Raw genomic sequence first — 56,606 nt, 5'->3', positions numbered from 1 at the left:
GGCTGTACTGCAAAACCCTTTGTAATTCCAATTTCCATAAAAAAACCTGCATGGAAGTTTAGAATTGATTCCAGTTCCTGTGTTCCCTCGCCAGATAAACTCGCGACATTTCCTCCTACCTTAATACCAATGGGATGCTCTTGCGAATAACCATTAAGACCAAATAATAGAAAAACTATTGCGAATACTTTTACCATAATTCCAATCGAATGACAAAATTACGACTTAGATTAAAATTACACGAATGTAGACTTACGTTTTTTACTGAAGAAAAGATTATTTCCAAATAAAAAGTGCCAACTAAACACCCCCACTTTTGGTTTAGCCAGCACTTAAAATCGTAACCGTTAAGTTTGTTTAATAGCAACGTAAATTTAATTAAAAAATGACATAATTACAATACTCAATTTGAGTAATTTAGACAAAACCCTAAATTAAATTCTTGTTGATTTTAAGCATACCTATAAGCTCACCTGTTGAGGAAATGTTTAGCTTTTTAAGAATGTTTCTGCGATGAGTATCTACTGTATGAGAACTAATACTTAGTTTTTCGGATATTTCCTTACTTGTATTATTAAGCAATAGCAATCTTATCACATCGCGTTCTCTATTGCTTATACCTTCACTGAGTAGCTTTTGTGAAAAGTTATTAAAATAGATGGTTTCGTATTCATTCTTTGCATTAAGTAACTTTGCAGAAGCCGAAATATCCATCTTTATATCAGGATGAATAACAGTGTAGTGCGCGAGACCAATAATTGGCTTCCCTTGAGTATCAAAGGCTAAGGGAGTGGTATTCTGAACAATATTCACATACACATCATCCGAGTTTTTAAATCTATAATTCCACGTATAGTTGGCTTTCTCTCTATCCGCCTCCTTTATATTACCCAGTGTAAATTCCATTAATTCATTTAATGCTTTGAGCCATTTCTCTAGATCTTCAGAATGAATTCTACTCCAAAAATAGCGCATGCCTTGCTTCTCTAGCAAATGACTTTCAAGCCCTAGACAAGCTTTAAAATTTTTACTTACATATTCAAACTCTAAAGTCTGTGTATTGGTTACACAGAAAAATGTTGAACTATAAGGCAGATAAGTATCTAAGTCTATAATTCGGTTGATATGGGCTTCAAGTGATGGCTTGTCATAAGATTGAAATATGGTTTTATATAAATCCTTGACTTGTGTATAATTCATAGCAAATATTTCTTTTTACTAAATTAAGCATTTTAAACCTTAGCATTTATTGAAAGCTTCAAGTTTTATTCCTTATCAATCGCCCTCAAAACCCATTCTAACTCGCTATCTATATTCTTTAATCGATCTTGATAAGTAGGTAATATATTTATATCTGGCTTAATACCATATCCGTCAATTTCAGCTTTATGTGGTGCGTCAATATGTACCAAACCTATTCGAGCTTTAATTTTTGAATTTGGTAACTCATATACTTTGTAAAAACCAGCGACTGCACCATTATATGCACCACCTGTTTCTTCACCTACAAAAGTAGCACGTTGATCTCCATGCAACTTCGTACATAAAATAGACGATGCCGAAAACGAGTTACCATTGATTAATACGTAGATTTTACCTTTGAAGTTATTTGCTTTAGGTTCTTGCAATCTAGAAGCCTTGAATCTATAATATAACTTTCCTTCCGATTTTTGAGTTTTGAATAAAGCATCGTAGCCATAAATAAAAGGAGACAATAATGCTGCAAAAGCTTTAACTCCAAACGGCCTGCTATTACTCATTACACTGGTTAATAGCGGAGAACGCGAATTGATTTCACTTGGATTAATCATCACAAACTCCTTATCGGTTAAATATGAATACAGATATGTAATTTCCTTAAGTCGGCCTCCTAGATTATTTCTTAAATCTATGATGAGTGTCCCTGAACCTGATGAATCTAATACTTTAAATGTTTCGTCATAAAACTCCTCATACTTACCTCTATTAAAACCTCTAATTTTTAAAAGTGCTACAGTACTATCTTTTCCCACAAAAGATAAATCTCTATCATTGAGCTGTGTTTTGTAATCATAACCATATTTTTTACGGTCTTTTAGCATTTGCTTAAACTTAAGCTTTTTTGCTTTCTTTTCTGCTTTAGTGAGCTTCAATTTAGGTTTTGATTGAACTAAAGAATCCATCTGGCTTGAGACTAACGATTTGTTATCGCTTGGCATACGCCTGTACAATTTTACAAACGTAGAATCTGAGTTTTTAAACCTAATTGAAATACTGTCAGAGCGACCTTTATCGTACGAATAATAGGTCATAAAACGTGTTCCAAGGATACGATTGTAAAATGTGGTGTTATATCCATCTGATGCAAATCGTTTTTTATACTGATTGATTAGGTCGGTTGGTTTTTCATTTTGAATCATAATTACCTCACTCCCAACAAGCAGACTATCGTTTCCTTTTGCCTCTACTACAATAAGCTTACCATCTAAATATTCGAAATTAAGATTAGTAATATCAAACTTCATTTTATTAAGTGCTTTGCGCTCTTTTCGATCAAACTGCTCAGTTGGAGGTGTTATGGACATATGTCCTTGACCAACAAATCTAGTCACTTGAGATAATTGTTTATAAAACATACGGCTATTCATTGGTTGTGTAATAGCGTTCTTTAAACTATCAAATTTATAGTCTAGTATCTCTTTCGAAGTGAATTGATAGAGCCTTGGATGATGTCGCTTGAGTTGCTCGTATATCCTGTCGATATCCTCATTCAAATCCTCAACTGGATGTAGTTTTGTAATCTGTTCATTATGCTTTTCTACGCTCGAACAAGAAACCAAAAGCAATAAAATGATAAAAGCATGTAGTTGTCTATTCATTAGAAGGTATTAATAAATGATATTCTCAGAATTCTTTTCTACTAACAAAGACGCTAAAAAAAGAAAAATGGTTATATACTCTTTTAATTTTAATAAACTTTTAAGATGGAAATCCAAGTATTGCACCCATTCCAACAGTAAATAACCAACAGCCATAAATAGCATGCTCAATGGACACTAAAAGTGTTGACTTTGTTTTCTTAAAAGTCAAAGCAAATAATATGCCGCCTGTAAAAGTTAAGAACATAACCAATGTACTTTTGAAGAAAATATGGGCTAGAGAAAACACAGCAGCATTTACAAGAATAAATACCAAATTACTTCTAAATAAGGATTCATAACGCTGAAAGAAAAAAGTGCGATAGATTAATTCTTGAGGATAAACTGAAAAAAAAGAATATATAAACAAGATCATCAACCAAAGTGAAGGCTTTGTTTTAACTACAATGAATAACATATTTATATCAACAACAAACATGTATAGCGTTGTAATGGCAATTATTACAATTAATTTAATTAAAGTTCTCTGCCAAAACTGTGTCCAGTTTATATGTTCTCTAAGTTTGAATTTATTATTCTCAACACGAAGTAAAACATAAATAACATATAAGAATCCAGTAATACCAATTACCATTTTGATCCATATTGCAAATGAAAAGGCAAAACTTATTGGTACCAGAATAAAAATTAAGAAGAATTCAGTAAGTCTGTATTGAATACTTTTCATGAATTATAAAGCAATTGCTGTTGTGTGTTTAACTTCACTTATCATAAACATACTATGTGTACTGCCAATATGATCTATTTTGGTTAATTTTTTCACCATAAATTCTCTAAAAGCTTCCATATCTGTTACCAAAACTTTTAAAAGATAATCGTAATCACCACTAATGTGATAACACTCTAGTACTTCGTCCAATTTACGAACTTCTCGTTCAAATTTCATAACATAATCTTGAGAATGTTGACTCAACTTCACGTGACAAAAGGCTACAAAAGATTTCTCAACTTTCTTCTTATCTATTAGTGCTACATAACTACTAATAATACCATTATTCTCCAACTTTTTAATGCGTTCATAAACAGCTGTCACGGATAACCCCAAAGCATTAGATAATGCTTTATTGGTTTGTTTACTATCCTTTTGTAATAAATGCAGCAGTTGTTTATCTGTTTGATCCAATACCATGGTTTATAAATTTTCTATCACAAATAAATCCGTAAGACAAAATTAGAAAATATATCTGCATTCTGTTCTAAATATAGTTTTATTTTCTAAATTCTAACAATATTATTGATTATGTTTCTTTAAATATTGAATTTTGCTAGATCATTATACAATATCTTAATTATGAAATTCAAACCTGCAAACAATATTCAAGACTTACAATATTTTGGCGAATTTGGTGGGGTTAATCCATCCATTTCAGATTCATCGACATACACTTTTTTATCAGCAAAAACCATGTTTGACACCTTTGAAGGAAATGCTGATGGCTGCTATTTGTATTCTAGACACACCTCGCCTTCAAATTTATATTTGGGAGAAGCCTTGGCTGCTATGGAAGGCACAGAAACTGCAACCATTACAGCATCAGGTATGGGAGCCATAACAGCAGTCTTATTGCAACTCTGTAATGCTGGTGATCACATTGTAAGTAGTAGAACCATTTACGGTGGCACCTATGCCTTTTTAAAAAACTTTACCCCAAAACTGAATATTAACACCTCATTTGTTGATATCACCAAACTAGATATTGTTGAAGCCGCCATTACCGAACATACTAAGGTCTTATACTGTGAATCTGTGAGTAACCCACTATTAGAAGTTGCAGATATCAAAGGCCTTGCAGCTTTAGCAAAAAAACACAATCTAAAACTTATTGTTGATAACACGTTTTCACCACTGTCCATTTCACCAAAAGCCTTGGGAGCTGATGTTGTTATTCATAGCTTAACAAAATTCATCAACGGTTCTTCGGATACTGTTGGAGGTGTTATCTGTGGTACTCAAGCGTTTATTGATAATCTTAGAAATGTGAATGATGGTGCTGCAATGCTATTAGGATCCACTATGGATAGTTTAAGATCTGCATCTGTTTTAAAAAATTTAAGAACGCTACATCTTAGAATACAACAACACAGTAATAATGCCTTGTATTTGGCCAATAAGTTTAAGAAAGATGGCTTAAAAACTGTTTATCCTGGATTAAACTCTCATCCATCGCACGACTTATTTCAAAACATGATGAATCAAAAGTATGGCTTTGGTGGCATGCTAACCATCGATGTAGGATCGCTCGATAAAGCCAATGCCCTAATGGAATTAATGCAAGAACGGAACTTAGGCTATCTTGCTGTTAGTCTTGGCTTTTATAAAACCTTATTCAGTGCTCCAGGAAGCTCTACCTCCTCTGAAATCCCAGAAGACGAACAAGAAACAATGGGATTAACTGATGGACTTATTCGTTTTTCTATTGGCTTAGATGCAGATATCGAGCGCACCTATACAATGATGAATGCTTGTATGCGAGAACTAAACATCCTGAAACCTGAATTAATATAACAAAGTTTTATCAAGCCTGATGTTTGATCAGGCTTTTTATTTTCCCTTTAATCTAATCCACAAAGCTTTCAGTGTAAATTCAAAGTCATCCATTTTTGGTGTGAAGGGCTTCATATTTAAACGTTCTTGATCTTTAAATATCTTCAAATTAAAAATTGCTCTGTCACCATTTCGTGTTTGAACTAAGGGATAAGGTAAATCTTTATATATAAATTACGAAGCATTTAAAGATTCTACATTATAATAACCATTACTAAACCATGCTACTAAGTATTTAAGATCTTCATGTTTGTTAGCCCTTAAGAACCGCTGTTTAGCACTAACTTTCCAATCGATAAAGCAGTTGGGTTTGTCTAATAAAGAGTAAAACCCAACCTGATAATTAGTCTCTGTCTCTGCGATACTATACCGAAGAATGTTGTTTAATATTGTTGGCTGTGTACTAAATCTAAAATAATTGATTTGTTTTTTTAGCCTAAGTTTCTTTGAACACATTGTCTTTATAAACTTTATTGAATAGCGCACATAACATGTAAATAGAACTCACACCAATTCCAAGTTTTAGCCAGAAACGTCTTTTACTTTTCATTCTTGTGTAAAACATAAGAATGACTAAACAAATGAGGAAAGGAGATGTGTATAAAGGATCAGCCACAGCAATATTATTAAACGCTACGCGATAGTTTGAAAATGGAGCGAATAATTGTGTTCCTTAAGGAGTAAAGGCATCTAGAATAGGATGCGTAAATAAAGCTCAGAAGATCAATAATATCCAATCGTTACGCTTAGTTGGATTGATATGTTTTTCTATCATAAAGCTTATGTACTACTCAACCAAACAGAAACGCACCCAGAACAGCAAATAATATCGAGTGCATAAAACCCCTATCAAAGAGCATCGCGTCAATTTCGTTTTTAAAAAACAAGGGACCAATAAAAACATCTAAATCTGGAATGGTCCCTCCAATAGTACCGAAAAGTAAAGCCTTATTATCTATTTTATTTCCTAAAACCACTTCATCACATGTAGTACCTAGTACGATTTGAGTTAATGAAACCATAATTGAAACGCAAAATTACAGAATAAATCGATTTGCAATTGGCCCCACAAAGTCGTAACATTACATCAATTAAATATAACTGAAAATGCAAGACGACGACCTATCTAAAATCAAAATAGCGGATCAAAAAATCATAAACAATAAGGAGCTCAATATTTATGAGTCTATGGTTCCTGTTGTCATATTAATGATTCTTTTAGCCATAAACATATTTAGATTTGATGGTGCCATGATGGGTGATTATTCCAATCAATATATTTTACTCATTGGTGGATTCGTTGCATTTATTGGCGGTATGCTTAATAAAGTACCACCTTTGGTTATGATTCAAGAGGTTTGGGAAAACCTAAAGAGTGTTTTTGCACCAATTATGATTTTATTTCTTGTTGGAGCCTTGGCTGGCACTTGGTTAATAAGCGGTGTTATTCCTGCGATGGTGTATTACGGATTACAAGTGCTAAGTCCAGAAATATTTCTACCTGCTTCAGTTATAATCGCTGCCGTAATTTCTATAGCTACTGGAAGTTCTTGGACCACGTCAGCTACAGTTGGTATCGCTTTGGTTGGTATCGGAACCGCCTTAGGCATTAATTCTGGTATGATTGCAGGTGCAGTAATTTCTGGCGCTTATTTTGGAGATAAAATGTCACCACTTAGTGATACTACAAATTTAGCACCAGCAATGGCTGGCACAGACTTATTTACACATATTCGGTATATGGCAATTACCACCGTACCTACGATTGTTGTGACCCTAATAGTATTCGGAATTATTAGTGCTACCTTGGAGCCAACTGGCAATGCTGATATTAGTAATTTATTAGCTTCTATAGATAAAACATTTAATATAACTCCTTGGCTGTTTCTAGTTCCGGCAGCAGTTATTGCACTTATTCTTTTAAAAACAAAACCATTAGTTGCTTTAGCTTCAGGTGTTATTTTAGCAGCAATCTTTGCCGTTATTTTTCAACCAAGTATTCTTGAAGGTTTATCGGATTCTAGTCTTTCAGCAATAACCAATTCAATTTTATCAGACACCTCTATTACCACTGATAACGAAAAACTAAATGATCTTTTTAGTTCTGGAGGTATGGAAGGCATGCTATGGACTATATTCTTAATCATTTGTGCTATGGTTTTTGGTGGGATAATGGATGGTATTGGTGCATTAGCAAGAATAACTAAAGCTCTACTATCAGTAGCAACAACAGTTTTTGGTCTATTTGCAAGTACAGTAATAAGTTGCTTAGGCTTAAATGTTATTGCATCAGACCAATATTTAGCAATTGTTATACCTGGCAAGATGTTTAAAAACGCCTATGACGATAAAGGATTAGCTCCAGAGAATTTGAGTAGAACACTTGAAGATTCAGGAACAGTAACCTCAGTTCTTATTCCTTGGAATACTTGTGGCGCTTATCAAAGTGGTGTTTTAGGTGTAGGAGTAGGAGAATATTTCCTATATGCCATTTTTAATTGGCTAAGCCCTTTTACAACGCTTTTATTCGCAGCACTAAGAATTAAAATTAAAATGCTAACAGGTACAGCAACTAAGACAGCATAGTCTCTATATTTTTGAATCCTTTTTCTTTGGCAAAGTCAAGTGCCGTCTTACCATCTGAATCTGCAATGTATTTATCCGCATTATGATTTAATAAATAGCCCACAACAGCTTCTTGATTATATTGTGCTGCAAAGCTCAAAGCTGTTGCACCTTTATTGTTTTGTGCATTAATATCAGCTCCATGTTTGACTAATAACTCCACCAAGCTCAAATTCCCCTTAAAGCTCACCCCAATTAAAGCAGTATTTCCAGAAGCATCCTTACCATTTACATCAGCATTATGATCTAATAAAATCATTGCAATTTCCACTTTATCAAAATATGTTGCAAAGATTAAAGGTGTAAATCCTCTAGCATCTTCACTATTTACTAAATGTGGATTATGTTGCAATTGCGATTTTATATGATCACTATTTCCAATTTGTATTGTCCTAAAAAAAAGTTCTTGTGCATTCACTATGTTGTACTATTAAAAAAAGGAATGCACAATAGACGCACATTCCTTTTTAATGTTGGTTTACTAGTTACCAATGTTTATTTTAAATCAAATCTATCTAAGTTCATAACCTTAGTCCATGCTGCTACAAAATCATTTAAGAATTTGCTTTCAGCATCACTAGCTCCATAAACCTCACACACAGCTCTAAGTTCAGTATTAGAACCAAAAATTAAGTCTGCTCTAGTTCCTTTAAACTTCACTTCTCCTGTACGTCTATCGCGACCTTCAAAGTGTGTTTCATCCTCAGAAGTTTCACTCCATGTATAAGTCATATCTAAGATATTTTTGAAGAAATCATTTGTAAGTGTCCCTACGTTATCAGTAAACAAACCATATTCAGAATTATCAAAATTAGTTCCTAATACACGCATCCCACCAACTAATACAGTCATCTCAGGAATGGTAAGCGTTAAAAGGTTTGCCTTATCAACTAGTAGGTCTTCTGCTTTAACATCTGCATTCGCATTTTGATAATTTCTAAATCCGTCACCCACAGGCTTTAGATAATTAAACTGCTCAATATCGGTCATGTCTTGAGATGCATCTCCTCTACCTTGAGCAAATGGTATTGAAATGTGATGTCCAGCTTTGCTAGCAGCTTCTTCAATACCTGCATTACCACCTAGAACAATTAAATCCGCTAAAGAAATATCTCCGCTAAATTCGTTCTGAATGGCACGATATACATTAAGCACCTTGTCTAATTCCGTAGGATTGTTAACCTTCCAGCTTCGTTGTGGTTCGAGTGCAATTCTCGCACCATTTGCTCCACCACGTTTATCAGAATCTCTATAGGTTGATGCCGAAGCCCATGCAGTTTTTACCATTTCTGAAATAGAAAGACCTGAAACCAAAATCATCTTCTTTAAAGAGGTAATATCTGCATCACTAAGATTATAATTCACCGTTGGAATTGGATCCTGCCATATTAAATCTTCTGAAGGGACTTCTGGTCCAACATAGCGTACTTTAGGCCCCATATCACGGTGCGTCAACTTAAACCATGCTCTAGCAAAAGCATCTTCAAAAGCCTTGTGGTCTGCATAAAAACGCTTAGATATTTCAAGATACGCTGGATCAGTTTTAAGAGCGATATCTGCTGTTGTCATCATAAGCGCCTGCTGACCGTCACCACCTGCAGTTGGTGCCATTTTTGCTTTAGACTCTGCTGTTGGCGTCCATTGATGTGCTCCAGCTGGACTCTTTGTTAACTCCCAGTCATAATTTAACAAGACATTAAAATAATCGGCATCCCATGTTGTTGGATCTGGTGTCCATGCCCCTTCAATGCCGGAAGTAATCGCATCTTCTAACACACCACTTTGATAAGTATTTTTCCAACCCGTACTCATTTCTGCCATAGACGCTCCATGAGGCTCTACACCAACATATTGTCCAGGATCTGCTGCACCATGGGCTTTACCAAACGTATGTCCGCCAGCTACTAAAGCCACAGTTTCTTCATCATTCATAGCCATACGACCAAATGTTACTCTAACGTCATGTGCAGAGGCTAATGGATCTGGATGTCCATCTGGTCCTTCTGGATTAACATAAATCCACCCCATCATAACAGCAGCTAATGGATCTTCTAAATCCCTTTTTGTTGGATCTTTTTCTCCATCATAACGCGAGGCATTTTCACCCCATTGCGTTTCACTTCCCCAATACACATCTTGTTCTGGCTCATAAATATCTTCACGACCACCAGCAAAACCAAACGTTGGGAATCCCATTGACTCTAATGCTACATTACCAGCCAGTATCATAAGGTCTGCCCAAGATAATTTGCTACCGTACTTTTGCTTTATCGGCCAAAGTAATAATCTCGCCTTATCTAGATTACCATTATCTGGCCAGCTATTAATTGGGGCAAATCTCTGGTTGCCAGTTCCTGCACCTCCGCGACCATCACCTACTCTGTAAGTCCCTGCGCTATGCCATGCCATACGAATCATTAATCCACCATAGTGACCGTAATCTGCTGGCCACCAATCCTGTGAGTCAGTCATTAAATTTGTTAAGTCTTTCTTTAACTCGTCGTAGTTAATGCTTTTGAAGGCCTCGGCATAATCAAAACTATTACCATAGGGGTTATTTCGTTCTGCATGTTGTCTTAAAATATTTAGTTTAAGTTCATTAGGCCACCAATCTCTATTTTTGGTTCCTTGTCCTGCAGATGCTTGTTGATTACCAGCTAAAAACGGACAATTATTTGGATCTCCTTCTTTGTGATTCATAATTATCTATAATTTTGTTTAAATTCTTTTTTTGAATGTATAAAAATAACCAATCTCTAAGCCTATTATTCCGAACAAAGATTTTTTCTGTTTATTTTTCAATAGCTTTTGCCTATGGAATAACTATTTAGAATTCTTATAAATAATAGCAATCCAATTACTTTGTTTAACTTTTTAGACGTTCAGTCTTAATTTTGAAATTAAAAATTAAACACGATTGTTAAAATTTTGTACTTAACTCTGAGTAGAGTTAAATTTATAAGAAAAAAGGAAGATGCTATTTGAAAAGGTAAATATAGAAGATAAATTAAAGTCTATTGCACATGATAAGGAGGCAGATTTACTTAACGAAGTAAAATCTATTTTAGCTGCTGATGATTATAAAGATGCACAAATTTTAGACACCTTATCGCAACAAAATGAAATCTCGGAAAATCAACTTATTTTCGATAAGTTAGAAACAAATCGAATCTATCACATTAGTCAGATTAAAAAGACCTGCGTTAATTATAGATTGCGTTTTCTAGATACAAAATTATTTAAAGGTGAAATCCCTTATGAAGCGATTGCAAAAATTAAACAGCTCGAAAACAATCACAATACGCAACTTCATGGATTTAAGATTATTGCTCCTGCCAAGTTATTTAAACTAGAACACTACGATGATCCATTACTTTTTGCGCCAATTGGTAATGGCTATTATTATCTTATTCATAAATGGGGAAATGATTTAAATGCCTTTAGAAGACTTATGATGTGGCCTGTTAGGGATTTTGAAAATTTCGTGTTCTGCATGTTTATTTTGAGTATATTTTTAACTGCAGCAATTCCTGAGGGAGTATTTTCTAGTAAAGCCAATGCAGCTAACGCAGGAATCGTTTTTCTATTTGTTTTTAAATCTGTTGTCGCAGCGGTAATGTATTACGGCTATTTATCTGGCAGAAATTTTAGTGCCGCCATTTGGGATAGTAAATACTACAACACTTAGAAACAGTTGTAACATTTTTAAAAATTTTGTAACTTATAAGGTACTAAATTTTGTATGTTATGAGCACTTCCGAATACACATGCGTTTACAATGGCAACTTTATATTAGTCAATCGTATTAAAAGTGTCTTGGAAAATCTAGGCATCATTCCGATAATTAAGGATGAAGGTGAATCCCAACGTTTGGCTGGTTATGGCAGTATGAACCAAGGGTTCCAAGAAGTCTATGTTCACAATGATGAGCTTGATAAAGCACAAGCTATTGTAGATCGAGTAAAATCTGAGATGGAAGCTTGAGCAGTCCTAGTATACAACTTCTGACAATGCTCCATTAATTTTTTATCAGTTGATATATAAGCGGCAAAAGAAAGTTAATTGAAATTTATAAATATGGCTTTCCCTACTCTTCTATTTTGACCTAGGGTATAAACTTTCTTCAATTGAGGAGCTTGGCCATAATACGAGGGGAAATGTTGGAAAAAATCTAGCGTCCATGTAAGTTGTGTACCTTCGGGGTTTACTTCTATATCGTAATTATTCGAATTTTCAACAATATAATTATTCCCATTAGATGGCACCACAAGACCAGGAACTAAATTTATTCCGTTTACAATTAACACATCATTATAATTGTATGAGGTTTGATTTATAGTCATATTTTCTGGTCCATCAGACATGATATCAATATCAATATTAAATTCACCATTATTATCTCCCAATCTATAAATCAATCTATAATTATTTGATGTTGGTATATTTTCTGGAATTGTAAATGAAATCTGATATACACTAGCGTTATTTGAATCTACATTTTCACTTATTAAGTTCACAGTTTCTATTAAATATTCTGTAGAACCGTCTCTAAGAATAAGTTGTGACTCTGGGATTTCAGGATTAATATAATTACCAAAAACATTAAGCTCTGCACCTGTATAATATATGTAATTTAATGAGAACCTCGGTGAAACTGCATTTATCTTTATTTCATTGGCAATAACAGTATAAGTAGAAAAATCCCCATTTTCGGCAGTCACTGTATAAGTTATATGATTATTAAAGTCTTGCGCAATTGTATCCTCAGGTGAAATAGTTGCATAATCAGAAATAATAATATCAGGAGTTAATGAACTGATGTCTATGTTTGCTAAATTTATGGAAATCGTACTTTCTTGTTCATTAATTATACCTGCATAATTAACACCCAAATGTTCTATGGAAAAAGATAGTATTTTACTCTCAGTACCTATAGGTCTATTGTCAATTTGCACTTGATATGAAGATGAAGTACCATCTTCAGCTGTTACCACATATGTTATGACCTCACCAAAATTTTGAGGAATACTCGGTGAGGGAGAAATAGAAGCATTTTCTGAGATTGTAATACTAGGAGCTATAGACGTTAAATCTAAACCTACCGTTTCGAGAAATATTACATTTGTATTATTGTCAATATTACAATTATATGTTTGACCTGAAATATCAAAAGAAAAGGATAATATTTCGCTTTCAGTATTAAAAGGTCTATTTTCTACATTTACAATGTATGTTTTCACATCTCCATTTTCTGCAGTAACATTGTAAACTACGACATCATTAAAGTTTTGAGGTGTAATTGAAGACGGCGAGATATTAGATTTTTCAGAATGAACAATTATTGGTGTCAAATTGTTTAAATCTGCACCGGTAACATCAAAAGTAATTTCCCCAGTAGACTGATTTATATTACCCTCGACAGATGAATTATTTAAAAATAGTTTAAAAGAAGTAATGAAATTGTCACCACTCAATGGTTCATCTTTATCAGATGAACAGCTAAGGCACAAAATAAATACTAATAAAATTAAGTAAGAATATTTCATAGATAGTAGTTCAATTTTGTATAAATATATAATATTCTATCAAAATGTCTAAACACTCACAGCATACATCTTCTCACGCTGTTCCTTTATCTTTTTATCACTCATATATTCGTCAAACGTCATGTAACGATCGATAACACCATTTGGTGTTAATTCAATGATACGGTTACCAACAGTCTGGGCAAATTCATGATCGTGAGTGGTTAGAAGAACCGTACCTTTGAAGTTTTTTAATGAATTATTAAACGCTGTAATACTCTCTAAGTCTAAGTGATTAGTTGGCTCATCTAACATTAAAACATTGGCTCTAACCATCATCATGCGACTAAGCATACATCTTACCTTTTCTCCACCAGATAAAACATCTGCTGTTTTCAAGGCTTCTTCACCACTAAAGATCATTTTTCCAAGAAATCCTCTGATATAAACTTCTTCACGCTCCTCTTCTGTTGTTGCCCATTGACGTAACCAATCCACTAAAGAAAGCTTATTATCAAAATATTCACTGTTATCTAGTGGTAAATAGGATTGCATAGTTGTAACTCCCCATGCATACTTACCAGAATCTGCAGCATCTTTACCATTAATGATTTGATAGAATGCTGTTGTGGCTCTTGAATCCTTTGAATACACAACAACTTTATCGCCTTTGGCTAGATTAATATCAACTCCTTTAAATAAGGTTTCACCATCTAGACTTGCAGACAAGCCCTCAATATTTAAAATTTGATCTCCAGCCTCTCGTTCACGCTCAAATATAATAGCTGGATAACGACGGCTACTAGGTTTAATATCAGCAATATTTAATTTATCAATCATCTTCTTTCGGCTAGTTGCTTGTTTTGATTTCGCAACGTTGGCCGAAAAACGACGAATAAACTCTTCTAATTCCTTTTTCTTTTCTTCAGCCTTTTTGTTTTGTTGTGCTCGTTGTTTTGCAGCTAACTGAGACGACTCATACCAGAATGTGTAATTCCCAGAATAATGGTTAATCTTACCAAAATCGATATCAGAAATATGAGTACATACTGCATCTAAAAAATGCCTGTCGTGAGATACTACAATTACACAGTTATCGTAATTAGCAAGAAAGGTCTCTAACCATGAAATGGTTTCATAATCAAGGTCATTAGTAGGCTCATCCATGATTAACACATCTGGATTTCCAAATAAAGCTTGTGCTAATAACACACGTACTTTTTGCTTACCATCTAAATCTGCCATTAAAGTGTAGTGCAAATCTTCTTTAATTCCTAAATTAGAGAGTAAAGCGGCAGCATCACTATCGGCATTCCATCCGTTCATTTCTTCAAACTCGACTTGAAGTTCCCCAATTTTCTCAGCATTTTCATCCGTATAGTCTGCGTATAAGGCATCTATCTGAGATTTTAAGTTATAGAGTGGCTGATTACCCTTAAGCACGGTTTCTAGTGCAGTATCTTCATCATGCTTATTATGATTCTGTTCTAAAACGGACATGCGTTTACCTGTCTCTAGATGGACATGACCAGAAGTTGGATCCATTTTCCCCGCTAAAATCTTTAGAAAGGTAGATTTTCCTGCTCCATTAGCACCGATTATTCCATAGCAATTACCATTGTTAAACGTTGTATTTACTTCATCAAAAAGTACACGTTTACCAAACTGAACTGAAAGATTTGAAACTGATAACATATCACACTATTTTTGAGTGTGCAAAAGTAGAAAATTAAAGCGATTGAGCGAAATAAAAGTGCCGCTTATCAAGTTTTAACGAGGCGTTAACAAGACTTAACACTGTCAAAACATATTTTTGTTGGATATGTCGACGAAAATCCCTATGCCGCTGAAACAAATAGCCTTAATAACAATCTTAGTGGTCCTTACTTTTGGATGTAAAACTAATGGCTCTGGCGATGGTGACTTTGCCTATGTTGGGGGTGAGATTATCAATCCAAAGAACAAAAACGTTTTACTTTACAATACCAAGGGGAAGATTGCGGATTCACTTACACTAGATACAAACAATCGATTTATCCATAAAATTGAAAATTTAGAACCGGGTATTTATTTAATTACCCATGGTGGGGAATATCAAACGATTTTACTAGAACCTAATGATAGTATTATGTTCCGCTTAAACACCTACGACTTTGATGAGTCTTTGGTGTTTACTGGATTGGGAGCAAAAAAGAATAATTATCTCATTAAAACATATCTTGAAAACGAAGCCGAAGCAAAAAAACTTGTGAAATATGCTACCAACATGGATCCTGAGGATTTTAATGAGTATATTGAGAAAAGACGCCACAAGCAGTTAGATGAATTTCAAAAATTCTTAGAACATAACGATGAGTCTGAATTTTTCAAATCAATCGTTGAAGCAAATATTAATTATAACAGCTATGCAGACAAGGAGATTTATCCTTTTGCTTACTTCGGTAACAATAAACTCATTCATATTAAAGATTTGCCTGAAGAATTTTATGCGCACAGAGCTGTAATCGATTATAATGCGAGTCATCTAAGTCACTTCTTCTCTTACAATCGTTTCTTATTTAGCCATATTGATAATTTAGCAACGCTATCTTACTATAGAAACAATCCTTACCATAGCCAATTTGATAGACACGCTATTGATTATAACAAGTCAAAGCTTGACTTGGTAGATAGTATAATTACAGACGAAACGCTGAGAAACCATTTGTTTAAATACAAAACCAGAGATTTTGTTAGTAATAATCACACGGAAGCAGAAGCCAATGAAATGTTGAATTATTATTTAGCAAGAAGCACAAATGAAGAAGATAAAAAAGGTATGAAGGACCTTGTTGCTTCTCTTAAGTTACTAAGACAAGGTAATCCAATTCCTGATTTGGCTATTATTAACTACGATGATATGGAACACGGCCTTAATGCCATTATTAAAAGGCCTACAATAATTTATTTCTGGTCGTCAAATTCTAAAATGCAATATAGAAATAGTCATTATAAAGTAAAGGAGTTAAAGAAAGACTTCAGTCACGTAGATTTTCTTTCGATTAACCTAAATCGTAATGACGATAAAACTTGGAAGGCGATAATTGATAATTATGACTTTCCAACCAAAAATGAATACAAGTTTAAGTATCCTCAAGAGGCAAGAAAAACTCTTGCTGTAAACTATTTAAACAAGGCCATTATTGTCAATGAATATGGCACTATATTACATCCAAACATCAACATCTTTAAATCTGATTTTAAAGAATTGTTGAGTGAACTTCTGCAAAAAAAGCATCTCATCGCTAAACAATAAGATGCCTTTTATAATTTTATTAATTAGATTTAGTTTCCTTTCTTATAATCTGCTAGAAACTTCTCCAATCCAATATCTGTAAGTGGGTGATTTAACAATCCAGCAATAGATTTAAGTGGACCAGTCATAACATCAGCACCTAATTTTGCACAATCAATAACGTGCATCGTATGACGTACAGAAGCTGCTAATATTTGTGTATCAAAAGCATAATTATCATAAATATGACGAATTTCTGCAATAAGATTTAATCCATCTGTTGAAATATCGTCTAAACGCCCAATAAATGGAGATACATATGTAGCACCTGCTTTTGCAGCTAATAAGGCTTGACCTGGAGAAAATACTAGAGTAACATTTGTTTTAATGCCACGATCAGAAAAGTACTTACAAGCTTTTACACCATCTTTAATCATTGGTAATTTAATAACAATTTGGTCGTGTAATTCTGCTAAGGCCTCCCCTTCTTTAACCATACCTTCAAAATCCGTAGATATCACTTCGGCCGAAACATCTCCATCTACAATATTGCAGATATCAACGTAATGCTTCATGATATTATCTACACCTGTGATACCTTCTTTAGCCATTAATGACGGATTCGTTGTAACACCGTCTAAAATACCCATATCTTGAGCTTCCTTAATCTGATCTAGATTAGCCGTATCAATAAAAAATTTCATAGAAAATTGCTGTGTTTTTAGTTGCTGCGAATTTACAACATTATGAATCCTTAGTACCTAATTTTTTTTAATATATATTAACAAGCATTACGATAATCTATTCCTCTTCAATAATTAAGGTATAGGTCTTAGAGGTTGAGTAATTGCAGAGGCGATCTGGCTCATCAAAATCATTTCTAAATGGTCCATCGACATCCAAGAAAATTGTAATATCAAAAGTTCCAGACACTAGTGGTGTTCCTTCAATACTTATAGTTCTGTAGTTTACAAAATAATCCATACCCAATGGAAGACCAATCACGTCGAAGTAGTAATCATAATCGTCATCTCGTGGCTCATTATTAATTTCTCCGTTAAGAGCAACAAAATAATAACTATCTACAGTTCCGATTGGAAACTGTCTATTATCCAATTCTGGCTCTTTTGGGAAAACGCAAATTGGATCTGTACAACTAAAAACAAAAAGGAATAAAAGAGGCAATAGTAGATATTTATTCATAACAACTAAATTTGAAATATACACCTCAAATAGCGTACCAAAAGCTGCTATAATTTGTAATGGTTCATCAATAATTTTTCATAAACCTTATCAGGTAAGATACGCTTCAACACTATTGAAAATTTCTGCATAAACGCGCCAACCTTATAATGGATTTTAGGGCGCTTTGTTTGTATAATAGCATGAATAGCTCTCGCCATGTCTATCGGGTCATTGCCTTCATCTACGTGCTCATCCATCATCTTTAATGAGTAGCCATATTTTTCTTTATATGGTGAATCCTCAAGTACAGGAGCGTGGTAACGACCAGCTGCAATATTCGTAGCAAAATCGCCTGGTGCAACATTAGTCACTTCAATATTAAAATCCTTTAATTCCATTCTAAACGCTTCTGTCACTAATTCCAAAGCACCTTTACTTGCACTGTAAACACCTCTGTAAGGCAAGCCCATATAACCAGCAATAGATGTAATATTAATAATTAGGCCAGAGTTTTGTAAGCGCATAGATGGTAAAACAGCCTTTATTACATTAATAGGTCCAAAGAAATTTGTCTCAAAGTTTCGCTTTATTTCAGCATCAGGTATTTCCTCGATTGGACCTGTGATTCCAGCTCCAGCATTGTTAATTAAGACATCAATTTTTGATGTACTTGAAAGTACCGTTTCTATACAAGAGGTTATTGTCTCAGGCTTTGTAACGTCTAAAGCAACTATCGGAAATTTACTATTTGGATAATTATCAGGATTTCTGCTAGTTCCATAAACACTAAATCCTTGCTCAGTTAAATATTCACCAATTGATTTTCCAATCCCAGAAGATCCTCCGGTAATTAAAACAACTTTAGACATAAAGACTATAATTTAGATATGCAAAGTACAAATTTAGACCTGAATATAGGGTACAAAAAAAGGCAAGCTACCTACATCACACCGCTACGACCGCGTACCTTTGCTACGTTCCCGTCCTGGAGGATTAAGCAGGAGCTGGTTGTGTAGGACTTGCCGGCTGCAAAGATACAACCTTTTAAAACTTTTACAACCATTTATAAATGAATTTTAAACTGATTTTTTTTAATAACTTGCTTAAAAATTCCGAATTTCTTATGCGTTTATATAACTATATCATTTTGTTTTGTTTAAGTCTCTTTCTTATAAATTGTGGCGAGAATAATACTGAACAGCAAACAGGATTAGCCATCAATATTAATACGAAATCACTCCTATTGGGCGACACTTTAAATCTTACTATAACTAATCCTAAAGATTTAAGTATATCAGAAGTTAGCTTTGCTCTTGACGGAAACCCAATTATTCAGAATGAGGTTTTAAATGAAGTAACGCTTGGCGAAAAAACCCTTACGGCAACCGTGAAATATGATGACCAAACAGAAACCTTGTCAAAAAAAATAAAAATTTACAATAACATTATTCCTGCAATATACACTTATGAGATTGTGAATACCTATCCACACGATATGTCTTCATATACCCAAGGCTTAGAGTTTTTTAATGGAGAATTATATGAAAGTACTGGTCAGTATAAAAAATCTAAACTTAGAAAGGTCAACTTTGAAACAGGTGAAATACTTAAAAATATAGATCTGGATGATAACTTTTTTGGAGAAGGCTTAACCATTCTTAATAACAAGTTATATCAATTAACGTGGAGAGCCAAACGCGGCTTTGTTTACGACGTTAATACATTCGAAAGGCTGAACACCTTTAATTATGGAAATAGCAAAGAAGGTTGGGGCATTTGTAATGACGGTAAAACCTTGTATAAATCTGATGGTACTGAAAAAATCTGGTTATTGAATACTAAAAATCTATCAGAACAACGTCATATTGAAGTTTATACTGAAAAGGGTAAAATCCCAAGCCTAAATGAACTTGAATGGATTAATGGAAAAATCTTTGCCAACATTTACCAAAGAAATGGTGTTGTAATTATTGATCCATCTACAGGAGGTGTTGAGGGAGTTGTTAATTTTGAACCTCTTAAAAAATTAGTAACACAACATGACGAATTAGATGTACTTAATGGTATTGCCTACCATCCAGAACGCGAAACCATTTTTGTAACTGGTAAAAATTGGGATAAGCTGTTTGAAGTTAAAATAAAGAAACAGTAAATTCCAGTTCCCTTACTCAAACCAAGTGTTTACTCATTCTCTATTCTACAACTAATGATAATGATGGTTCTTTGAATTATAAAACAAAGAATCATGAGAAAATCCATTAAAGTTAATATTCCTGAACCTTGTCATGAGGATTGGCACAGAATGTCTCCAAGAGAAAAAGGACGCCATTGCTCAGCTTGTAACAAAACAGTTATGGACTTCACGTCTCAAACCGACGAACAGATTGTAAAAACACTAACCAATACAGAACAAATCTGTGGAAGGTTTAAAACATCACAACTAAATAGGGAAATGGTATTGGCCCGAAAAGATAAAAACAACTACCTGTCTTTAGTTGCAAGTGGTGTTTTGGCCTTTATGACATTGGGTTCCCAAGATATTCTAGCACAAGGAAGCCCTAAAACAGTAAAAATCGATTCTTTAAAAACACCTAAGGTTAAAGGGAAAATCGCACAATCCATTTTAAAAGAAAAAGTAGTTACAGGATTAGTTACCACAGCAGAGGATGGCTTACCACTTCATGGAGCTGCAGTAATCGTTAAAGGTACATCAAGAGGTGCACAAACAGATTTTGATGGAAAATATTCTATAAAAGTATCTGTAGGTGAGATTCTTGAGTTCTTGTATGTTGGACACATAGATTCACAGGTAATAATTGGAAGTTCAAATGAGTACGACGTGATACTGGAACAAGATTCTGCTTTAGACTATGTTCATGTTGTAGGCGGTTACGTTAATTATACTCCAGTTTACACCAATCATTGCAATATGATATATGATGAACCAGAACTCGTTGCTTCTAGAACAGAACGAGAAAAATCAAGACAAATACGAGAGCAAAATAGAAAATGGAAAGAGAGAAACAAAGCTCGTCGTACTCAATGGAAAGCACAGCGTATTGCAAATCGAAATGCAATTAGAAATGGAGAAAAAGAACGTACAGTCTTAGGTAAATTCTTTTATGGAATTAAATCCCTTTTTTCAAAGAAGTAATATCTTTAGGTTTCAATTCACATTAAATGCAAACCTTCGAGAAAATTATAACGGTTTCAGAAGAGGATTTAGATCAACTTAACCATGTTAACAATGTGCGTTATGTACAATGGGTACAAGACATTGCAGAAGCCCATTGGCTTCAAAATGTTACCAAGGACATATTAGACAACTATTTCTGGGTACTGATTAGCCACCACATAGAATACAAAAGCGAAGCAACTTTAGGCGACCAGCTCAAGATTAAAACCTTTGTGTCAAAATCTGAAGGAGTTTCATCGATAAGACATGTAGAAATTTCAAACCTCAACACCAATAAAATAGCTACTATCTCTGAGACAAAATGGTGTTTTATGGATATTAGAACAAAACGACCGACGCGCATTACACCAGAAGTTGTGTCTTTATTTGATTAACAAATTTTTAGGTTAAAGTTTTATAAATCCGTTGAAACAATTCAAGGGAATACTGTTTCTTTAGTACACCAATTTTTCTCGATGCGCTATTTAGTCTTTTTAATTTCACTATTACTTCTGTCTGTCAATATCCATGGGCAAACTATTGAAGGTAAAGTCTTCGATTCTTTTGCGGTGGTGAAAGACATGAAAGTACTCAACAAAACGCAGAATAGATTAACGGTTACGGATCAAGATGGAAATTTTAGTATTGTAGCACGAGTCAACGATACCTTAACTTTCAATTCTATATTCTATCACCCACTAAAAGTGGTATTAAAGCCCTATCATTTTGAGGATATCAGCATTTTCGAAGTCAAAAAAGTAACGAGTCAGTTAGATGAAGTAAATATTAAAGCAGCGCCTGAACAGCCCGTTTTTAAAGAAGAGACATACAATGAGGAACTTCACAATTTAATTAAAGAAGATATTAAACGAAACCCTCACCTCTACAGTGCGCCAAACGCACAATATGGTTTGGACTTTATTTATCTTTTTAAGCAAATCACAAAACTTTTTAAACGTAAAAAACCAAAAAAAGAAGAAGAGACGTTTATCACTTACAAACAACTCAGTGCACTAATTGAGAATCATAGTTTTTTCAATTCCCAACTCATTACCAAAGACTTAAAAATTCCAGAAGAACATAAATTTCTTTTTCTAGAATTTTGTGCTGCCAAGGGTATTAGTTCAGACTTACTAAAAGAAAAACATCGTATGATGTTACTGGAAAAATTTGTTGTTAACAGTCAACTATTTCTTATTATCCTTGAGGAATATGGCGAAGAAAACGTAAAGAAAGATTAAGTAATTATTATAATTAGTACTGATCATAATAACTGATAACTTCAAAAGTTATATTTTTAAGCCAATTAAAAATTACACTGTGAAACGTATTCTGTCTTTTCTTATCTGTTTAATCGTTTTAGTATTCTGGAGTTCTTGTCGTAACGACTTTGATTTTTCGCCAAGTACTGGTGATTTAAGGTTTGAAAGGGATACGGTTTATCTAGATACCGTTTTCTCAAATATTGGCTCTAGTACTTATAATCTGAAGGTTTACAACCGAAGCGACAATGATATTGTTATTCCGACCATTCAGTTAGAAAATGGCACAAGTTCTTTCTATAGAATGAATGTAGATGGAACTACTGGCTTAGAAGGTGCACAAGAAGGAAAGTTTTTTGAAAATGTTGAATTATTAGCCAATGACAGTCTCTTTATTTTTATTGAAACAACCATAGATATTGAAGCATTGTCTAATTCGGACACGCAATTCCTTTATACAGACAGAATTTTATTCGATTCAGGTAACAACCAACAAGATGTAGACCTGGTAACTTTAGTCAAAGATGCAGTTTTTATTTATCCAAATAGAGATGCTACTACAGGCATTATAGAGACTTTAACGTTCGATGTTGATGGTGATGGTACTCCAGATGAAACCACCCTACAAGGGCGTTTTCTCGACACTGATGAACTCACTTTCACCAATGAAAAACCCTATGTCATTTACGGATATGCAGGTGTAGGTGATGGACAGACTTTAACAATGGAAGCTGGAGCTCGTGTGCATTTTCACGCAGATTCTGGACTCATAGTTACTCAGGGAGGAACTCTAAATATTAATGGTGAATTTAGTACTGACCAAGATGCTTTGGAAAATGAAGTCATTTTAGAGGGAGATCGATTAGAACCTTTATTCACAGACGTACCTGGACAATGGGGAACGATTTGGTTGTTTAATGGAAGTGCAAATAATACCATTAATTATGCAACAATAAAAAACGCAACCATTGGTATTCTATCTGAAGGAAACCAAGACGCAGCTGTCGATAAACTAACCATAAGTAACAGTCAGATCTATAATTCAAGTGGCTTTGGTATTTTAGGTAGAGCAACGTCCATAGCAGCTGAAAATGTGGTTATCAATAATACTGGACAGTCGTCATTTGCTGGTACCTTAGGAGGTAAATATAACTTTGTACATTGTACCATTGCTAATTATTGGAATAGCAGTTTTAGACAATTTCCTTCAGTTTTACTTAACGATTTTGTGGTTGACGAAAATAACACAGTATTCACTAATAGTTTAACGGAGGCTAACTTTACGAATTGCATTATTTATGGTAATGACGATCCTGAAATTTTATTAGATGATCAAGGTCCAGTGTTCAATTATAAGTTTACCAATTGTCTTATAAGGTTAGATTCTGATTTATTCGGTACTGGCAACTATCAGACCGATGACACTACCTTTTACGAAGGAAACCTGTTTAATACAGATCCAGAGTTTCAAGATCCATTTGAAAACCTCATGCGTATACCAGAAGAATCTGGCGCTAATTGTGTAGCATTACCATTAATGCCAGCAGGATTTGATTTATTACAAAATCCAAGAGATAATAGCAGCCCTGATGCTGGTGCCTATGAGAGTTCCGTTTTTGACAATGAGGACTAAAAAAGCCTCCTATACTAAGAGGCTTAATTTCTATATTGTCTTTTAATTATTATCCATTAAAAAGCGGACGACCTTCCATGAGTTCATTCACTTTTGCAGCAACTCCTTCTAAGACAGCTTCATTTTCGTAATTCATGATAACTTCATCAATCAAATCAACAACGTAGCTCATATCGTTTTCTTTTAAACCTCTTGTTGTGATTGCAGGCGTCCCTACTCTAATTCCTGAGGTTACAAATGGTGACTCTGTATCAAATGGCACCATATTTTTATTTACCGTAATATCCGCTTTTACTAAGGCGTTCTCAGCATCTTTTCCAGTAATATTTTTATTTCTAAGATCAATTAACATCATATGGTTATCTGTACCACCAGAGATTAAATGGTAATTCTTAGCAACAAAAGCTTTTGCCATAGCATCAGCATTTTTCTTTACCTGAAGCATATAATGTAAGAAATCATCAGTTAAGGCTTCTCCAAAAGCGATTGCCTTGGCAGCAATAACGTGTTCTAGCGGACCACCTTGATTTCCCGGAAAAACGCCAGAATCTAACAGACCTGACATTTTACGAAGTTTACCACTTTTTAGCGTGATTCCGAATGGGTTGTCCATATTCTCTCCCATCATAATCATACCACCTCTAGGTCCTCTTAAAGTCTTGTGCGTCGTGGTGGTCACCACATGACAATGCGGCATCGGATCACTAAGAATGCCTTTGGCTATCAAACCAGAAGGGTGCGAAATATCAGCTAATAGTACAGCACCAACATTATCTGCAACTTCTCTAAATTTAGCAAAATCAATATCTCGTGAATATGCTGAAGCACCAGCTATAATTAGCTTTGGCTGTTCCTTTTCAGCAACATCAGACAACATATCGTAATCTATATATCCTGTGTCTTTCTTTACACCATAAAATGTTGGTCGATATAATCTACCCGAAAAATTAACTGGAGAACCATGAGTTAAATGCCCACCATGAGATAAATCAAAACCTAAAATAGTGTCACCAGGTTTTAAACAAGCATGAAAAACAGCTGTATTAGCTTGACTTCCAGAATGTGGTTGTACATTAGCATAAGCGGCACCGAACAAGGTTTTAGCGCGTTCAATGGCAATATTCTCAACTTCATCTACTACTTCACATCCACCATAATAACGTTTCCCTGGATAGCCTTCAGCATACTTATTTGTGAGCACAGATCCGGTAGCCTCCATTACCTGATCACTCGTAAAATTTTCAGAAGCAATAAGTTCTATTCCTTCGGTTTGGCGCACTCTTTCAGCATTAATAAGTTCAAAAATTTGTTCGTCGCGTTGCATAAATAAAGTCTTTGTTAAATCCAAAACAAAAATAAGCAATACATTAGTTTTAATATTAAAAAATCACTAGGTTTGAATAGAAATTAATGAACATTTAATCAACAACAGCACTATGCCATTATCAGCAAATAATCCAAACAGAACATCTTGGTTATACGTCAATAAATATTCTGATTTTCCGATTCAAAATATTCCATTTGGTGTGTTTTTAACGAAAGAAGATATTATAACGATTGGAACTAGAATTGGTGATACTGCAATTGACTTAGGTGCCTTACATCAATTGGGTTATTTTGATGGTATTCCATTAACCGATGATATTTTCCTTCAGGATTCGTTAAACGACTTTATTGCGGATGGAAGAAAGACGTGGCGTGCGGTTAGAAATCGTGTTGCTGAAATTTTTGATGCTAATAACGACGAACTCAAGAATAACAATAAGCATAAAGAAATCATTTGCTTCAGATTAGATGAAATTGAAATGCAAATGCCAGTACAAGTTGGAGACTACACTGATTTTTATGCAAGTAAAGAGCATGCTACTAACGTTGGTACCATGTTTCGTGGTAAGGAAAATGCGTTAATGCCAAATTGGCTCCACTTACCAGTAGGTTATCATGGTCGTAGTTCTTCGATTGTGACAACTCACATTCCTATTCATAGACCACAAGGTCAAACCATGCCAGAAGGTGCCGACAAACCTGTTTTTGGTCCTAGTAATTTGGTAGATTTTGAATTAGAAATGGCCTTTATTACAACAGACGCTAATGATTTAGGCGAACCGATACCGATTGAAGAAGCTGAAGAATATATCTTTGGTTTAGTCGTGTTTAACGATTGGTCAGCAAGAGATATCCAGAAATGGGAATACGTACCATTAGGTCCTTTTTTAGGTAAAAACTTTGCATCAACCATTTCTCCTTGGATAGTCACTTTAGATGCACTTGAACCATTTAGAGTTGAAGGTCCAAAGCAAGATCCTAAACCACTACCTTATCTTCAAACCAAAGGCAAGCAAAGCTTTGATATTAATCTCGAGGTTGGTATCATTCCACAGGGTGGGAAAGAAACTACAGTTTGTAAATCCAATTTTAAGCATATGTATTGGAGTATGCCGCAACAGTTGGCTCATCATACCGTAAATGGGTGCCCTGTAAATTCTGGAGATATGATGGGAAGTGGCACCATCTCCGGACCTACAGAAGATTCTTTTGGATCAATGCTCGAATTGACTTGGAAAGGTACCAAACCATTAAAACTGAAGGATGGATCAGAACGTAAATTTATAAACGATTATGACACCGTAGTCATGCGAGGCTATTGTGAGAATGATGACGTAAGAATTGGGTTTGGACAGGTAAAAACTCAATTGTTACCAGTATTTAATCCAAAAAAGAAGAAATAGATAACAACACTTTTTAATTAACATAAAGCACTCATTTATAGTGCTTTATTTTTTTGGCATAATCTTTGGTTTATACTACGTATAACCCAAAAAATACAAGATTATGAAACGATTTTTACTATTTGCAGTCCTTGTTTCGGTACTGGTATCTTGTAGTGCCAAAAAACAAATTGAACAAGCCATCAGTCATGGCAATTATGACCAAGCTATTTCTGAGGCTTTAAGAAAATTAGAGAATAACAAAGACAAAAAACGTAAGCACGCCTACGTCATCATGTTAAAGAATGCTTATGATAAAGTCTTGCAAGAAGATTTGGCATATATCAATTATTTAAAGAAAGATGGTAATGAATCTTATTACAAAACCATCTATGAAACCTATGTAGATCTAGAAGCTCGACAAAATGCTATTAAACGCATATTACCACTTCAAGTCAATGGTAAAGAGATCTCGTTTGTATTTAATGATTATTCAAGTGCATTAGTTGATTACAGATATAAAACCTCTGACTATTTAACGGATAAAGGTTTAGACCTATTAGATACTGAAGACAAAATCAGTGCGAGAGAAGCCTATACTCTTTTTGATTATGTGGATTCGATTAATCCAGATTTTGAAAACGTCAAAGCATTGATGCAGGAAGCGCATCAAGCTGGAATAGATTATGTACATGTGTCTATTAAAAATCATACACAACAAATCATACCAGAACGTTTAGAAGCTGAACTATTAGATTTTAATACCTATGGTTTAAACCAATTTTGGACAAGATATCATGCTACTGTAGATGAGAAGATCAATTATAATTTTGCAATGGAATTACAATTAAAGCAAATAAATATATCACCAGAACGTATTAATGAGCGACAAATTCTAAGAGAACGTCAAATTATTGATGGCTGGGACTATCTGCTAGACGATAATGGCAATGTGGCTAAAGACAGTCTTGGTAATGATATTAAGATTGACCGTATAGTTAATGTTAGAGCACGCTTTTATGAAGTTTTACAAACCAAATCATCTCAAGTTATAGCAGAAATGGTCTATAAAGATCTTAAAGAAAATCAAATCAGAGATCACTTCACAATTGATAGTGGATTTACATTTGAAAATGTGTTTGGACATTTTCGAGGTGATAGACGCGCGTTAAACAATCAAGATAGAGCGCTCTTAAGAGAACAGCAGGTAAGATTTCCCTCAGACGAACAAATGGTATTTGATTCTGGTGAGGATCTTAAACTACAGCTCAAACAAATTATAAATAACTATCGATTAGATGGTTAAAATAAAAACCCTCTCAAAATTTGAGAGGGTTTTTATATTAAGGTATTCAAATTCATATCAATTATACCACCATGAGAAGCATGTGCTACCGCTACTTCATTCTTTATAACTAATAACTGAGGTGATTGATGCAGTACTTGAAATTGATAACCAACCTCGTTAGATACCTCACGATAGTTCAATAGATCGAGATAATATAAATCGGCATTTGCATCAGTATTATATAACTCTGAAAATTGACTCATAACCATTCTACTGATGCCACATCGGGTAGAATGCTTAAAAATTAGCTGCGTTTTTAATTTTGATTTTTCAGAGATTGAGTTTAACTGCCCAAGTGTTGTTAAAGGAATCCAAGGCAATACTTTTTCTTCTTTAGGTTCTTTTGAACCAAACAATTTTTTAAACATTTATTTTCGATAATTAATAATCAACAATATTATAATACGCAGATACAAATTCAACAGAATTTGCAAAACCCAAATCATGGCTAGATTCAGCCTCAAAAGTATAAATACATTCACTATTTGCATCTATCATATAGCAAGGACTAGAATTTGTACCTATTGTCGTAGTCTCTAGACCATCCGTATTTATTGTAATTTGTGCACCACCAATAACTTGAAAATTATTAGGATTGGTAAATTTAAACTGATACTCTAACCTAGAGCTATTATTACCTGTATCTGATGTATATTCAAAATAAATCAAATCGGTAATCACTTCTAAAGGCTCGACTTCGTCAGCTGAACCATCAGAGCTACAGCTCATGCATAGGGTAAAACCAGCAAGTAACCAAAATATTTTTCTCATACAAAACAATACTTTAAAGACAAAAAGTCATGAAATTGTGCGCTAAACAAGACATTTTGTCGTTTTATTTAAGACAATTACACTTGGTAAGATTCTTGAGTAAAGATAAACAAACAGAATAAAAAAATTGAAAATATATAAAAGATGAATTTTAATAATTATACCATAAAATCACAAGAAGCCATTCAGCGAGCACAACAACTTGCTCAAGGCTTTGGGCATCAGCAGATAGAAAATGAACACATTTTCAAAGCAATTTTTGATGTCGATGAAAACGTGTTACCGTTTCTACTTAAAAAGTTGAATGTTAACGTTTCGTTGTTACAACAAATATTAGATAAAGAAATCGAAAGTTTCTCTAAAGTTTCTGGAGCTGACTTAATGTTATCAAGAGAGGCTGGTAAAGCTTTAACCGAGGCCTCTAATATCGCTCAGAAGACAAACGATGATTTTGTTACCATAGAACATCTCATTGTAGCCATATTTAAATCTAAAAGTAAAATTGCACAAATCTTAAAAGATCAGGGCGTTACTGAAAAAGGGCTAAATACAGCCATTGACGAATTGCGTAAGGGAGATCGCGTGACTTCTCAAAGTCAGGAGGACACCTACAATTCATTAAATAAATATGCTAAAAACTTAAATCAATTAGCAAAGGACGGCAAGCTTGATCCAGTCATTGGGCGCGATGAAGAGATTCGTAGAATATTACAAATCTTATCGAGACGTACTAAGAATAACCCAATCTTAGTTGGAGAACCTGGAACCGGAAAAACTGCTATTGCCGAAGGTCTAGCGCATCGAATTATTGATGGCGATATACCAGAAAATCTTAAAGACAAACAGATTTATGCCCTTGATATGGGTGCCCTAATTGCGGGCGCTAAATTTAAAGGTGAATTTGAAGAGCGTTTAAAAGCGGTGATTAAGGAAGTGACTGCTAGCGATGGAGATATTGTACTCTTTATTGATGAAATACACACCCTTGTGGGTGCTGGAGGTGGTCAAGGTGCTATGGATGCTGCAAATATCTTAAAACCGGCATTGGCCAGAGGTGAACTTAGAGCTATAGGTGCAACAACCTTAGATGAATATCAAAAGTATTTTGAACAAGACAAAGCGCTCGAACGTCGGTTCCAAAAAGTAACGGTTAATGAACCGGATACTGAAAGTGCCATCTCTATTCTGCGTGGTATTAAAGAAAAGTATGAAACCCATCATAAGGTACGCATAAAAGACGAGGCTATTATTGGAGCTGTTGAATTATCTAACAGATACATCACCAATAGATTCTTACCAGATAAGGCTATTGACCTTATGGATGAAGCGGCTTCTAAATTGCGTATGGAGATCAATTCTAAGCCTGAAGAATTAGATGTTCTGGATAGAAAAATAATGCAATTAGAAATTGAGCATGAAGCCATAAAACGTGAAAAAGATGAAGCCAAATTAAAATCTTTAAAAGCAGATTTAGCCAATCTTAAAGAGGAACGAAATGAGCTAAATGCTAAATGGAAAAGTGAAAAGGAAACAGTTGAAAATGTTCAGAATGTAAAACAGGATATTGAAAATTTCAAGCTAGAAGCCGAACGCGCAGAGCGTGAAGGAGACTATGGTAAGGTAGCTGAAATACGTTATGGAAAAATTAAAGAAGCGACCGAACAACTAGAAACTTTACAAAAACAATTGGCAGCACAACAAGAAACTGCATTAATTAAAGAGGAAGTCACTTATGAAGATATTGCCGATGTAGTAGCCAAGTGGACAGGGATTCCTGTAACTAAAATGATTCAGAGTGAGCGAGAAAAATTGCTGAATCTTGAAGATGAACTACACAAACGTGTGGTTGGACAAGAAGAAGCCATTGAAGCAGTTAGTGATGCCGTAAGACGATCACGAGCTGGACTCCAAAACCCTCAAAAGCCAATTGGAACATTCTTATTCCTCGGAACAACTGGCGTCGGTAAAACTGAGCTCGCTAAGGCCTTGGCTGAATATTTATTCGATGATGAAAATGCCATGACCAGAATTGATATGAGTGAATATCAAGAGCGTCATGCAGTGAGTAGATTGGTTGGTGCGCCCCCAGGGTACGTTGGCTATGACGAAGGCGGTCAATTAACAGAAGCTGTGAGAAGAAAGCCATATTCTGTTGTATTACTAGATGAAATAGAAAAAGCCCATCCAGACACCTTTAATATTCTATTACAAGTCTTAGATGAAGGACGTTTAACCGATAATAAAGGGCGTGTTGCGGATTTTAAAAACACGATTATCATTATGACCTCGAATATGGGTAGTCAAATCATACAAGAACGATTTGAAGCCACTAAAGACATTCAAACAGCCATTGAAGGTGCCAAAATTGATGTTCTAGGGTTATTGAAGCAAAGTGTTAGACCTGAGTTTTTGAATCGTATAGATGATACCATTATGTTTACTCCACTTTCTAAAGAAAACATTGTAGACATTGTAGGATTACAACTTAAAAGTGTAACTAAAATGATTGCTAAGCAAGGTATAACCTTTGACGCTACACCTGAGGCTAAGGCCTATTTAGCGGAAAAAGGATATAATCCAGAATATGGTGCAAGACCAGTAAAACGCGTAATTCAGAAAGATGTCCTTAATCAATTGAGTAAAGAAATACTAGCAGGACAAGTAACAACAGACAGTATTATATTACTGGATGAATTTGACGATAAATTGGTGTTTAGAAATCAAGGCGACTTGGTTGTAGAGGAATTATAAACACGGTGTAACATAATCGCTTAAAATCAGTCTATATAATGATTGGTTGGTTAAAGCAACACGGATTTCAAGCCGAATCGCTATCGGTAGTTTGATGTGTTGCTTTCCTTTTGTAACAAATTTAAATTTTAAGCTACCAATAGGTCAAAATTTAAAAAGACAATTACTTATGAAACGAATTTTATCGCTACTTGTTATTACGCTATTATCATTTAATTTTAATCAAGCCCAAGAACTAGAAAGTTCAACCCTATGGAAAATAGAAGGTAATGGTATAGAAAAACCTTCTTACCTATTTGGAACTATACATATTACATGCGACGCTTCTTTAGAGGCAGATGTAACTAAAGCCCTAGATGTAACGTCTCAAATTGTATTAGAAATGGATATGGATGATCCTTCTTTGCAAGCTAAGATGATGAAGGATATGTATCTCAATGATGGTAAAACCATAAATGACTTTGTTTCAAAAGAAGAGTATGCTTCTATTGACTCATTATTTCAGAATACTATGGGAATGTCTCTAAAGATGTTAGAAAATGTACGTCCTTTTTTCTTATCCTCTATGTTCTACCCTAAAATGATCGACTGTCCAATGCAGTCTTTTGAATTAGAACTTATTAAAGTTGCTAAGGCACAAAATGAAGAAATCTTAGGATTAGAAACTATAGAAGACCAAATGAAAGTCTTTGAAGATATTCCACTAGAGGATCAGTATGCCGATTTAATCAGAATGGCAGAAGATAATTTAGAGTATGATAAAAATAGCTTTGCAAAACTCCTAGAAGTTTATGAAAGTGAAGATATTACGGCCTTGTTGAATATGATGAACGACGAAAATAATAAAACAGTTTCGGAGCATCAAGATGTGCTGCTAGAAAATAGAAATAAAAATTGGATTTCGAAAATTGAAGCTTTTGCTCAAGAACAACCGACGTTCTTTGGAGTTGGAGCTGGTCATTTAGCAGGAGAAAATGGTGTTATTCAATTACTACGCAAAGCAGGTTATAGTGTAACGGCAGTAACCGAATAACGTAGCAATAAAATTAATTTGAATAATTAGTAAAAAATATACCGATTGGTATATTTTTTACTAATTTTGTATGCAATGCTTACAAAGTCAGAACATACCATCCACTTTATTTTAGAAACGGTTGCTCCCATTTTCAACAAGCATGGTTATGCAGCAACAAGTATGAGTGATCTGACTTCAGCTACAGGCCTAACCAAAGGAGCTATTTATGGTAATTTTAAAAATAAAGAGGACCTAGCAATTGCTGCATTCAAACACACCATTAAAAAACTAATGGGACTCATTTCAGATCATATAAACAAAAGTGACTCACCAATAGAAAAACTACATCGAATTGCAGATTTTTACCGTGGGTATTATCCATTAAGCAAAACTTATGGAGGCTGTCCAGTTTTAAATATTGGTGTGGATGCGAATAACCAAAACTCAGAACTATTAGAAAAAGTAAGAGTGGTTATAGAACGTATTCAAGATCAGGTAGCAACAATTATTGAAGATGGCATTGAAGTTGGTGAAATCTCAACCGAAATTAATGCCATGCACTATGCGAAACGTCTTGACTCAATGATACAAGGAGCAATTTTTATGACCTATACAATGGATGATGAATTTTACATGCATGATACCATGAATCAAATTGAAGATATGATTACTAACGAACTAAAAGCTTAAAAAATTTCACTCTACATATACCGATTGGTATATTTTAATTTCAATCAAATATGACAACATTACCTAAAACATTAGAAAGCAAAGCGAAAATTAGATTTCAAGACTGTGATCCATTTAACCACCTTAATAACGGAAAGTATATCGATTACTTTATAAATCATCGTGAAGATGAACTTATTAAAAGTTATGATTTAGACATCTATAAAATGGCACAATCTGAAGGTAAAAGTTGGGTAACAGGAAGTAATCAAATTGCCTATCTAAGACCAGCATTATTAATGGAAACAGTGGTTATAGAGTCTCAATTGATTTATTATGATAATTCTAACCTAAAGGCAGAAATGCGTATGTATAATCAAGATAAAAGTCAGCTAAAAGCCATCCTATGGGGTACTTTTGTATATTATAATTTTAAGACCAAAAAACGTGAATTGCATTCAGAAGACATAATGTCCTTATTTGGTAATATTGTAAATCCAGTGAATGCACAAATGTTTGAAGAACGTGTTGTACAAGTTAAGCCTAAAAAGACAAAATAATCTTCAAGTGTTTAGAGCTAGTACTCAATAATTTAAGTCTACATCAGAAAACTTTTCGATGAAATGCATTAAATAGTTGAAGTTTATTATACGCTTTAACGGATAAATCCGTAATTTTATCGAGCTATTTAATTCCAACACGACTTAAGACAATTTAAATCTTGTCTAGACTTCCCTCAAAAAATGTAAGGGGATTCTATAGTTATTTTTTTGTCAAAACCCTACTTATAAATACATGAAGTTAAATAGATATATAGACCATACACTCCTTAGTCCAACCGCGACTGAAGCTGATATTCTTAATCTTTGTGAAGAGGCATTAAAACACAATTTTTATTCTGTTTGTGTTAATAGCAGTTATGTACCTTTTGCGAAACAAGCTCTTGGTAACTCTGATGTTAAGGTATGTACTGTTGTAGGTTTTCCATTAGGTGCAATGTCTACACAAGCAAAAATATTTGAAGCCACCCAGGCTATAGAGCAAGGTGCCGCCGAAATTGATATGGTAATGAATATTGGTCGCTTAAAAAGCAAAAACTACGTAGCGGTTTTAAAAGATATTAGTGATGTAAAACGCGCTATAGGACTTACACCTCTTAAAGTAATTTTTGAAATAAGCGAGCTCTCCAAAAACGAGATCGTCAAAGCATGTGAAATCTGTATCGATGCCAAAGCCGATTTTGTAAAAACCTCAACAGGCTTCTCTAAAAGTGGCGCAACGTTAACTGCAGTAAAAATCATGAAGAAAAGCGTTAAAGACCAGCTTAAAATTAAAGCCTCAGGTGGGATCAAAGATGCAGAAACAGCCTTAAAATACATTGAAGTTGGAGTGCATAGAATTGGTACGTCTTCAGGTGTTACCATGATGCAAAATATCACGTCCGCTTCAAGTTATTAGTATTCAGGTTTATGTAATTTTATAATATCAGTTTATACATCAGTGCCAGAAAAGACGACATTGGAGAAACTATTTTATTACCAGTAGATCCTCTGCACTCTCAATGGATAGCGGAAACTTTTTTGAAAACCCATTTTGCTCCAATGAAATCCAAGGTATGTCAGGCTATATAGAGACTTATAATGGCCAACTTATTTTAACTATGGTCAGGCCTAAGTCTACCTAACATATCCATTTATACGAACGAATTAATCGTAAATTTTGGTTTTAAAAATTGTATGCGAGCTGAAAGTGTTGGTTCCTGTCCAAAAGATATAAAACATAGAAATGCTATTTTAGCAATGGCCGTATGCTCTACTTCAGGAGTTAATGTACTGCCATTTGGAAGTTTAGATTATGCACCAACAGAAGATTTTAGCTTAATGATTAAGGCTGTTAAAATTGTAAAAAAACAAATACTTTTAAAAACTGATAACCTCTTATCCTCTGACGCGTTTTATGAAGATGGTAGAGAGCCTTATAAAGAGTGGTCCAAAGTTGGTGTGCCTTGTGTAAAAATGGAAGCCGCTGGTTTATACCTTGTGGCTACTAGACACAATATCAATGCACTGGCCATTCTCACCATCTCAGACTGCTTAGTTACTGGAAACCCCAACACAAGCAAAGAACGCGAAACCACGTTCAAGTAAATGATTGCAATTGCCTTAAAATTCGCTTAACTTATTTAACATACTTTTTAAAAGAAAACAGCTTATCTATCCTATTTTTGAGTGTAATAACCAATCACACTCATCATGAAATCCCTATTACTTTCGCTCTTCGTATTAATTTCATTTTATTCCTTTTCTCAAGACAAGTCAGATCAGGCTCAAATTGAGACTACGCTTAACACTTATATAGATGCCTTCTATAAGGGTGATACTACCAAATTAAAAGAAGCCATTAAACCTAGGCTTAACAAATTTGGATATTGGAAAAACAAAGAGACGGGAGCTTATGAATACTATGCGCATATGAGCTATGATAAAGCAATGGATTTTGTGCAACGCATGAAAGATGAAGGTCGCTCCCGTGACGAGAATAAAATTAGAACTGTTGACGTACTTGATATTGGAAATCATGTTGCTTCCGCGAAGGTAATTGCGAGTTGGGGCATTGATTATGTATTACTCTCTAAAGACAATGACAAATGGATGATAGAACAGGTGATATGGGAAGGGCCTTTTCTTAAAGAATACAAAACAGAGTCTAAAACCACAACCTATTATTTAATACGGCATGCTGAAAAAGACCAATCTGACAAAACTAATAGAGATCCACATTTGACTGAAAAAGGTCAAAAACGCGCCAAAAATTGGGCAAATATTCTGAAAGATGTAAATTTTGATATGGTCTATTCTACTAATTATTTTAGAACAAAGGAAACTGCAACTCCGACAGCTAAAGCAAAAGACCTTAAGATTACATATTATAATCCCAGAAATCTGAATTCTAAAGAATTTTTAAAGCAGACAAAAGGTAAAACTGTTTTAATTGTTGGTCATAGCAATAGCACCCCAATGCTTACTAATGCCTTATTGGGAGAAAAAAAGTACGATCAAATCTCTGAGGATAACAACTCCAACTTGTACATTGTAACAGTAACTGAAAAGGAAAAAACCTCTACGCTTTTAAAAATTGATTAGATCGACAGTAATTGCTTCAAGTTCTATTTTAGATAATTGCTGAAGTTGGTCATTATTAAAGGATTTCCCTAATTCAGAAAGTGTAACCAGTGAATCCTGAGAATTATAGTTGTTATAATCTACAAAACGAATACCTTCAATATATCTTTCGTTAAAAGCTTCTCTAAAACGCATACCCTTACCATCCTCTTCATTATAGGAATAAGCAAGATAATCCACTTTAAAAGTAATGTTATCAATCCAATAGATAAATACATCTTCAAAATCCTCCCCACCACCTTCCTTATCAAATGTTACTTTAACTTTATAATATGTCTTGCCTTTAATCTGTTCTTCACCAAGCAACGATTTATTAACAGCTTCATCGTTGAGACCATAAGGTAATACAGAGAAATAATGCACAGAATTTACAGAGGCAGAATACTTTGGAATCATAGAATCTGCAACATGAACAGTTTCGAATTTACCGTTTTTATGAGCACCTATGCGTCTTGTAAATCCAACGTTATTCAATTCGTCAATAATAATTCCAGTACTATCATCACCGCTAAGTCTCATCAAACTAAATTTGCCTTGCTCTCTAGTTGCGATGTAAGCTTTATCTCTAAACGTAAAGTCAATTGCAGAATTACTAATCTGTTTACCGCCAGAAATAGCAATAGACTTATTTACGATATCCATTGCAGTTAAGGTTATAACTTGTTGTTCCTGTTTACAACTTAAAATCAATAATCCGCATAAAAGAAGTCTAAAATATTTCATTTCATATTATCTAAATCCAAAGTCGTAAAACTAAAGAATTGATTACACACTGCAACTTTTTAAGCATAACTTCTAACTTTCTTTCTATCTTTGCCCTTAATGCAAAAAACGGTCAACATACTTAATAAGAAAGCGAAATTTCAGTATGAGATATTAGATAAAAATACTGCTGGAATTGTGCTTACTGGCACTGAAATAAAATCTATTAGAGGGAGTAAAGCCTCCATTGCCGAGAGTTTTTGCGAATTCAATGATCGTGGTGAACTCTTTGTAATTAATATGACCATAGAAGAGTATGCCTTTGGTAATTATTACAATCATAAGCCTAAAGCAGAACGCAAACTATTACTCAATAAACGTGAACTTAAAAAACTAGAAAGGGAAGTTAATGTTAAGGGTAATGCTATAATTCCACTGCGACTATTTATTAATGAAAAAGGACTCGCAAAGCTCGAGATAGCCTTAGGAAAGGGTAAAAAACTGTACGACAAACGCGAAACCATAAAGGACCGAGATAATAAGCGAAACTTAGACCGAATTAAGAAAAGTTTCCGATAAGTTTAAGATTCCTCTAACGTCACTCTTTTATTTTTTCATATATGTTTGAAACATTACAGGCAACTATTCGTCATATAATTGCGTCTATATAAGAAAGTAGTATGTTGCTTTACGCAATGCTATAGAATAAATAACCATCAATCAAACAGAATGAACAGAACATTACTCAGTGTCTTATTTGCAACTTTTAGCCTAATTGCCTCATCTCAAATTATTGGAACCATCACAGATTCAAAGGGAAAGCCACTTCCATTTGTAAATATCCTAATCGAAAACACCTATAAAGGAACCACTAGTAACGACGATGGTTACTATGAGCTTAATATTACAGATCCTAAAACCTATACTATTGTTTATACTTATTTGGGGTATAAGACGGTAAAGAAAAAAGTAGCTATAGACAAATTTCCATACGAAATTAATATAAGTTTAGAAGAAGAATCGGTTTCTCTTGGAGAAGTTGTGGTCGACGCTGAAAATAATCCAGCGAATGTCATAATGCGTAATGCTATTGCTAAGCGCAAAGAAAATTTAGAAAAAATTAATTCTTACAAAGCCGATTTTTACTCACGTGGACTCATAAGAATTAAGGATGCGCCAGAAAAAATATTGGGACGCGAGCTTGGGGACCTTGGAGGTGGCTTAGATTCTACAAGAAGCGGGATTATTTATTTATCTGAGACCATTTCTAAAATTAAGTTTTTAAGACCAGATAAACTCAAGGAAAAAATTACAGCATCAAAGGTCAGTGGCGACAACAAGGGGTTTAGCTTTAACAATGCTATTGATGTGGATTACAATTTTTACAATAATACAGTAGAATTTGGTAATGAAATCATTTCGCCAATTGCCAATAACGCCTTTGGGTATTATCGTTACCAATTAGAAGGAGTCTTTTATGATGAGCTTGGAAATTTAATTAATAAGGTAAAGGTTACGCCAAAAAGAGATAACGACCCCGTCTTTTCAGGATTTATATATATCGTTGAAGAAAAATGGTCTATTTATGCACTAGAACTGGATATCACTGGTGTTCAGGCTAGAATTCCAGCAGTAGATGCTATTACGTTAAAGCAAAGTTTTTCTTATTCTGATGCCATTGATATTTGGGCGGTAATTTCTCAAAGTATTGATTTTAAATATAAATTTTTAGGGATTAAAGGAGATGGACGCTTTACCGCTGTTTATAGTAATTACGCCTTCAATTCTGGACTTAGTAAAAAAGATTTTAATAAAGAACTTGTGGCTTTTGAAGATGAAGCCAATAATAAAGACTCTGTATTTTGGAAATCTATTAGACCTGTTCCGTTAACGGTTGAAGAGCGCACAGATTACATTAAAAAAGACAGTATTCAGCTTATAAGAGAATCAAAGCCTTACCTAGATTCTATAGACCAAGCAAATAACAAATTTAAACCTGGTGATATCCTAGGCTATACATACCAAAATTCGCATAAGAATTATAGTTTTGGATATAATTTACCGTTAAATGGGATACAGTTCAATACGGTTCAAGGCTATACTGCTAAAGCCAATCTTTTTTATACAAAGCGCTATGACGAATTTAGACGATATTTCAGTGCGAGTGCAAGTTTTCAATATGGATTTTCCGACGATCGCCTCAGGGCAACAGGTGCATTAAGCTATAAATTCAACAACACCAACCGACGTATTTTAAGTCTATCTGGTGGAGTAAGAACGGAACAGTTTAATCCGTCAAATCCTATTACACCCCTTATAAATTCAATTAGTACCTTGTTTTTTGAAGATAATTACATGAAGCTTTACGATAAGAGTTATCTGCAACTTAATTATTCTGAAGAGATTTTTAATGGAGTTAGACTATACGGGCAATTAGCTTACGAACGCCGTAAAGCGCTTTTTAATACTACGGATCAAGTTTTTATTAACGATGATTCAGATGCATACACCAGTAATAATCCGCTTAATGAAGCCGCTTTTGGCATTGTACCATTCGAAACTCATAATATCATTAAATCTAATATAACAGCAAGAATCAATTTTGGTCAGGAATATTTAAACTATCCAGATAGTAAGTTTAATATTAGAAATGATAAGTATCCAACCTTAGTACTGAGTTATGAAAAAGGATTTGGTGCAACAAATAGCGACTATAATTTTGATCAGGTTAAAGCACGCTTGTATCAGTCTTTTAATATTGCCGACAAAGGCCGCTTTAGTTATAATCTAAGAGCCGGAAAGTTCTTTAATGCAGAAAACATCGCCTTTATGGATTTTCAACATTTTAATGGTAACCAGACTCATGTAAGTACTGCAGGTAACTACACCAATGTCTTTAACAACTTACCATATTATACAGGCAGTACTAATGATTCTTATTTTGAAGCTCACGCGGAACATGACTTTAATGGATTCTTGTTAGGAAAAGTACCGTTATTAAATAAACTTAATTTTAATTTGGTTGTAGGAGCGCATTTACTTTCAACTCCAGATTTTAAGCCTTATCAGGAGTTGAGCATAGGAATAGATAATATTGGCTGGAGAAAATGGCGATTCTTAAGAGTTGATTATGTTAGATCTTACCAAGGAGGATTTCAAAGCGATGCCATTTTGTTTGGGTTAAAATTCTTTTAACTTTATATAAAAATTTAAAATGCGATCAACGATTACTTTATTGTTTGGTTTCATTCTTTCATATCATGTTAATGCATGTGATTGTAAAGAATTTCTTGATAATGAAAAAATAGAACAAGCTGATTTTATTGCAGATATATTGATTTTAAAAAATTATGACTCTGAAAATGATCATCAGCAATATAAAGCTGATATTAAAATCAATAAACTATATAAGGGAAACTCTATTGAATCCATCTTTATTCATGGCGTGAATGGTAATACTAAAAATCTATCAACTTGCTCTATTTTTATTCCTGAAGGAACGAGATTAATAGCGTATTCAAAAAAAACAAATGATAAATATTCTATAGGACTTTGTTCAGGCCTTATATATCTTGACTATTCTAATTCTTCCCTGAACGAAAGACTTAATTCTAAAAGTCATAAAAATCGTGTTAAAACCGAATTTAAAAGATTAGAGGATTTTAATAAAACTCAAACTCAGGAAAAAGATTATTCTCAGAATGTCGCCACACTAGATAGCACTATCGCCACTCTATATACAGTTATTTCAGGTGATGTAGGAGTTGAGCGCAATTGGGACTTATTTAAGCATCTCTTTCATAAAGATGCCAAACTCATACCAACAGGCAAAACTAAAGAAGGAAAGCACATAGCACGATATATGACACCACAAGACTATATCAACTCTTCAGGAAAATGGTTGTTAAAAAACGGATTTCATGAGGTTGAACTCAACCGAAAAGTAGAAACCTTTGGGAATATTACCCACGTCTTTAGTACGTATGAGTCTTACAGAAGTAAAACTGACGAAGAACCATTTATGCGCGGTATTAATAGCATTCAACTGATGAATGATGGCGCGCGTTGGTGGATCATTAACATCTATTGGATGCAAGAATCAGCAGAACATCCAATTCCAGAAACCTACTTACCTAGAGGTTAGCATTCAGTCATATTTATAGAGCAGACTATCAAACTTTTCTTAAAGTATTTGAGGACTTAACTATAGGCCTTATTTTTAGCAAAAGAAAACAAAAACCATCATGTCACTAAAATTAAAATTAAATTTAGTCTTAGCTTTAGTCGTTTCATTATTTAGTAAGGCTCAAGACACTATAGAAAAAGCAGCTCCAGTTTTTGAAAATGGAGAAGCACAGATTGTTGAAGCCTTTAATAATCCTGAGGATTGGGTACATCATGATCTTTGGGTAGAAACTGAATTTGACTCTGATGGCGATGGTGATTTAGACCGCATGCATGTGTCTGTAAGCAGACCCAAGCAAACTGAAACCGAAGATTTAAAATTACCTATAATTTATATTACGAGTCCTTATTTTGCCGGTGTAGCACAAGATTTACCTGGCTCTATGTGGGATGTAAAACGAGAACTTGGCGGCAAATCTGAAGAACGCGTACATCCAGAAGTAGAACGAAAAGCTGCACCAAGACCAATGATTTCCTATTCGCATATCAAAAAATGGCTACCAAGAGGTTATGTAATAGTGCATTCATCTTCTCCAGGTACGGGATATTCTGACGGTGCACCGACTATTGGCGGTAAAAATGAATCATTAGCACCTAAAGCTGTGATAGACTGGTTGTGTGGACGCGCAAAGGGCTATACTGAGCGCGATGGTAATGACGAAGTTGAAGCAACATGGTCTACCGGTAAAGTTGGTATGACAGGAACTTCCTATAACGGCACCTTACCTTTAGCGGCGGCTACTACAGGTGTTGAAGGTCTGGTAGTGATTATTCCAATTGCACCAAACACCTCTTATTATCATTATTACCGATCTAATGGCTTGGTGCGTTCACCAGGAGGTTACTTAGGCGAGGATATTGATGTGCTATACGACTTTGTTCATAGTGGTGATGAAGATAAGCGTGTTCGAAATAATAGAGTTGTTAGAGACACCGAGATGATGGATAACATGGATCGTCAAACCGGCGATCTCAACGATTGGTGGGCAGCTAGAGACTATTTAAATCAGATGGCTAACATGAAAGCTGCGCTTTTAATGTCTCATGGCTTTAATGATTGGAACGTAATGCCAGAGCACAGCTACAGAATTTACAAAGCTGCTAAAGAGAAAGGTTTACCACATCAAATTTATTATCATCAAAATGGACACGGAGGTCCACCACCTACTTCAATGATGAATAAATGGTTTACCAAATATTTACATGGTGTAGATAATGGTGTAGATAAAGAACAATATAAAGCCTACATTGTTAGAGAAAATGATGATAGACAATCACCAACAGCCTATTTAGATTATCCTAATCCAGATGCACAGGAGGTTACTTTAAATTTTGGTTCTGGTGGCAATACTGCTGGTGACTTAATCTTAAACGAAGGCGAAGAAATTGGTGAAACTTTAATTGATGATGTGTCCTTTACTGGTAGCGATTTAGCTAAGTCAAAATCGTCTAAAAACAGATTACTATACGTAACACGAAAACTTAAGGGAGACTTACATATTTCAGGTGTTCCAAAAATAACGGTTACATTATCTAGTAATAAACCAGCTGCTAATCTTTCGGTTTGGTTAGTGTCTTTACCTTGGAACGAAGGCAGTAATGTTAAGATTACAGATAATGTCATAACTAGAGGTTGGGCAGACCCTAAAAATTATAAATCACTAACTGACGAAGAAGACTTAATTCCTGGCAAATCGTACACCTTAACTTTTGAGCTTCAACCAGATGACCAAGTAATAAAAGCGGGACAACAGATTGGCCTAATGATTTTTTCGAGTGATCAGGAATACACTATACACCCAAAGCCAGGCACTGAGTTAACCATAGAATTAGATAAAACATATCTTAGCCTTCCAATAGTCGGTGGTGAAGAAGCCTTTAAGAAATTAACAGACTAATTTTTATCTTGAAGCAAAGGCACAAATCGGAATTCACCTAGTTCGTGTTTTTCAAAGGCTTTAGCTCCTTTTCTGATGAATAGCGTCATAGTTTGAACATCGTCTCCAACAGGAATCACAAGACGTCCACCAACTTTAATTTGACTCAATAATGGCTTAGGCACAAATGGTGCACCTGCTGTTACAATTATACTATCGAAAGGTGCTTCTTCCTCGAGTCCTTTATAGCCATCGCCAAAGATGAGCTTTTTAGCTCTATAGCCTATTTTAGGTAAAAACTTAGACGTTTTTTTAAACAACTCTTGTTGGCGTTCGATACTGTAAACTTTAGCACCTAATTCTATAAGTACAGCACATTGATATCCACTTCCAGTGCCTATCTCCAAAACCTTATGTCCAGGTTGAATTTGTAATAACTCAGACTGAAAAGCGACGGTGTATGGCTGTGAAATTGTTTGATCTGCAGCAATCGGAAATGCCTTATCTACATAGGCATGATCTATGAATCCAGAATCCATAAAAAGATGACGCGGAATCTTACCTATGGCATTCAAGACAGCTTTGTCTTTTATACCCTTAGTCGCCAGCACATCAACGAGTTGCTGACGCATGCCTTTATGCTTAAATGTATCTTTCAAATCTTAGTTTAGTTTAATGCTAAATTAACCCAAAGAACAGCAAATTCCAATCCCTAATTTCAATTATTGAATTCTCAGTTTTTTATATTTTCTTTTTTAAATTTTTAAAGCAAAACGCCTATTTTTGTTTAAAACTGAAAAACATGCTAAAAGCTGGTGTTCTTGGTGCTGGTCACCTTGGTAAAATCCATCTCAGATTACTTAATCAATCGTCAAAATATGATCTTGTCGGTTTTTATGATGCCGACCCAGAAAACGCAAAACGTGTTGTAGAGGAATTTGGTTACACTTACTTTGATTCTATTGATACTTTAATTGATGCTGTTGATGTTGTTGATATTGTAACTCCAACCCTTTCGCATTACGATTGCGCTAAAAAGGCCATAAATAAAGGCAAACATATTTTTATTGAAAAGCCTATTACTAATACTGTTGAAGAAGCAGAAACCATCAGAACTCTAGTTGCTGAACATAGTGTTAAAGGTCAGGTTGGTCATGTAGAGCGTTTCAATCCTGCATTTATTGCGGTAAGAGATAAAATTGAAAACCCAATGTTTATCGAAACGCATCGCTTAGCAGAATTCAATCCTCGTGGCACTGATGTTCCTGTTGTTTTGGATCTAATGATTCATGACATCGATATCATTCTCAGTGTTGTTAATTCTCCTGTCAAACACATTTCTGCTAGTGGAGTCGCTGTAGTAAGCGACACCCCAGACATTGCTAATGCACGCATCGAGTTCAAAAATGGATGTGTTGCTAATTTAACAGCGAGTAGGATCTCACTCAAAAATATGCGAAAAACAAGGTTCTTTCAAAAAGATGCCTATATCTCAGTTGATTTTCTGGAGAAGAAGTGTGAAGTTGTTAAAATGAAGGATGCACCCGAGCAACCAGGAGATTTCGATATGATTCTTCAAAATGCTGAAGGTGTAAAAAAACAGATCTACTTTGATAATCCAGAAATTGAAAACAACAATGCTATTCTTGATGAATTGGAAACCTTCGCAGATGCTATCAACACAGACACTAAACCGATTGTAACCTTACATGATGGAACAGAAGCATTACGTGTAGCAACCATGATTATTAATCAGTTTTAATTCTCGCAAAGTGGGAATATTACAATACCAAATAAAATTAAATTAACTGATTTCCACTTTCGTGGGAATGAAATAAAAATTCAATGAAAAACGTCGCTGTTATTGGAGCCGGAACTATGGGAAATGGAATTGCCCACACCTTTGCGCAATCAGGATTTAAAGTACAACTTATAGATATTAGCCAAGCATCTTTAGATAAAGGTTTAGCAACCATTTCTAAAAATTTAGATCGCATGGTGGCTAAAGAAAAAATTACTGAAGAAGACAAGCAAGCTACTTTGGGCAATATTTCAACTTTTACTGATATGGCTCAAGGCATCTCTGGTGTAGAACTCGTAGTTGAGGCTGCCACTGAGAATGTAGATTTAAAACTAAAAATCTTCAAAGAATTAGATGAACTTTGCGATGAAGCAACAATTTTAGCAACGAATACCTCTTCAATATCAATTACTCAAATTGCTGCTGTAACCAATAGACCAGAAAAGGTTATTGGAATGCACTTTATGAACCCAGTACCAATAATGAAGTTGGTAGAAATTATTCGTGGATATAGCACCAGTGATGACGTTACAACGACTATAATGGAATTATCGTCCACTTTAGGCAAAATACCAACTGAGGTGAATGACTATCCTGGATTTGTTGCTAATAGAATATTGATGCCAATGATTAACGAATCTATAGAAACGCTTTACAACGGTGTAGCAGGAGTTCAAGTAATCGATACGGTAATGAAATTAGGTATGGCGCATCCTATGGGACCTTTACAATTAGCAGATTTTATTGGCTTAGATGTTTGTTTATCAATTTTAAATGTTATGTATGACGGATTTAAAAATCCTAAATATGCTCCATGTCCGCTTTTAGTTAATATGGTAAGAGCTGGTAAGTTAGGAGTTAAATCCAGCGAAGGATTCTATGATTACTCAGAGAGTCGCAAAGCAGAGAAAGTCTCTAAACAATTTAAAAGTTAAGCAATATTTATTCCGTTCAAGATTAAGTTCTTCATCCTTAAGTAACCTAATATTCAATACGTGGCAATAGTTAAACCTTTTAAAGCAGTGCGCCCTACAAGAGCCATAGTTGGCTTAGTGGCTGCACGACCTTATCAGAGTTATACAGTGGATGAACGAGAATCGCGTATGGATTATAATCCGTATAGTTTTCTTCATATTGTCAACCCAGGATACAAGTATGCTCAAGAAGTTACTGGAAATGAGCGTTACAAACTCGTAAAGAACAGATATCTGGAATTTAAGGAGGATGGAGTTTTTGTTCAAGATGAAAAGCCTAGTTTTTATGTTTACAAGATTGTAAATAGGCATGGGCAAGAATTCAATGGGATTATTGCAACTACGAGTGCCAAAGATTATGAGCGCGATGTGATAAAAAAACATGAAGATACTATTGCAAAACGAGAGCAAACTTTTAAAACCTATATACAGACCGTAGGCTTTAATGCAGAACCTGTGTTGCTAACCTATCCAGATAATGCCTTACTTGCTCAAATCATAAAAGAGGCTCAAAAAGGTCATGCTGAGTTTGAATTTACAATGACCTACAGAGACACACATTATCTATGGAAGATTGATGATGAAAAAATTCTCAAAAGTATTGAGGATGAATTCAGAAATATGGAAACCATCTACATTGCCGATGGCCACCACAGATCTTCCTCTTCCTATCTTTTATACAAAGATGAAAAAGAAAAAAACACCAATCATAACGGCACTGAGTCTTATAATTTTTTCATGTCCTATCTCATTCCTGAATCGGATTTAGTCATTCATGAATTTAACAGACTAATTAAAGATTTAAATGGACTTACTAAGGAAGAATTTTTGATTAAACTTGACGAAAATTACCGCATAACCAATAGAGGTAAAATACCATATACACCATCTAAACCCCATCATTTCAGTATGTATCTTGATGGTGAATTTTACTCCCTCTACTTAAGAAAAGCGAATTACCAATTTAATAATGCTTTAGATCAGTTAGATGCACAATTACTCTATAAGACCATTTTACAGCCGTTGCTAGGTATAGAAGATTTACGAAATGACAACCGCATTGAATATGTAAATGGGCAGCACGAAATGATTACCATAAAATCAAGTGTAGATAGCGGAGATTTTAAGGTTGGTTTTGGTATGTGTCCTGCAACGGTTGGTGCTATAAAACAAATCGCAGAAGAAGGTTTAAAAATGCCCCCAAAGAGTACTTATATATTACCTAAATTAAGAAGTGCAATTACCATTTATGAGTATTAAAGACAATTTAAATAAAATACAATCCTCGATTCCAGAACACGTAACACTAGTTGCTGTTTCTAAAACAAAGCCTATTAGTGATTTAATGGAAGCCTATGATGCTGGACAACGCATATTTGGTGAAAATAAAATCCAGGAAATGGCAGAAAAGTATCAAGACATGCCAAAGGATATTAAATGGCACATGATTGGTCATGTACAACGTAACAAGGTTAAATACATGGCAGAATTCGTCGATTTAATTCATGGTGTAGATGGCATTAAGCTTTTAAAGGAAATTGATAAACATGCTAAGAAATACAATCGTATTATTAATTGTTTACTTCAAATAAAAATTGCAGAAGAAGATAGTAAATTCGGCATGTCGGCTAATGAGGCTTCTGTGCTACTCCAATCAGATCAATTTTCAGAACTAAAACACATTAATGTCACAGGTTTAATGGGTATGGCTACATTCACTGATAATATGCAGCAAATAAAAGGTGAGTTTAATTTTCTAAACTCAACTTTTAACAGACTCAAGTCTTATCATTCATATAATTGCAATCTCGAAACAATTTCAATGGGCATGAGTGGAGACTATCAATTAGCCATTAATTGTGGAAGTACCATGGTAAGGGTTGGAAGTAGTATCTTTGGAGCAAGAAATTACGCTAATTAAAAGAAAATTAAGTATCTACGCAATATTAGACATAGAGACTACTGGCGGAAAGTATAATGAAGAAGGGATAACTGAAATTGCAATTTACCGCTTTGATGGTCATGAAGTCACAGATCAATTTATTTCTCTCGTAAATCCTGAACGTGAGATACAACCTTTTGTTGTTAATCTCACTGGTATTAATTCTAATATGCTGAAAAATGCGCCTAAATTTTATGAGGTTGCTAAGCGTATTATTGAAATCACCGAAGACTGCATCGTTGTTGCTCATAATGCCGATTTTGACTATCGAATTTTAAAGACAGAATTTAATCGTTTAGGTTTCCCATATAAGCGTAAAACCTTGTGCACTGTAGAGCTTTCTCAAGAGCTTATTCCAGATATGGAGTCCTACAGCTTAGGTAAATTAACTCGTGCTTTGGGCATTCCTGTAAGTGACAGACATCGTGCTAATGGTGACGCGTTAGCAACAGTTAAACTATTTAAGCTGTTGATGAATAAAGACAGTGACAAAAAGATCATTAAGAACGCGGTAAAAATAGAAAAGAAGTCTAAAATGTCTTCTAATCTAAAAACGATTATTGAAGATTTACCAAGTGATACTGGTGTCTATTATATTCATGATGAGCGCGGTAATATTATATACATTGGAAAGAGTAACAATATTAGAAAACGTATTACTCAACATTTTACTAATAAGAATTCTAAATCTAAAAAAATCCAGACTCTTGTGGCTTCAGTCACCTATGAAAAGACAGGAAGTGAACTTATAGCCTTACTTAAAGAAAGTGAAGAGATAAAGTTGAATAAACCTATTCTTAATCGCGCTTTAAAACGAAATAAGTTTACTCAAGGTCTTTACAGTTTTAGAGATGACCAAGGGTATATTAATCTGCGTATAGGCCCCATTAGAAAGAATGAAAACCCAATCACAACGTTCGCCAATCGAAAAGGAGGTGTATCTTTTATGAATAGAATGATTGAGATGTACGAACTATGTCATAAACTTTGTGGTTATGAAAAAACAGAAAATAGCTGTTTTAATTACGACATAAAAGAGTGCGCTGGCGCTTGTATCGGTAACGAAAATCCAGAAGACTACAACAAGCGAGTTGAGGCTTTAATAGCTAAAAACAGCTACGAAAATAAAAACATGATTCTGATAGATCGTGGTAGAGATATTGAGGAAAAGAGCGTCGTTTTAATTAAAGATGGTGTTTTTCAGGGCATCGGTTTTTTTGATTTAAACCATCAGATCAACAATCAAGAAATATTAGAATCTTTAATTACCTACATGGATAATAATCGCGATACGCAACATATCATACAAAGCTACATGCGTAGTAACAAGCGTTTAAAAGTGGTTGATTTGAACAAGTAAACATTAGTTTTGTATTTTTAAATTATGGAACAAACGACTAAACACAATTGGCGTTCAAAACTTCATGAAATTATTTACGAAGCAGACACACCTGCTGGCAAGCTCTTTGATGTTATCTTATTAATTACAATACTTGCGAGTATAGTTATTGTTATGCTAGAAAGCATCAATAGTTTTGATGCCAAACACCATGATTTTTTAAATGTTTCAGAATGGGTAATTACGATCCTATTTTCTATCGAATATATTGCTAGGATTGTTTCTGTTAAGCAACCGTTTAAATATATATTTAGTTTTTATGGTATTGTAGATTTCTTGTCGACTGTACCTAAATACATATCCTTAATGTTAGGAGGTGCCCAGGCTCTTGCTGCATTAAGAGCATTACGATTATTACGTGTTTTCAGAATTTTAAAATTAGCACGTTACTTAGGAGCTTCCAATCAACTGGCTAATGCTATAAAGGCAAGTCGCGCAAAAATTGCTGTATTTCTCTTTGCTGTTCTCATTGCGTCTGTAATTTTTGGAACTATCATGTATTTAGTTGAAGGTGAAGAAAATGGCTTTACCAATATCCCAAAAAGTGTATATTGGTGTATTGTCACACTAACCACCGTAGGATTTGGAGATATCGCACCAGTGACACCTTTAGGACAATTTATTGCCACCTTTATTATGATTTTAGGTTATGGGATTATTGCTGTACCTACAGGAATTGTATCTGCAGAGTATACAAAAGCTGTTGGTGGAGAGAAGCAACAAACCAAAGAAGAAAAGGAGCAATTAAAATCAGTTGTTCTTAATACCCAATGCTGCGTAAATTGCCTCACCGAAAAACACCAAGATGGTGCTGAATATTGTCATAAATGTGGCTGTAAATTACATTATGACTAAAACATTAATTTCCATTGTTGGACCTACGGCCATAGGCAAAACAGCATTAAGTATAAAGCTCGCACAATGTTTTGATACTGATATAGTATCTGCAGATTCACGTCAGTTTTTTAAAGAAATGAATATTGGAACTGCTGTACCTTCTTTAGAAGAATTAAATTCAGCAACGCATTATTTTATTCAGCATAAATCAATAACAGAGCCATATTCTGTTGGTGATTTTGAACGAGATTCTATTAGGCAAATTAAGACAATTCACCAAGAGAATCCATATGCTATTATGGTTGGCGGTTCGGGTCTGTACGTTAAAGCTGTAACCAATGGACTAGATGATTTCCCAGATGTAGATTCATCAATAAGAGAAAAATTAAACTCTGAACTGGCACAAAATGGGTTAAAGCCACTTCAAGATCAATTAGAAGCATTAGACCCAAAATCTTATAACACTATTGCTATTTATAATCCGCAGCGCCTCTTGCGTGCTTTAGAAATATGTCTTGGAACTGGAAAGCCTTATTCTTCATTCTTAACCAATACAAATAAAAATAGAGATTTTAAAACCTTATCCATTGGACTAGACGCAGAGAGAAGCCTAATCTATGAAAGAATTAACCAACGTGTTGATATTATGGTAGAAAATGGACTCGTTGAAGAGGTTGAACGACTGCTACCCTATAAACATCTTAACGCTTTAAACACCGTTGGATATAAGGAACTATTTCAATATTTTGACGGTAAAGACACACTAGAATTTGCCATCTCTGAAATAAAGAAAAATACCAGACGATTTGCTAAGCGTCAATTAACTTGGTTCAGAAAAAATAAGGACACCAAATGGTTCGATTACCAAGTAGATATTAAGGATATTATATATTATATCGAAAAAAACGCATGAAAAATCCGACTTTACGTCGGATTTATATTTTATTTAGCTCTCTCCCCCATTAATTACTAATCTAAAGCCTTCCCCATGAATATTTAAGATTTCCACCTTAGCATCTGGTTTTAAATATTTACGAAGTTTTGCGATATATACATCCATGCTACGGGAGGTAAAATAGTTATCGTCTCGCCAAATTTTAGTTAAAGCCAATTCACGTGGCATTAGATCATTTTCATGCAACGCCAAAAGACGAAGCAATTCATTCTCTTTAGGTGATAACTTTATTGGTTTACCGCCATCAAATTTCAAAAATCTTAATTTAGAATTTAAGTCAAAACGTCCAATTTTAAATTCGAATTGTTTGCTATCAACAACAGAATCTGTGGCTTTACGTTGCATAATAGCCTTAATTTTCATCAACAGGACTTCACTATCAAATGGTTTATTGAGATAATCGTCAGCACCAACTTTATACCCTTTAAGAACATCCTCCTTCATAGCTTTAGCTGTTAAAAAGATAATTGGTACATCCGTATTTTTTTCACGTATTTCTTTGGCAAGAGTAAATCCATCCTTATAAGGCATCATTACGTCTAAAATGCAAAGATCATAATCGTCTTTTTTGAACTTTTCAAATCCCTCCATACCATTCTTGGCATGCACAACATCGTAATCGTTCATCATTAGATAATCTTTTAAAACAGTTCCAAAATTTGGATCGTCTTCAACTAAAAGAATTTTTTTGTTTTGTTCTTCCATGGTTCGTTTTTATGATATTAGAGGTAGCTTTATTATAAAAGTACTACCTTTTCCTTTTTCGCTCTCAACTGATATGTGACCTTGATGGTCATCAACTATTCTTTTAACATAGGCTAAACCTAGTCCGTGTCCTTTTACATTATGAACGTTACCTGTATGTTCTCTATAAAATTTTTCAAACACACGCTTGGCAACTTGCTTTGACATACCATTACCCTGATCTGCAATTTTTAAAATAACATTGTTACCAATATTTTCTGTATAAACATCAATTTTTGGTTCATCTTCCGAATACTTTATAGCATTATCCAAAATGTTGACGATCACATTTGTAAAATGTGTTTCGTTAGCCAATACCGATGATTTGGCAGCGTTTAAATGCGTTTTCACATAACCGTTTCTATCCTCAACAATTAAATTTACATGGGTTATAGCATCTTCAACTAAGTCGTGTAATTTAAGCCGTTCCTTACTGATATTTAGTTCATTTTTTTCTAACTTGGAGATTCGTAAAACATTTTCTACTTGGGCATGCATACGTTTATTTTCGTCCTTTATCATACCTAAATAGCGCTTAACTTTGTCTTGATCACTTATAATTTTAGGGTTTTTAATAGCGTCTAAGGCCAAATTAATTGTAGCAATTGGTGTTTTAAACTCATGCGTCATATTATTGATAAAATCTGTTTTAATCTGCGATATTTTGCGCTGTTTGATCAATTGGTGGATTGCACTAGAAAAAGCTAATACTATAATTCCCGTAAAAATTATTGACAATACAATCATCCATAATATAGAGGATAATAAGTACTTTTTCCTTTGCGGAAAATCTACCCATAAAGTATAGCTGCTTTCATTATTATTATCCATAAAAATTGGAACCCCATAATAAGCATTTGACTTTTCGAAATTTTCAGTAAACACATTAGTCGCTAAATCATCGTCATATATGGCAAATTCAAAACCTAGATTAACCCCTTCTTTTTTCAGTTCGCGTTCTAAATGAACTTGAACCTCTAAAGAAGTTATTCGCTTATAGATAGGCACATCTTTTAAAAAATCCTTAAATGTATCTTCAAACATCTGTCTATCTAAGGCAGGCATTGAGGAATACTCAATTACACGTTCTACAGGTGCTATGCGACTATTTCTATCTAACTGCGAATTATCATAAGTCTCTTTAACACGCTCGTTGGTTAATTTACTTATATTAAAGCTGTCAGCATCGATTTCAAAGAACAATGAAGGGACTTTAAAGCGTTCTTCTAAAACGGTGTTACGATGAACTATTGTTTTATCGTTTATATCATCTTCCGTAGTAATTAAAAGCTGACGAATACTTGTGGAATCCGCGACTGAATTTTTGTTGAGATAAGGTTGGATTTTGAGAATATAATTTCTCAATTCCATTTCTTCAATATCCCTAGACACAAAGCTTAATGCACGTTTAACGCTTAAAGTAAAATTCTTCTCTTCATTTTTTAATGTATTATTAATAAAAAACGATTGTACAAAAATTATACCAATGAGCGACAGACTCATTAATACTACTAATAAGATGAATAGCTTTTTACCCATCATCCAAATTTAACATTTTAACATTTAGCATAAATTATGTTTAACCTTACATTAACAAAAGGATAGACGAAGATTACTTTGCCATTTTAAGAATTTCCTTATGAATTTCTTCGACCTGAAAATAGGCCAACTCTAAATCATTATTATAGATCACATAATCCGACTTTTCAATTTTATAAGAATCAGGAAGTTGGTTTCTCATAATGGACTCTACCCTTTCTTTACTCGAATTATCCCGCCTTATAACACGTTCAATTCGTAATTCTTTATCTGCCACAACTGAAATGATATAGTCATATTGGTGTTCTAAGTTATTTTCAAAAATTATTGCAACCTCTTTAATGATGTAAGGTGCATCTTGCTTTTTTAACCATCGTCTAAAATGGGCACCTACTTTAGGATGGACAATAGCATTCATTTTTGATAAGAGTGATGTATCATTAAATATTTGAGATGCTAAATATGGTCTGTTAAGTTTGTCATCAACGTAAGCCAACGGCCCAAACAACGCAATCAATTTTCGTTTTATAACTTTCGATCGATTCATTAATGTTTTGGCTTCATCATCTGCTATGTAAACAGGCACACCAAATGATGCAAAACGTTGACCAATTGTTGTTTTTCCACTTCCTATACCGCCAGTTAACCCTATAATTATCATTACTTATAGTTTAATAAAATCTATTCGCTTTTGTTTTAAAACCACGCGTTTTACAAAGTCTGGCTTTTTAACAACTTTGGGAATAAAAAACGATTGACCTTCTTCAAGCAAAGCAAAATCGCATTCAACCTTAAAATCAGATGCTTGTACAGATTTAAAGTTATCTAAATCTACGTAATAAGAAATAGTGACATTTTTTGGAAAGTAATTAATCTCTAACTCAGATGGCTTGTTTACAATGGCTATAGACGATTCTATTGTTCCTTCAGTAAATTTCATAACCTCAGCAGACACATTCACTTGTTTTGGAAAAATATCAATGTCAGGGATTTTTTCTATGCGCAAGGTCTGATTTATAGTATTTTTTACATCGCTCAGCCTCAGCTCCTCAGTAACTACTCTTGACACCTCCCTAATTTTATTCTCAGAACCAACAATTTTAACAGAATCAACATTTAATTGATGTGTACCAAATATATCGTACCCAGGTGAGAATTCAATATCCTTGTTTAAAACCACAGGCACAAATTTGGAAGCACGTTTTGTGTAAGTCACAAATAATGAATCTGGTTTTAATGATAATATTTTATAGGATTTACTTAGTTGACGCTCTATTAAGAATTTATGTCGTCTAACATCAAATAAATAAAGATTCTGAAAAGTAGAAACATCCTTATCCGCATCTATTAAAATTAATTTGTAATCTTTAAATAAAAAGGGCACCAAAGAAAACCCCTTTGCTTGGACAACGGCATCTAGATAATTTAAAGAATCATTCACAATAATGATTTCATCGTCTACATTGGTTAGCTGTATTTTCAGCTTAATACTTTGGTTATAGTCATTAGAGAGTTTAGAAATGACAAGAAATAAAAAGGCCATACTCAAAAATATACTGAAGCGTTTTACATTGCGCCGCTGTATATATTCTGATATTTTAAAGTTACTATTACCTTTCAAAAGTTAAATTTAAAAGAACAAATCTGGAAATGCCTTCTTTGGTTCTTGTTTAAGTACTACTAATTTAAGGGTAGATTTCAAGAAACCATAACCATAACCAAAAAACTGAACAATAATGGCTATTATAGCTTGAATGCTAACTATTACATTACCTGTGGCTAAAAGAGACAAGACAAAAGCTGTAGCAAAGTAAAAACCAAATATGTAAAGAGGCAACCATATCTTTAAGCCTGCAAATACAATCGCAGCCAGTAGCCCAAAAACAAACAGTGTAGGAAACCAATAGACCAGACTTTTAGATTCTGGATGCCATTGATTTAAAATAGGTCTCACTTTACCAAATTTATTCACTTGCTTATAAAATTTAGACCAAGAGATTCGTCGTTTATGAAAAACAAAGGCGCTTCTAATCAATGTGGTTTTATATCCTTTCTTTAATAATCTTAAAGATAAATCTGGATCTTCTCCAGGATGAATGGTTCCGAACCCTCCTGTATCTAAGAATGCTTTTTTGGATAAACCCATATTAAAGCTTCTTGGCTGAAAATCTTCGACTTGCTGTTTTCCTCCTCGTATACCACCTGTTGTTATAAATGAGGTCATCGCAAAATTTATAGCCTTCTGAAGGTTTGTAAATGAATCATGGGCCGCATCTGGCCCTCCAAAACAATCATAATATGTTTTGGATAAGAAAGCATTAACTTCAATTAAATAGTTTGAAGGCAGAATAACATCAGAATCAAGAATTATGAAATAATCACCTTCGGCTTTTTTCATTCCAAAATTTCTAGAATCACCAGGTCCTGTATTGGATTTAAAATAATAGGAAATATGCAACTGTTCTCTAAACGAATTAACAACAGCCTCTGAAGTCTCTGAGGATCCGTCTTCAACGATAACAATCTCATAGTTAAAATCACCCTCTAAATTTGAGAAGCTTTCAAGAAGTTCTCTTATTTCTTCTGGTCGATTATAAACAGGAACTATAAATGAAAAATGCATAATACAATTAAAACGCAAAGGTAACTAAAGGGACCTCAAATTCTTTATATTAATTTGAGCAAAACAACAAGACGATTATTTTTTTATGAATCGAAAACTACTAGTTGTTTCAGCAAAATCAACCTTTGCAAAGTATGTTCCGGATCTAATGGATGCCAAGTTTACTTCTACAAAGGAATTGAACGCATGATGAGACAATACTATTCTTCCAAATAAATCATAAATAGTCACAGAATTAATATTATCATGAGCACGAATGGTCAGATAACCACTAACAGGATTTGGAAAAGATCTTAATTGATTATTAGGACTTACATCATCAGTTGATAAAACACTTCCTTCAACAACAGTAAGCATCTGGTTTGGCAAAACGTTATAAATAATATCCTCAATTCCACTAAGCCATTTCACTTTTATGTAGTCAATTACATTAGCATTACCT

The 56,606-nt window shown here is 34.3% G+C and carries 52 protein-coding genes, 1 other RNA gene and 2 pseudogenes; 30 read left to right on the top strand and 25 right to left on the bottom strand.

All coding sequences use genetic code 11. The features are described from left to right. The 5 genes and pseudogenes from HRU49_RS01690 to HRU49_RS01670 all read right to left on the bottom strand — a co-directional run. Window positions 1–197: pseudogene (locus HRU49_RS01690) on the bottom strand (hypothetical protein); the annotation flags it as partial. A 232-nt stretch (window positions 198–429) separates the two neighbouring features. Further along, complete coding sequence (locus HRU49_RS01685; protein WP_296353494.1) at window positions 430–1,200, bottom strand: LuxR C-terminal-related transcriptional regulator; 771 nt, start codon at window positions 1,198–1,200, stop codon at window positions 430–432. A gap of 65 nt (window positions 1,201–1,265) precedes the next feature. Beyond that, on the bottom strand, window positions 1,266–2,858 hold the full coding sequence (locus tag HRU49_RS01680) for a S41 family peptidase (protein WP_296353492.1): 1,593 nt from the start codon (window positions 2,856–2,858) through the stop codon (window positions 1,266–1,268). Between the two features lie 100 nt (window positions 2,859–2,958). Further along, entirely contained in the window at window positions 2,959–3,585 is a 627-nt protein-coding gene (locus HRU49_RS01675; RefSeq protein WP_296353491.1) for a CPBP family intramembrane glutamic endopeptidase, read from the bottom strand. Window positions 3,586–3,588: 3 nt separating this feature from the next. After that, window positions 3,589–4,047: an Lrp/AsnC family transcriptional regulator gene (locus tag HRU49_RS01670; protein ID WP_296353490.1), complete on the bottom strand. Its 459-nt coding sequence runs from the start codon at window positions 4,045–4,047 to the stop codon at window positions 3,589–3,591. 162 nt (window positions 4,048–4,209) lie between these two features. Here HRU49_RS01670 and HRU49_RS01665 point away from each other — a divergent pair, with 162 nt between their 5' ends. After that, complete coding sequence (locus HRU49_RS01665; protein WP_296353489.1) at window positions 4,210–5,424, top strand: aminotransferase class I/II-fold pyridoxal phosphate-dependent enzyme; 1,215 nt, start codon at window positions 4,210–4,212, stop codon at window positions 5,422–5,424. 830 nt (window positions 5,425–6,254) lie between these two features. Here the strand turns inward: HRU49_RS01665 and HRU49_RS01660 are convergent. Further along, window positions 6,255–6,485, bottom strand: a complete 231-nt coding sequence (locus HRU49_RS01660) for a metal-dependent hydrolase (RefSeq protein ID WP_296353488.1) — start codon at window positions 6,483–6,485, stop codon at window positions 6,255–6,257. Between the two features lie 85 nt (window positions 6,486–6,570). Between HRU49_RS01660 and nhaC the strand changes: the two genes are divergently transcribed. Continuing rightward, window positions 6,571–8,049, top strand: a complete 1,479-nt coding sequence (nhaC, locus tag HRU49_RS01655) for a Na+/H+ antiporter NhaC (protein ID WP_296353487.1) — start codon at window positions 6,571–6,573, stop codon at window positions 8,047–8,049. Here nhaC and HRU49_RS01650 read toward each other — a convergent pair. Beyond that, a complete protein-coding gene (locus HRU49_RS01650; protein ID WP_296353485.1) occupies window positions 8,036–8,506 on the bottom strand; it encodes an ankyrin repeat domain-containing protein in 471 nt (156 codons plus the stop codon). The genes nhaC and HRU49_RS01650 overlap by 14 nt on opposite strands. Before the next feature lie 77 nt (window positions 8,507–8,583). After that, on the bottom strand, window positions 8,584–10,788 hold the full coding sequence (gene katG / locus HRU49_RS01645) for a catalase/peroxidase HPI (RefSeq protein WP_296353483.1): 2,205 nt from the start codon (window positions 10,786–10,788) through the stop codon (window positions 8,584–8,586). 274 nt (window positions 10,789–11,062) lie between these two features. Here katG and HRU49_RS01640 point away from each other — a divergent pair, with 274 nt between their 5' ends. After that, window positions 11,063–11,776, top strand: a complete 714-nt coding sequence (locus HRU49_RS01640) for a hypothetical protein (protein WP_296353481.1) — start codon at window positions 11,063–11,065, stop codon at window positions 11,774–11,776. A gap of 59 nt (window positions 11,777–11,835) precedes the next feature. Next, entirely contained in the window at window positions 11,836–12,072 is a 237-nt protein-coding gene (locus tag HRU49_RS01635; protein ID WP_296353479.1) for a DUF2007 domain-containing protein, read from the top strand. Between the two features lie 74 nt (window positions 12,073–12,146). Here HRU49_RS01635 and HRU49_RS01630 read toward each other — a convergent pair whose 3' ends face one another. Together HRU49_RS01630 and HRU49_RS01625 are read right to left on the bottom strand one after the other, a co-directional pair. After that, window positions 12,147–13,634 (bottom strand): DUF5018 domain-containing protein, encoded by a 1,488-nt coding sequence (locus HRU49_RS01630; protein WP_296353477.1) that lies wholly within the window; start codon window positions 13,632–13,634, stop codon window positions 12,147–12,149. Window positions 13,635–13,682: 48 nt separating this feature from the next. Next, window positions 13,683–15,308 (bottom strand): ABC-F family ATP-binding cassette domain-containing protein, encoded by a 1,626-nt coding sequence (locus HRU49_RS01625; RefSeq protein WP_296353475.1) that lies wholly within the window; start codon window positions 15,306–15,308, stop codon window positions 13,683–13,685. Between the two features lie 127 nt (window positions 15,309–15,435). On the opposite strand from HRU49_RS01625, the gene HRU49_RS01620 reads away from it, so the two are divergent. Beyond that, complete coding sequence (locus HRU49_RS01620) at window positions 15,436–16,908, top strand: hypothetical protein (RefSeq protein WP_296353473.1); 1,473 nt, start codon at window positions 15,436–15,438, stop codon at window positions 16,906–16,908. A gap of 29 nt (window positions 16,909–16,937) precedes the next feature. Here HRU49_RS01620 and fsa read toward each other — a convergent pair whose 3' ends face one another. From fsa to ffs, 4 genes are all read right to left on the bottom strand, one after another. Continuing rightward, entirely contained in the window at window positions 16,938–17,591 is a 654-nt protein-coding gene (gene fsa / locus HRU49_RS01615) for a fructose-6-phosphate aldolase (protein ID WP_296353471.1), read from the bottom strand. A 97-nt stretch (window positions 17,592–17,688) separates the two neighbouring features. After that, on the bottom strand, window positions 17,689–18,090 hold the full coding sequence (locus HRU49_RS01610) for a hypothetical protein (protein WP_296353469.1): 402 nt from the start codon (window positions 18,088–18,090) through the stop codon (window positions 17,689–17,691). A gap of 47 nt (window positions 18,091–18,137) precedes the next feature. Next, window positions 18,138–18,941, bottom strand: coding sequence for an SDR family oxidoreductase (locus tag HRU49_RS01605; protein ID WP_296353468.1), 804 nt, complete (start codon window positions 18,939–18,941; stop codon window positions 18,138–18,140). 57 nt (window positions 18,942–18,998) lie between these two features. Continuing rightward, window positions 18,999–19,097: signal recognition particle sRNA small type (ffs, locus tag HRU49_RS01600), an RNA gene on the bottom strand. Window positions 19,098–19,195: 98 nt separating this feature from the next. On the opposite strand from ffs, the gene HRU49_RS01595 reads away from it, so the two are divergent. The 5 genes from HRU49_RS01595 to HRU49_RS01575 all read left to right on the top strand — a co-directional run bounded on the left by HRU49_RS01595 (window position 19,196) and on the right by HRU49_RS01575 (window position 24,142). Beyond that, window positions 19,196–20,224 carry a glutaminyl-peptide cyclotransferase gene (locus HRU49_RS01595; RefSeq protein WP_296353466.1) on the top strand — a complete coding sequence of 343 codons (1,029 nt, stop codon included), beginning with the start codon at window positions 19,196–19,198 and terminating at the stop codon, window positions 20,222–20,224. 93 nt (window positions 20,225–20,317) lie between these two features. Then, complete coding sequence (locus HRU49_RS01590; protein WP_296353465.1) at window positions 20,318–21,226, top strand: carboxypeptidase-like regulatory domain-containing protein; 909 nt, start codon at window positions 20,318–20,320, stop codon at window positions 21,224–21,226. 26 nt (window positions 21,227–21,252) lie between these two features. Beyond that, entirely contained in the window at window positions 21,253–21,642 is a 390-nt protein-coding gene (locus tag HRU49_RS01585) for a thioesterase family protein (protein ID WP_296353463.1), read from the top strand. 81 nt (window positions 21,643–21,723) lie between these two features. Beyond that, window positions 21,724–22,488, top strand: coding sequence for a hypothetical protein (locus tag HRU49_RS01580; RefSeq protein ID WP_296353461.1), 765 nt, complete (start codon window positions 21,724–21,726; stop codon window positions 22,486–22,488). A gap of 79 nt (window positions 22,489–22,567) precedes the next feature. Then, the gene (locus HRU49_RS01575; RefSeq protein ID WP_296353459.1) at window positions 22,568–24,142 is read left to right on the top strand and encodes a hypothetical protein; all 1,575 of its coding nucleotides are present in this window, start codon (window positions 22,568–22,570) and stop codon (window positions 24,140–24,142) included. 49 nt (window positions 24,143–24,191) lie between these two features. On the opposite strand, the gene glyA is transcribed toward HRU49_RS01575, so the two are convergent. Continuing rightward, window positions 24,192–25,466, bottom strand: a complete 1,275-nt coding sequence (glyA, locus tag HRU49_RS01570; protein ID WP_296353457.1) for a serine hydroxymethyltransferase — start codon at window positions 25,464–25,466, stop codon at window positions 24,192–24,194. A gap of 112 nt (window positions 25,467–25,578) precedes the next feature. Here glyA and fahA point away from each other — a divergent pair, with 112 nt between their 5' ends. Together fahA and HRU49_RS01560 are read left to right on the top strand one after the other, a co-directional pair. Then, window positions 25,579–26,871, top strand: a complete 1,293-nt coding sequence (gene fahA, locus HRU49_RS01565; protein ID WP_296353455.1) for a fumarylacetoacetase — start codon at window positions 25,579–25,581, stop codon at window positions 26,869–26,871. Window positions 26,872–26,974: 103 nt separating this feature from the next. Continuing rightward, window positions 26,975–28,156: a hypothetical protein gene (locus HRU49_RS01560; RefSeq protein WP_296353454.1), complete on the top strand. Its 1,182-nt coding sequence runs from the start codon at window positions 26,975–26,977 to the stop codon at window positions 28,154–28,156. Between the two features lie 32 nt (window positions 28,157–28,188). On the opposite strand, the gene ytxJ is transcribed toward HRU49_RS01560, so the two are convergent. Then, window positions 28,189–28,566 carry a bacillithiol system redox-active protein YtxJ gene (ytxJ, locus tag HRU49_RS01555; protein WP_296353451.1) on the bottom strand — a complete coding sequence of 126 codons (378 nt, stop codon included), beginning with the start codon at window positions 28,564–28,566 and terminating at the stop codon, window positions 28,189–28,191. Window positions 28,567–28,579: 13 nt separating this feature from the next. After that, on the bottom strand, window positions 28,580–28,969 hold the full coding sequence (locus HRU49_RS01550) for a hypothetical protein (protein ID WP_296353450.1): 390 nt from the start codon (window positions 28,967–28,969) through the stop codon (window positions 28,580–28,582). 144 nt (window positions 28,970–29,113) lie between these two features. On the opposite strand from HRU49_RS01550, the gene clpB reads away from it, so the two are divergent. The 7 genes and pseudogenes from clpB (at window position 29,114) to HRU49_RS01515 (ending at window position 36,547) form a co-directional block, all read left to right on the top strand. Beyond that, complete coding sequence (gene clpB / locus HRU49_RS01545; RefSeq protein WP_296353449.1) at window positions 29,114–31,720, top strand: ATP-dependent chaperone ClpB; 2,607 nt, start codon at window positions 29,114–29,116, stop codon at window positions 31,718–31,720. A gap of 169 nt (window positions 31,721–31,889) precedes the next feature. Continuing rightward, the gene (locus tag HRU49_RS01540) at window positions 31,890–32,753 is read left to right on the top strand and encodes a TraB/GumN family protein (protein WP_296353448.1); all 864 of its coding nucleotides are present in this window, start codon (window positions 31,890–31,892) and stop codon (window positions 32,751–32,753) included. A 75-nt stretch (window positions 32,754–32,828) separates the two neighbouring features. Beyond that, the gene (locus HRU49_RS01535; RefSeq protein ID WP_296353447.1) at window positions 32,829–33,425 is read left to right on the top strand and encodes a TetR/AcrR family transcriptional regulator; all 597 of its coding nucleotides are present in this window, start codon (window positions 32,829–32,831) and stop codon (window positions 33,423–33,425) included. 50 nt (window positions 33,426–33,475) lie between these two features. Beyond that, the gene (locus HRU49_RS01530) at window positions 33,476–33,964 is read left to right on the top strand and encodes an acyl-CoA thioesterase (protein ID WP_296353446.1); all 489 of its coding nucleotides are present in this window, start codon (window positions 33,476–33,478) and stop codon (window positions 33,962–33,964) included. A 235-nt stretch (window positions 33,965–34,199) separates the two neighbouring features. Beyond that, the gene (gene deoC / locus HRU49_RS01525) at window positions 34,200–34,862 is read left to right on the top strand and encodes a deoxyribose-phosphate aldolase (RefSeq protein WP_296353445.1); all 663 of its coding nucleotides are present in this window, start codon (window positions 34,200–34,202) and stop codon (window positions 34,860–34,862) included. A 218-nt stretch (window positions 34,863–35,080) separates the two neighbouring features. Further along, window positions 35,081–35,551, top strand: a pseudogene (locus tag HRU49_RS01520) (purine-nucleoside phosphorylase); the annotation flags it as partial. Between the two features lie 105 nt (window positions 35,552–35,656). Next, window positions 35,657–36,547, top strand: coding sequence for a histidine phosphatase family protein (locus tag HRU49_RS01515; RefSeq protein ID WP_296353444.1), 891 nt, complete (start codon window positions 35,657–35,659; stop codon window positions 36,545–36,547). On the opposite strand, the gene HRU49_RS01510 is transcribed toward HRU49_RS01515, so the two are convergent. Next, window positions 36,533–37,309 (bottom strand): DUF6503 family protein, encoded by a 777-nt coding sequence (locus tag HRU49_RS01510; RefSeq protein WP_296353443.1) that lies wholly within the window; start codon window positions 37,307–37,309, stop codon window positions 36,533–36,535. The genes HRU49_RS01515 and HRU49_RS01510 overlap by 15 nt on opposite strands. Window positions 37,310–37,408: 99 nt before the next feature. Here HRU49_RS01510 and smpB point away from each other — a divergent pair, with 99 nt between their 5' ends. The 4 genes from smpB (at window position 37,409) to HRU49_RS01490 (ending at window position 43,371) form a co-directional block, all read left to right on the top strand. After that, the gene (smpB, locus tag HRU49_RS01505) at window positions 37,409–37,867 is read left to right on the top strand and encodes an SsrA-binding protein SmpB (RefSeq protein ID WP_296353440.1); all 459 of its coding nucleotides are present in this window, start codon (window positions 37,409–37,411) and stop codon (window positions 37,865–37,867) included. 150 nt (window positions 37,868–38,017) lie between these two features. Continuing rightward, on the top strand, window positions 38,018–40,483 hold the full coding sequence (locus HRU49_RS01500) for a DUF5686 and carboxypeptidase regulatory-like domain-containing protein (protein WP_296353438.1): 2,466 nt from the start codon (window positions 38,018–38,020) through the stop codon (window positions 40,481–40,483). Window positions 40,484–40,502: 19 nt separating this feature from the next. After that, window positions 40,503–41,432 (top strand): hypothetical protein, encoded by a 930-nt coding sequence (locus HRU49_RS01495; protein ID WP_296353436.1) that lies wholly within the window; start codon window positions 40,503–40,505, stop codon window positions 41,430–41,432. Window positions 41,433–41,532: 100 nt separating this feature from the next. Next, the gene (locus HRU49_RS01490) at window positions 41,533–43,371 is read left to right on the top strand and encodes a Xaa-Pro dipeptidyl-peptidase (RefSeq protein ID WP_296353434.1); all 1,839 of its coding nucleotides are present in this window, start codon (window positions 41,533–41,535) and stop codon (window positions 43,369–43,371) included. On the opposite strand, the gene HRU49_RS01485 is transcribed toward HRU49_RS01490, so the two are convergent. Continuing rightward, a complete protein-coding gene (locus HRU49_RS01485; RefSeq protein ID WP_296353432.1) occupies window positions 43,368–44,009 on the bottom strand; it encodes a protein-L-isoaspartate(D-aspartate) O-methyltransferase in 642 nt (213 codons plus the stop codon). The genes HRU49_RS01490 and HRU49_RS01485 overlap by 4 nt on opposite strands. 143 nt (window positions 44,010–44,152) lie before the next feature. Here HRU49_RS01485 and HRU49_RS01480 point away from each other — a divergent pair, with 143 nt between their 5' ends. The 7 genes from HRU49_RS01480 to miaA all read left to right on the top strand — a co-directional run bounded on the left by HRU49_RS01480 (window position 44,153) and on the right by miaA (window position 51,216). After that, on the top strand, window positions 44,153–45,112 hold the full coding sequence (locus HRU49_RS01480) for a Gfo/Idh/MocA family oxidoreductase (RefSeq protein WP_296353430.1): 960 nt from the start codon (window positions 44,153–44,155) through the stop codon (window positions 45,110–45,112). A gap of 83 nt (window positions 45,113–45,195) precedes the next feature. After that, complete coding sequence (locus HRU49_RS01475) at window positions 45,196–46,086, top strand: 3-hydroxybutyryl-CoA dehydrogenase (RefSeq protein ID WP_296353428.1); 891 nt, start codon at window positions 45,196–45,198, stop codon at window positions 46,084–46,086. Window positions 46,087–46,146: 60 nt separating this feature from the next. Continuing rightward, window positions 46,147–47,385: a DUF1015 domain-containing protein gene (locus HRU49_RS01470; RefSeq protein ID WP_296353426.1), complete on the top strand. Its 1,239-nt coding sequence runs from the start codon at window positions 46,147–46,149 to the stop codon at window positions 47,383–47,385. Continuing rightward, window positions 47,375–48,046, top strand: a complete 672-nt coding sequence (locus tag HRU49_RS01465) for a YggS family pyridoxal phosphate-dependent enzyme (protein WP_296353424.1) — start codon at window positions 47,375–47,377, stop codon at window positions 48,044–48,046. Before HRU49_RS01470 ends, HRU49_RS01465 begins: the two co-directional genes overlap by 11 nt. A 13-nt stretch (window positions 48,047–48,059) precedes the next feature. Next, the gene (locus HRU49_RS01460; RefSeq protein WP_296353499.1) at window positions 48,060–49,427 is read left to right on the top strand and encodes an exonuclease domain-containing protein; all 1,368 of its coding nucleotides are present in this window, start codon (window positions 48,060–48,062) and stop codon (window positions 49,425–49,427) included. 24 nt (window positions 49,428–49,451) lie between these two features. After that, complete coding sequence (locus tag HRU49_RS01455) at window positions 49,452–50,321, top strand: ion transporter (RefSeq protein WP_296353422.1); 870 nt, start codon at window positions 49,452–49,454, stop codon at window positions 50,319–50,321. Next, complete coding sequence (gene miaA / locus HRU49_RS01450; protein ID WP_296353420.1) at window positions 50,314–51,216, top strand: tRNA (adenosine(37)-N6)-dimethylallyltransferase MiaA; 903 nt, start codon at window positions 50,314–50,316, stop codon at window positions 51,214–51,216. The genes HRU49_RS01455 and miaA overlap by 8 nt, the downstream gene beginning before the upstream one ends. A gap of 33 nt (window positions 51,217–51,249) precedes the next feature. On the opposite strand, the gene HRU49_RS01445 is transcribed toward miaA, so the two are convergent. From HRU49_RS01445 to HRU49_RS01420, 6 genes are all read right to left on the bottom strand, one after another. Beyond that, window positions 51,250–51,963, bottom strand: coding sequence for a response regulator transcription factor (locus HRU49_RS01445; RefSeq protein ID WP_296353418.1), 714 nt, complete (start codon window positions 51,961–51,963; stop codon window positions 51,250–51,252). Between the two features lie 9 nt (window positions 51,964–51,972). Beyond that, a complete protein-coding gene (locus HRU49_RS01440) occupies window positions 51,973–53,541 on the bottom strand; it encodes a HAMP domain-containing sensor histidine kinase (RefSeq protein ID WP_296353496.1) in 1,569 nt (522 codons plus the stop codon). A gap of 73 nt (window positions 53,542–53,614) precedes the next feature. Then, window positions 53,615–54,202: a dephospho-CoA kinase gene (gene coaE / locus HRU49_RS01435; protein ID WP_296353416.1), complete on the bottom strand. Its 588-nt coding sequence runs from the start codon at window positions 54,200–54,202 to the stop codon at window positions 53,615–53,617. 3 nt (window positions 54,203–54,205) lie between these two features. Then, entirely contained in the window at window positions 54,206–55,162 is a 957-nt protein-coding gene (locus HRU49_RS01430) for a YbbR-like domain-containing protein (protein WP_296353414.1), read from the bottom strand. 9 nt (window positions 55,163–55,171) lie between these two features. Then, a complete protein-coding gene (locus HRU49_RS01425; protein WP_296353411.1) occupies window positions 55,172–56,164 on the bottom strand; it encodes a glycosyltransferase in 993 nt (330 codons plus the stop codon). 75 nt (window positions 56,165–56,239) lie between these two features. Next, window positions 56,240–56,606: T9SS type A sorting domain-containing protein (locus HRU49_RS01420; protein WP_296353410.1), on the bottom strand; the 367-nt coding region annotated here is incomplete at its 5' end.

It is taken from the genome of Winogradskyella sp., from assembly GCF_013213975.1.
Classification (GTDB): domain Bacteria; phylum Bacteroidota; class Bacteroidia; order Flavobacteriales; family Flavobacteriaceae; genus Winogradskyella.
Note: the sequence above shows the minus strand (reverse complement) of the source record. Positions and strands in the feature narration are given on the sequence as shown.

Bases quoted from the DNA above. Each gene is read 5' to 3' on its own strand.
- HRU49_RS01685 (WP_296353494.1), bottom strand. From the start codon at position 1,200: ATGAATTATACACAAGTCAAGGATTTATATAAAACCATATTTCAATCT.
- HRU49_RS01680 (WP_296353492.1), bottom strand. From the start codon at position 2,858: ATGAATAGACAACTACATGCTTTTATCATTTTATTGCTTTTGGTTTCT.
- HRU49_RS01675 (WP_296353491.1), bottom strand. From the start codon at position 3,585: ATGAAAAGTATTCAATACAGACTTACTGAATTCTTCTTAATTTTTATT.
- HRU49_RS01670 (WP_296353490.1), bottom strand. From the start codon at position 4,047: ATGGTATTGGATCAAACAGATAAACAACTGCTGCATTTATTACAAAAG.
- HRU49_RS01665 (WP_296353489.1), top strand. From the start codon at position 4,210: ATGAAATTCAAACCTGCAAACAATATTCAAGACTTACAATATTTTGGC.
- HRU49_RS01660 (WP_296353488.1), bottom strand. From the start codon at position 6,485: ATGGTTTCATTAACTCAAATCGTACTAGGTACTACATGTGATGAAGTG.
- nhaC (WP_296353487.1), top strand. From the start codon at position 6,571: ATGCAAGACGACGACCTATCTAAAATCAAAATAGCGGATCAAAAAATC.
- katG (WP_296353483.1), bottom strand. From the start codon at position 10,788: ATGAATCACAAAGAAGGAGATCCAAATAATTGTCCGTTTTTAGCTGGT.
- HRU49_RS01640 (WP_296353481.1), top strand. From the start codon at position 11,063: ATGCTATTTGAAAAGGTAAATATAGAAGATAAATTAAAGTCTATTGCA.
- HRU49_RS01635 (WP_296353479.1), top strand. From the start codon at position 11,836: ATGAGCACTTCCGAATACACATGCGTTTACAATGGCAACTTTATATTA.
- HRU49_RS01630 (WP_296353477.1), bottom strand. From the start codon at position 13,634: ATGAAATATTCTTACTTAATTTTATTAGTATTTATTTTGTGCCTTAGC.
- HRU49_RS01625 (WP_296353475.1), bottom strand. From the start codon at position 15,308: ATGTTATCAGTTTCAAATCTTTCAGTTCAGTTTGGTAAACGTGTACTT.
- HRU49_RS01620 (WP_296353473.1), top strand. From the start codon at position 15,436: ATGTCGACGAAAATCCCTATGCCGCTGAAACAAATAGCCTTAATAACA.
- fsa (WP_296353471.1), bottom strand. From the start codon at position 17,591: ATGAAATTTTTTATTGATACGGCTAATCTAGATCAGATTAAGGAAGCT.
- HRU49_RS01610 (WP_296353469.1), bottom strand. From the start codon at position 18,090: ATGAATAAATATCTACTATTGCCTCTTTTATTCCTTTTTGTTTTTAGT.
- HRU49_RS01605 (WP_296353468.1), bottom strand. From the start codon at position 18,941: ATGTCTAAAGTTGTTTTAATTACCGGAGGATCTTCTGGGATTGGAAAA.
- HRU49_RS01595 (WP_296353466.1), top strand. From the start codon at position 19,196: ATGCGTTTATATAACTATATCATTTTGTTTTGTTTAAGTCTCTTTCTT.
- HRU49_RS01590 (WP_296353465.1), top strand. From the start codon at position 20,318: ATGAGAAAATCCATTAAAGTTAATATTCCTGAACCTTGTCATGAGGAT.
- HRU49_RS01585 (WP_296353463.1), top strand. From the start codon at position 21,253: ATGCAAACCTTCGAGAAAATTATAACGGTTTCAGAAGAGGATTTAGAT.
- HRU49_RS01580 (WP_296353461.1), top strand. From the start codon at position 21,724: ATGCGCTATTTAGTCTTTTTAATTTCACTATTACTTCTGTCTGTCAAT.
- glyA (WP_296353457.1), bottom strand. From the start codon at position 25,466: ATGCAACGCGACGAACAAATTTTTGAACTTATTAATGCTGAAAGAGTG.
- fahA (WP_296353455.1), top strand. From the start codon at position 25,579: ATGCCATTATCAGCAAATAATCCAAACAGAACATCTTGGTTATACGTC.
- HRU49_RS01560 (WP_296353454.1), top strand. From the start codon at position 26,975: ATGAAACGATTTTTACTATTTGCAGTCCTTGTTTCGGTACTGGTATCT.
- ytxJ (WP_296353451.1), bottom strand. From the start codon at position 28,566: ATGTTTAAAAAATTGTTTGGTTCAAAAGAACCTAAAGAAGAAAAAGTA.
- HRU49_RS01550 (WP_296353450.1), bottom strand. From the start codon at position 28,969: ATGAGAAAAATATTTTGGTTACTTGCTGGTTTTACCCTATGCATGAGC.
- clpB (WP_296353449.1), top strand. From the start codon at position 29,114: ATGAATTTTAATAATTATACCATAAAATCACAAGAAGCCATTCAGCGA.
- HRU49_RS01540 (WP_296353448.1), top strand. From the start codon at position 31,890: ATGAAACGAATTTTATCGCTACTTGTTATTACGCTATTATCATTTAAT.
- HRU49_RS01535 (WP_296353447.1), top strand. From the start codon at position 32,829: ATGCTTACAAAGTCAGAACATACCATCCACTTTATTTTAGAAACGGTT.
- HRU49_RS01530 (WP_296353446.1), top strand. From the start codon at position 33,476: ATGACAACATTACCTAAAACATTAGAAAGCAAAGCGAAAATTAGATTT.
- deoC (WP_296353445.1), top strand. From the start codon at position 34,200: ATGAAGTTAAATAGATATATAGACCATACACTCCTTAGTCCAACCGCG.
- HRU49_RS01515 (WP_296353444.1), top strand. From the start codon at position 35,657: ATGAAATCCCTATTACTTTCGCTCTTCGTATTAATTTCATTTTATTCC.
- HRU49_RS01510 (WP_296353443.1), bottom strand. From the start codon at position 37,309: ATGAAATATTTTAGACTTCTTTTATGCGGATTATTGATTTTAAGTTGT.
- smpB (WP_296353440.1), top strand. From the start codon at position 37,409: ATGCAAAAAACGGTCAACATACTTAATAAGAAAGCGAAATTTCAGTAT.
- HRU49_RS01500 (WP_296353438.1), top strand. From the start codon at position 38,018: ATGAACAGAACATTACTCAGTGTCTTATTTGCAACTTTTAGCCTAATT.
- HRU49_RS01495 (WP_296353436.1), top strand. From the start codon at position 40,503: ATGCGATCAACGATTACTTTATTGTTTGGTTTCATTCTTTCATATCAT.
- HRU49_RS01490 (WP_296353434.1), top strand. From the start codon at position 41,533: ATGTCACTAAAATTAAAATTAAATTTAGTCTTAGCTTTAGTCGTTTCA.
- HRU49_RS01480 (WP_296353430.1), top strand. From the start codon at position 44,153: ATGCTAAAAGCTGGTGTTCTTGGTGCTGGTCACCTTGGTAAAATCCAT.
- HRU49_RS01475 (WP_296353428.1), top strand. From the start codon at position 45,196: ATGAAAAACGTCGCTGTTATTGGAGCCGGAACTATGGGAAATGGAATT.
- HRU49_RS01465 (WP_296353424.1), top strand. From the start codon at position 47,375: ATGAGTATTAAAGACAATTTAAATAAAATACAATCCTCGATTCCAGAA.
- HRU49_RS01455 (WP_296353422.1), top strand. From the start codon at position 49,452: ATGGAACAAACGACTAAACACAATTGGCGTTCAAAACTTCATGAAATT.
- miaA (WP_296353420.1), top strand. From the start codon at position 50,314: ATGACTAAAACATTAATTTCCATTGTTGGACCTACGGCCATAGGCAAA.
- HRU49_RS01445 (WP_296353418.1), bottom strand. From the start codon at position 51,963: ATGGAAGAACAAAACAAAAAAATTCTTTTAGTTGAAGACGATCCAAAT.
- HRU49_RS01440 (WP_296353496.1), bottom strand. From the start codon at position 53,541: ATGGGTAAAAAGCTATTCATCTTATTAGTAGTATTAATGAGTCTGTCG.
- coaE (WP_296353416.1), bottom strand. From the start codon at position 54,202: ATGATAATTATAGGGTTAACTGGCGGTATAGGAAGTGGAAAAACAACA.
- HRU49_RS01425 (WP_296353411.1), bottom strand. From the start codon at position 56,164: ATGCATTTTTCATTTATAGTTCCTGTTTATAATCGACCAGAAGAAATA.